The organism is Leyella stercorea (assembly GCF_021531355.1).
In the GTDB taxonomy this organism is placed as follows: Bacteria; Bacteroidota; Bacteroidia; order Bacteroidales; family Bacteroidaceae; genus Prevotella.
This window is the reverse complement of sequence record NZ_JADYTS010000023.1, coordinates 1-40,856: the sequence shown is the minus strand read 5'-3', so window position 1 is coordinate 40,856 and position 40,856 is coordinate 1. Positions and strand designations below refer to the sequence as shown.

The 40,856-nt window shown below is 48.7% G+C and carries 34 protein-coding genes; 19 read left to right on the top strand and 15 right to left on the bottom strand.

What is annotated here, in order from left to right; translation table 11 throughout:
• Nucleotides 1-364 precede the first annotated feature (364 nt).
• The 10 genes from I6E38_RS06950 to I6E38_RS06905 all read right to left on the bottom strand — a co-directional run bounded on the left by I6E38_RS06950 (nucleotide 365) and on the right by I6E38_RS06905 (nucleotide 10,646).
• Nucleotides 365-1,135 carry a UpxY family transcription antiterminator gene (locus I6E38_RS06950; RefSeq protein ID WP_235393273.1) on the bottom strand — a complete coding sequence of 257 codons (771 nt, stop codon included), beginning with the start codon at nucleotides 1,133-1,135 and terminating at the stop codon, nucleotides 365-367.
• A 191-nt stretch (nucleotides 1,136-1,326) separates the two neighbouring features.
• Nucleotides 1,327-3,369 (bottom strand): MobV family relaxase, encoded by a 2,043-nt coding sequence (gene mobV / locus I6E38_RS06945; RefSeq protein ID WP_235393272.1) that lies wholly within the window; start codon nucleotides 3,367-3,369, stop codon nucleotides 1,327-1,329.
• Nucleotides 3,370-3,554: 185 nt separating this feature from the next.
• A complete protein-coding gene (locus I6E38_RS06940; RefSeq protein WP_235393271.1) occupies nucleotides 3,555-4,271 on the bottom strand; it encodes a P-loop NTPase family protein in 717 nt (238 codons plus the stop codon).
• Nucleotides 4,192-4,701, bottom strand: a complete 510-nt coding sequence (locus I6E38_RS06935) for a helix-turn-helix domain-containing protein (protein WP_235393270.1) — start codon at nucleotides 4,699-4,701, stop codon at nucleotides 4,192-4,194. The genes I6E38_RS06940 and I6E38_RS06935 overlap by 80 nt, the downstream gene beginning before the upstream one ends.
• Complete coding sequence (locus tag I6E38_RS06930; RefSeq protein ID WP_235393269.1) at nucleotides 4,698-5,105, bottom strand: helix-turn-helix domain-containing protein; 408 nt, start codon at nucleotides 5,103-5,105, stop codon at nucleotides 4,698-4,700. The genes I6E38_RS06935 and I6E38_RS06930 overlap by 4 nt, the downstream gene beginning before the upstream one ends.
• A 282-nt stretch (nucleotides 5,106-5,387) precedes the next feature.
• Nucleotides 5,388-6,197 (bottom strand): hypothetical protein, encoded by an 810-nt coding sequence (locus tag I6E38_RS06925; RefSeq protein WP_235393268.1) that lies wholly within the window; start codon nucleotides 6,195-6,197, stop codon nucleotides 5,388-5,390.
• Nucleotides 6,194-7,207, bottom strand: coding sequence for a nucleotidyl transferase AbiEii/AbiGii toxin family protein (locus I6E38_RS06920; RefSeq protein ID WP_235393267.1), 1,014 nt, complete (start codon nucleotides 7,205-7,207; stop codon nucleotides 6,194-6,196). Before I6E38_RS06920 ends, I6E38_RS06925 begins: the two co-directional genes overlap by 4 nt.
• Complete coding sequence (locus I6E38_RS06915; protein WP_235393266.1) at nucleotides 7,204-7,821, bottom strand: DUF6088 family protein; 618 nt, start codon at nucleotides 7,819-7,821, stop codon at nucleotides 7,204-7,206. Before I6E38_RS06915 ends, I6E38_RS06920 begins: the two co-directional genes overlap by 4 nt.
• 129 nt (nucleotides 7,822-7,950) lie before the next feature.
• Nucleotides 7,951-9,279 (bottom strand): tyrosine-type recombinase/integrase, encoded by a 1,329-nt coding sequence (locus I6E38_RS06910; protein WP_235393265.1) that lies wholly within the window; start codon nucleotides 9,277-9,279, stop codon nucleotides 7,951-7,953.
• A gap of 47 nt (nucleotides 9,280-9,326) precedes the next feature.
• The gene (locus I6E38_RS06905; protein ID WP_235393264.1) at nucleotides 9,327-10,646 is read right to left on the bottom strand and encodes a site-specific integrase; all 1,320 of its coding nucleotides are present in this window, start codon (nucleotides 10,644-10,646) and stop codon (nucleotides 9,327-9,329) included.
• A 286-nt stretch (nucleotides 10,647-10,932) separates the two neighbouring features.
• On the opposite strand from I6E38_RS06905, the gene I6E38_RS06900 reads away from it, so the two are divergent.
• Nucleotides 10,933-11,427 carry a hypothetical protein gene (locus tag I6E38_RS06900; protein ID WP_235393263.1) on the top strand — a complete coding sequence of 165 codons (495 nt, stop codon included), beginning with the start codon at nucleotides 10,933-10,935 and terminating at the stop codon, nucleotides 11,425-11,427.
• Nucleotides 11,428-12,149: 722 nt separating this feature from the next.
• Here I6E38_RS06900 and I6E38_RS06890 read toward each other — a convergent pair.
• From I6E38_RS06890 to I6E38_RS06880, 3 genes are read right to left on the bottom strand one after another with little or no spacing between them, the layout of a single operon-like run.
• Nucleotides 12,150-12,905 (bottom strand): succinate dehydrogenase/fumarate reductase iron-sulfur subunit, encoded by a 756-nt coding sequence (locus I6E38_RS06890; RefSeq protein WP_106811253.1) that lies wholly within the window; start codon nucleotides 12,903-12,905, stop codon nucleotides 12,150-12,152.
• A 5-nt stretch (nucleotides 12,906-12,910) separates the two neighbouring features.
• Nucleotides 12,911-14,893 carry a fumarate reductase/succinate dehydrogenase flavoprotein subunit gene (locus tag I6E38_RS06885; RefSeq protein WP_235393262.1) on the bottom strand — a complete coding sequence of 661 codons (1,983 nt, stop codon included), beginning with the start codon at nucleotides 14,891-14,893 and terminating at the stop codon, nucleotides 12,911-12,913.
• A 36-nt stretch (nucleotides 14,894-14,929) separates the two neighbouring features.
• Nucleotides 14,930-15,610, bottom strand: a complete 681-nt coding sequence (locus I6E38_RS06880; protein WP_235393261.1) for a succinate dehydrogenase/fumarate reductase cytochrome b subunit — start codon at nucleotides 15,608-15,610, stop codon at nucleotides 14,930-14,932.
• 266 nt (nucleotides 15,611-15,876) lie between these two features.
• Between I6E38_RS06880 and mnmG the strand changes: the two genes are divergently transcribed.
• From mnmG to I6E38_RS06840, 8 genes are all read left to right on the top strand, one after another.
• A complete protein-coding gene (gene mnmG / locus I6E38_RS06875; protein WP_235393260.1) occupies nucleotides 15,877-17,748 on the top strand; it encodes a tRNA uridine-5-carboxymethylaminomethyl(34) synthesis enzyme MnmG in 1,872 nt (623 codons plus the stop codon).
• A 474-nt stretch (nucleotides 17,749-18,222) separates the two neighbouring features.
• Nucleotides 18,223-18,753 carry an adenine phosphoribosyltransferase gene (locus I6E38_RS06870; RefSeq protein WP_235393259.1) on the top strand — a complete coding sequence of 177 codons (531 nt, stop codon included), beginning with the start codon at nucleotides 18,223-18,225 and terminating at the stop codon, nucleotides 18,751-18,753.
• Nucleotides 18,754-19,016: 263 nt separating this feature from the next.
• Nucleotides 19,017-20,849 (top strand): excinuclease ABC subunit UvrC, encoded by a 1,833-nt coding sequence (gene uvrC / locus I6E38_RS06865; protein ID WP_235393258.1) that lies wholly within the window; start codon nucleotides 19,017-19,019, stop codon nucleotides 20,847-20,849.
• Nucleotides 20,850-21,541: 692 nt separating this feature from the next.
• Nucleotides 21,542-21,994, top strand: a complete 453-nt coding sequence (dtd, locus tag I6E38_RS06860) for a D-aminoacyl-tRNA deacylase (protein WP_235393257.1) — start codon at nucleotides 21,542-21,544, stop codon at nucleotides 21,992-21,994.
• A gap of 66 nt (nucleotides 21,995-22,060) precedes the next feature.
• Nucleotides 22,061-22,354, top strand: coding sequence for a hypothetical protein (locus I6E38_RS06855; protein ID WP_235393256.1), 294 nt, complete (start codon nucleotides 22,061-22,063; stop codon nucleotides 22,352-22,354).
• An 11-nt stretch (nucleotides 22,355-22,365) separates the two neighbouring features.
• Nucleotides 22,366-22,689, top strand: coding sequence for a nucleotide pyrophosphohydrolase (locus I6E38_RS06850; protein ID WP_235393255.1), 324 nt, complete (start codon nucleotides 22,366-22,368; stop codon nucleotides 22,687-22,689).
• Nucleotides 22,690-22,727: 38 nt separating this feature from the next.
• Complete coding sequence (gene deoC, locus I6E38_RS06845) at nucleotides 22,728-23,669, top strand: deoxyribose-phosphate aldolase (protein WP_235393254.1); 942 nt, start codon at nucleotides 22,728-22,730, stop codon at nucleotides 23,667-23,669.
• A gap of 204 nt (nucleotides 23,670-23,873) precedes the next feature.
• Complete coding sequence (locus I6E38_RS06840) at nucleotides 23,874-24,428, top strand: four helix bundle suffix domain-containing protein (RefSeq protein ID WP_235393253.1); 555 nt, start codon at nucleotides 23,874-23,876, stop codon at nucleotides 24,426-24,428.
• Between the two features lie 118 nt (nucleotides 24,429-24,546).
• On the opposite strand, the gene I6E38_RS06835 is transcribed toward I6E38_RS06840, so the two are convergent.
• Nucleotides 24,547-25,524: a polyprenyl synthetase family protein gene (locus I6E38_RS06835; protein ID WP_235393252.1), complete on the bottom strand. Its 978-nt coding sequence runs from the start codon at nucleotides 25,522-25,524 to the stop codon at nucleotides 24,547-24,549.
• Nucleotides 25,525-25,702: 178 nt separating this feature from the next.
• Between I6E38_RS06835 and polA the strand changes: the two genes are divergently transcribed.
• Nucleotides 25,703-28,465: a DNA polymerase I gene (gene polA / locus I6E38_RS06830; RefSeq protein WP_235393251.1), complete on the top strand. Its 2,763-nt coding sequence runs from the start codon at nucleotides 25,703-25,705 to the stop codon at nucleotides 28,463-28,465.
• Between the two features lie 223 nt (nucleotides 28,466-28,688).
• Here the strand turns inward: polA and trhA are convergent, their stop codons facing one another.
• Complete coding sequence (trhA, locus tag I6E38_RS06825) at nucleotides 28,689-29,339, bottom strand: PAQR family membrane homeostasis protein TrhA (protein ID WP_235393250.1); 651 nt, start codon at nucleotides 29,337-29,339, stop codon at nucleotides 28,689-28,691.
• Between the two features lie 151 nt (nucleotides 29,340-29,490).
• Between trhA and I6E38_RS06820 the strand changes: the two genes are divergently transcribed.
• From I6E38_RS06820 to I6E38_RS06780, 9 genes are all read left to right on the top strand, one after another.
• On the top strand, nucleotides 29,491-30,030 hold the full coding sequence (locus I6E38_RS06820; protein WP_235393249.1) for an RNA methyltransferase: 540 nt from the start codon (nucleotides 29,491-29,493) through the stop codon (nucleotides 30,028-30,030).
• 108 nt (nucleotides 30,031-30,138) lie between these two features.
• Nucleotides 30,139-31,680 carry a carbon-nitrogen hydrolase family protein gene (locus tag I6E38_RS06815; RefSeq protein WP_235393248.1) on the top strand — a complete coding sequence of 514 codons (1,542 nt, stop codon included), beginning with the start codon at nucleotides 30,139-30,141 and terminating at the stop codon, nucleotides 31,678-31,680.
• Between the two features lie 92 nt (nucleotides 31,681-31,772).
• Nucleotides 31,773-33,104 carry a tRNA (N6-isopentenyl adenosine(37)-C2)-methylthiotransferase MiaB gene (gene miaB / locus I6E38_RS06810; RefSeq protein WP_235393247.1) on the top strand — a complete coding sequence of 444 codons (1,332 nt, stop codon included), beginning with the start codon at nucleotides 31,773-31,775 and terminating at the stop codon, nucleotides 33,102-33,104.
• Nucleotides 33,105-33,151: 47 nt separating this feature from the next.
• Nucleotides 33,152-34,978 carry an ABC transporter ATP-binding protein gene (locus I6E38_RS06805; RefSeq protein ID WP_235393246.1) on the top strand — a complete coding sequence of 609 codons (1,827 nt, stop codon included), beginning with the start codon at nucleotides 33,152-33,154 and terminating at the stop codon, nucleotides 34,976-34,978.
• A 183-nt stretch (nucleotides 34,979-35,161) separates the two neighbouring features.
• Entirely contained in the window at nucleotides 35,162-35,635 is a 474-nt protein-coding gene (locus I6E38_RS06800) for an Lrp/AsnC family transcriptional regulator (protein ID WP_235393245.1), read from the top strand.
• Between the two features lie 82 nt (nucleotides 35,636-35,717).
• The gene (locus I6E38_RS06795; RefSeq protein WP_235393244.1) at nucleotides 35,718-37,484 is read left to right on the top strand and encodes a membrane dipeptidase; all 1,767 of its coding nucleotides are present in this window, start codon (nucleotides 35,718-35,720) and stop codon (nucleotides 37,482-37,484) included.
• A gap of 99 nt (nucleotides 37,485-37,583) precedes the next feature.
• Nucleotides 37,584-38,690: a redox-regulated ATPase YchF gene (gene ychF, locus I6E38_RS06790; protein ID WP_235393243.1), complete on the top strand. Its 1,107-nt coding sequence runs from the start codon at nucleotides 37,584-37,586 to the stop codon at nucleotides 38,688-38,690.
• A gap of 10 nt (nucleotides 38,691-38,700) precedes the next feature.
• On the top strand, nucleotides 38,701-39,567 hold the full coding sequence (lgt, locus tag I6E38_RS06785) for a prolipoprotein diacylglyceryl transferase (protein WP_235393242.1): 867 nt from the start codon (nucleotides 38,701-38,703) through the stop codon (nucleotides 39,565-39,567).
• Nucleotides 39,568-40,087: 520 nt separating this feature from the next.
• A complete protein-coding gene (locus I6E38_RS06780; RefSeq protein ID WP_235393241.1) occupies nucleotides 40,088-40,666 on the top strand; it encodes a non-canonical purine NTP diphosphatase in 579 nt (192 codons plus the stop codon).
• Nucleotides 40,667-40,856: the final 190 nt, after the last annotated feature.

The window sequence follows — 40,856 nt, the reverse complement described above, 5'->3', positions numbered from 1 at the left end:
TTGTTGATATCGACTTCTTCCTCTACAGACTATCAATGATCTTTGGGTAAACACAGGGTTTTACGGGTGAGCCAAAGATTCTCGTAGAAAACTTTCGCACCTTCATAATCTGGTTGGAATGATTCGTACATAGATTCTTTTTTTGCATTCCCACGGAATAAATATAGTGCATACTTTATTCTACATATGGGTATATTTTTATAAAAAATCACACGCTGTAAACGGTAAGTGCACTATTTTACCAATGTTTTAGGTAAACAAACCGTTTGTCATTATTATAGTTTCTAATGTTCAAGAATTAGTCTGCAAGTTGTATGAACTATGCTCGTGTTCTCTTCCATACCTTTGCAAATAGAATGTGCTTTTACTTATCTATATTTGCTTGAAATCGAAATCCTTCTTTTTGTAAGATTTTTATGGTTTTATCAACGCAAGATGCAGGCACATACGCAGTAGCCACCAAGCACCCATCAAACAATTCTACCAAGACTCTCTGCTGTCCACCAATTCTTGCCACCCTGCCACGTATATCCTTAAACTCACCCTCTGTAATCACTACTTCATCCCCTAACTTGTATTTGATGTTCTCTGAAGTAACTGGGATGATATGAGGATTATGTATGGAGGTTAAGCGAATGAAATTATCCATAACGGAGTCCGAAATGACAAGTGGAGGATTCTTGGTCGGCGATTTTTCACAATGTGAGGTATGGTCGTAATAGTAACTCAACAAAGCTATATTTTCAAGAGGCTTGATGCTCTTGTCTTGCAAAAGTGAATCAACTTGTTTTGCTGAGGCATGAACAAAGAGAAATGACGGGAGAAGAGGCTCAGTGATGATTCGCTTTTTACCTTGTTTTCGAATCTCTTTGTATCTTAAAGGAACATAACATTCCAATTCTTTAGCTTCGACGAAAGCTTTTGCCTTGATGATACGTCCATACGAAACTCGCAGGACAAACCATTGCTTGTTTTCAGAAGGCACATTCTCTACCGACACCCCACCTTTGTCCTTTGAGATGGAGGGCGTGCAAGAGGTAAGTCTTGCACTTGGACACGATGAGCCTGTGTCGGTAGGCTGCCCATTATACAATGAAGCGTCAGCTGTTGGAGGCTGTTTGGTGTTATCTTCCAATGTTATTGCTCAGAGGTTAGATTAAACCAATAGACTTTCTTTTGATAGAATTGTCAATTATTGACCACAAAAGTAGGAAATCTTATTCAGACGAAAGAATAAATAATTGGAAATCTTTACTTCTAGCATCACATTTCTGTAATTTGAGGCGATTTGTGGTAATTAACGCTACAAATCGCCTCTCATTGCCATTATCTGGATAAACCTTGTAGTTTCTTTTTTGATGGTGCTCCTAACCCCAGCTTCTGTGTTCCGTCCCAATTTGTAAGTTGGTCAGCACAACCATTGGAGCCACCGAGTGAAACGTATGTATCTGCGCTGCACGACATGTAATCAATGAACGAAAGGAAGTTCTGAATGATGGGTTCGGTATAAACAACCTCATCGGTAGCAAAGAGTTTTGTCCAGTGTGCGACACATTCTCTCCGATAGTTGCCACAACCATTCCAATCCATGCTCGCGAGAAATCTTTCAACGGCAAACTTTGCTCCTTGTAGAGAGCGAAGCGCAATGTTGGATTTTGTGGCAGTAGCCATAATACCATAATAGATTGCTTTGGCTTCTTTCTCATCGAAATCTATTCTGCTTGATTGCGAAAAGGCTTTGAGCTGTTCATGACCTTCGTTGATGAATCGGTCAAGTACACCTTGGTATCTGTCTTGTCTTGCCTGTTCCAAACGTTTTGCCTCCGCTTCTTGCTCCTTGCGTTCTTCCACACGTTTAACAGCTTCAATTATTTCAGGCTGCTTTGTCAAGTCGTTCCATTGAAGAACCAATATTTTGTATTTCTCCCATAAAGTATTGTAATCAGTCTTGAGTCTTGTAATGTCCTCGTTTTTTGAGACAAAATGGGTGTTGAGCCTTTCAATAACGGCATCCTTTTGAGCGGTTACTCGTCTGACTGCGTTCTCGTCAAGTTGCGATATGCGTTGCTTCACTTTTGCATTTTCAGCCTTTAGCGCTTCATTCTCATTCTGCAATGCCTTGTTCTCTACAATCAGTTTGTTGAGATTCTGCATATAGTAAGTGTAAGTTTTGTTGACAGATGCTCGTATACCATTATTCTGCTTGTTACGTTCAACATTGATGGCGGTTACAAGAGCCTTGATAGCATCATTGATGCTTGTTGTCCGCTCCTCACGCCACGCCTTTTGTCCGATAAGTGCAGGAATAGGAATGGCAAGTTCTTTCTTAACGGCATCCATTGCCTCTTGAACGGGTGTCTTGATATTGAGAAGAGGGAAGGTGAGCTCTTGCTTGTCAATAGTGGCAAGAACAGCGTATTTCTCTACCTTTTCAAGAGCAGCTTTCGCCTGTCGCTCGGCTTCAAGAACGACTTTGTTCTTATGCCTTCGTCCTCGTTTTTCCTCCTCGGACAATTCATTGTAAGGGATACCGCGTGCAAGACCATACTTGCGGCCAACCTCATTGTGATAGTCTGTATGAAGTTGCGAGAGATATTCCGACTTTGCTTTTCTCGTCTCTCCCCACACCCTGGCATAAGACACACGCTCAACATAATCCTTTGAGGCAGTATGCTTGGTGTAGTTGTCTCGCTTCTCTTTGGGTAATGCTCTCCATTCTTTAGTTGAAAGCACTATGTCGGGATTGTTCTTGTTGACATACTTGCTGCCGATGCGTCCACGTTTCTTGACTTTCTCCGCAGGAATAGTCTGCACATGGGCATGGATACTTGTTTCGTCACAATGGACTGCAAAGCTGATAATATTCTCCTCGCCCCATTTGCGACAGGCAAAGTCGTAGGTATTCTTTGCCCATTTATAAATGCCTTGTTGCAATACGATGTGGCTATGGTCTGCATCAGAATTGGCAGTGTCTATCCTTTGGTTGCCAAAGGCGAGGTTGTACAGCACGTCATGGTCGCCACTGAATATCATGCCGACAGTGCAGTTCGGACTATTCTTTGATACTTGGTCGGGATGCCTGGCATCCATGTATGGCTTGAAGCCCAATTCATCAAGACGCATCTGAATGCGCTCGTGGAGTGGAATAGGGTTTGATCCAAGCGGAACAAACTTTCCGCCTCTGACGATTTCAAAATTGAGATTCTTGCGAGAGAAATTATAATGGTTGTTCTTGTCCTTATCGGCATTCTTCAACCGATAAACATTCTCGTCCCAACCTCTGCGTTCCGCCTCATTACCCACTTGGGCGGAGAAAGATTTCTTGTCTTTGCCGACATGGATAGCGGCACGTGGTATGTTGCTTTGCATATTGTATTTCTGTCTTGTTGTACATTGTAAAAGGCGTAACTCGGTATAATGGCAGCAGGTCTCGGGCGGAGCCTGAGCATAATAGAAGGACTTTTTAAGTGAACAGTGTCAGCAGGTGAATCTAAAAGTCCCTATTATGTTCATGGACTTTTGTAAAAAGTCGGCTCCCTCACGAAAGACTGCCTCTATCCTTGACTGTACGCCATATGTGCATTTTCTGTCCGGTAGGTTAGATTACGATAGACCACCTTTGTCATCATCTCGTTGAGTCGGTCGGCAATGCGGTCGCCATATCGTTGACGGATATCCTTTGGTTCAAGGTTCGTTGTGAAGACCGTGAACAGTTGTGCGTCATACCGCATAGCCAAGAGTTCCTTGATGGGATAAATGAAATTGCCGTAGTCATGCACTTCAGCAGGTTCAGTACCAATATCGTCTATACCTAATATATCAGCTTCCGCCAATTTGCAAAACTTATTATAGTCCGTCTTGCGGATTTGCACAATCTGCATGGCATTGACAATGGTAAAATTATAGTAGTTATCAGAACTATGTCCAGCATTAGGCGATAGGTTCGGTTTTAGGATTTCCAATCGTCTGACAAGGTTCTGCAATGCCTTGAGCATAGTGGTCTTGCCGTTGCCGCATCCGCCACATAGAACGATTCCGAACTTTGCAGTGTTTGCAGTCAGGCAATTGGCTACCTGTTTGAGTTGCTCTTCAACAAAACCATTATAGATAAACCTGCGATAGCGGAGCTGTACTTCCATGATATATGCAGCCAGAAGATATTCGTATGCCTGCTCCTCCAACATAGGCAGTTTAAAACGCCCCGTCATAGTCCGTCCCTTCCGCAGGAACTGGACAAGTCCTGCGATTTTCTTTTCGTTTGCTATTTCCATATACACCTCCGTTTTTACTGTCAAAAATCTCACACCTTCCCTTTATAAAAGAATCTTTGCTTTGGTGTTTGTCTTTATCTTTAATATGTGTCAAGTCCTGTGTCAAACCATGCGTCAAGTTATCCGTCAAGCCTACTGTCAAGTTATCTGTCCATTCAAGCAGTGTGTAATTGGACGGTAGATGGCGGGATTTGCCTTCTGTAAAAGCGATAAGTTTTCGCTCGGATAGATGCTTCCGTGCCGTGATGACAGTTTGCCTTGAAAGGCGCAAGTCTTCACATATTCTTGTTGTGGAGCACGCAAACGGCATTTTCCAATACCGCTTGTTGCTCTCGTTCACAAGGTAGGCAAACAAGGCTATCTCACTCGCTGGCATTGGCGACAACAAAGCAGAACGCCAAAGCTGGTTCATGTATTCTATATACGTCATACGCTCTCTTTACTATCGTTGTCGTAAGCATTAGGCAAGTTCTTGTCCACTTTACTCTTCCGTTTGCAATAGCCTACAACTGTTTCGTTCATGGATCGAGCGTGGGTAATGGCTTTGACTGCCGAGGCAGGGTACATATTCTTGTTGCCAAACTTGATGTGTTGCAAGTAGCCTGTGCGATGCCACTGCCATAGGGTAGCAGGACATACATTGAAAATTTTGCAAACCTCCTCTGTTGTAAGAAAGGTTTCCTCTGGTTCTTCATTATGAGAGGATGTCATTTGATCCTCCCATTCCTTGCGTGATTGTGCCAATAGCATATTGGCAAAGTGGTGAAGATCTTCGGTAGTAACGGTAAGCGCAACCTTTCCTCCCATTTGTGTCAATGACATGATGTCAACCATATTTTTTCTTTTGTTATTCGTTATACATACGCTGTCTTGTTCGTAAACCAGGATGCTCTTTCTCACAGCGTGATAAAAAGGAACACCGCCAATCCGCTGGTTTGTCGGATTGACGGTGCAAAGGTATATGGCTTTTGACGGCTCTCGATGAGATTTGAATAGGCAGTAGGATGCGACTACTATTGACTACTCTTTGTTAATGGAATTAACGTGACAACATCAAAAATCCTTAGCCAAATGCTGTTCTGCGTTTGGCTAAGGATTGTAAATGGTAGCAGATTGTCAGAAACGAAATATGCTGCGACAATATGCAATAATCATAGAAAGGAAGTTCTCGCGTCCTAATTTGCGGTCGTAGAAGTACACCTTGTTCTCATCGGTGACATTGTAGCCTATGGCATTTCGTAAAGACCTTCTGTGATACTTGATTTTCTCCTCAACCTGTTTCTTGACGGCATCGGACTCGTACTCCAAGTTTATATGATATTTGCTGAAATACTTGTCGAAACTACTTTTCTTCAGGTTGAACTCATCGACCAGCAGACTGCGAGGAATTGTAGGAAACAATATGCCGTCCTCTATTGCACAATGGATAATGACGGCTGCATCATCTGGATGTTCACCTCTGATAAGCTGGTGAAGTCCGTACTGGATAGCATAGTATTGGGCTGCGAATGGAGTATATTCAATAAGTTTGGTCGGACGTTCTTCATTCGACACCCCACGAATAATCTTCAAGAACCCTAATACCATCTTTTGGGTTATGCCATCAAAGTGCTTCCGTATCAGTTCCTTGGTCAATGCCTCCATCTCGTCATAATGGTCGTTTCCTCTAATGGCAATATATTTGAGTGTCTTGCGGATTGAAGGTTTCTTTGCCAATTCTTCCCAAGGTGTAGTTTGGTATGACATAACAGCAAGAATGGTCATGCCGAAGGCTTCAAGACTTGGCTTTTCGATATTTTCGTTCACTTTCGTTCCATCAAATTCTTCCTTTATGAGCGAAAGCATGAACCTAACGTTCTCTTCTGTTATGTTGCGAGGCTTGCCGAACTGCTGTTCAAGATCCTCGCCAAGTTCGTTTATGTTCATGCCTTTCGGTAATTTAACTGTCTAATTTGCTCGTTGAGCATTGACAACTTGCTTATCAGTTTCTCAAAAGAAGGCACCTGCCCGAAAATCATGTGCTCACACATGAACTTGTAGTCATCTTGCCATAGTCTTGCAATATCCTCGTTGGGCACGATACATAATGTGGCAGGATAAAGCTCATCATAGTTGAATCCTTTAAGTCCGATGAACTTTCTGCGATGTTCAAGTACCGCCTTATACAGGGCTTCGTTGTGGATTGCACGGTCAGCAATTTTGTTTTCAGAATCCATCATCATTGCCAAATCATATATATGGCGAGACATACGCTCCACTCTGACCTCGTTCTTTCTGAACTCTTCGTGCAACAAGAACACCTTTTCAAGGAAAGTACGCTCGGGGATGACTGCGTTCACCTCAAATGGCTTTTCTGCAAATGGAGCTTTGCTGAAATGGGTGTCAATAGCAGCGTTGATGGCTTTTTTCTCAATAGGCTCCATCATCGATCTGCCGCTGATTTCTATCTTTACCGTATTTTTGATATATGGTGATGCTTCATACAAACTATGATAGGTTATTGTTATCACTTCTGGGTCTGTTGTCGTGACTGGTGTGATTACAACATCCACACTAAAGGCATCTGCCCGTATGCCCAAATCCACTAAAGCTTTCCTTACATCATGCTGCATCTTCTCTCTTACGAAAGAACAGGCGGCGCGACGTAGTCTGTCGCTGATTTGAGTCTTCGATAATTCACCGCTAAAGCCAAGGAATTCTCGGCTGAGTGCAATATCCACGTCTTCGGAGAATCTGGCTATCAAGTTCCAACATTTGCTGAGACTTGTACCTCCTTTGAAAGCAATATGTTCTGCATATGGCAAAGTATGAAGGGCTTTCAACACCTGCGTTACCCACCAGTCCTTTTCGATACTTGACGGCGGTAATCCGGTCTGCAATGCCACGGTATTGATAGCTTCACGTTGTCTATCTTCTGGTATGTCTATGAATTTCATCGTACAATTAGTATTTTGCGCACCCATGCAGGGGCAAGTTTTATATCATGGTTGAAATCGTTGTCGTTTACATTCTTTGCGTGCTCGACAAGCACGTTGCGTTCCTCGTCGGTTATTTTTTCTTCGCCTATGGTGCGCATGGCTGTTACAACAAGCATCATCAGCTCTGATTTATAGGCAAAGTTCTTGCCCGAAGAAGAATGTTTGAACAGGATGCCACGCCCGTTCCCGATCTTTATCCTACGTGGTGCACCATTGGTCAGGAACACGACATTCATGGGCATCTGCGTGGACAATCCGAGACGATTCAAGGCATATGCTCCCATCGGTACAATCTTCGCCTTGTCTCGTTTGGCTATAGCCTGGGCAATGTCTTCAACAGATGGATAGATAATGCCAAGTCCATATTCCTTGTCCTCTTTGGGGTAATAATAAATGCCATGAGCCAACCGCACCAACAGTCCGTCGGTGTACATTCGATGGAATGTTGACTTCACGGCTGATGGTGTTCCGCAGTCTGCATAGTCTTGTTGGAAGACTATCGAACCACGTCCTTTTCCCCTAAGCCTCATTTCTATCTTATTTACAGTGCTTTGGCTTGATGTCTGTACCATATTTTTGAAACCTTTTTATTATATTTTTGGTTCTTGTTCGTCTGCAAAGGTATAGTATTTTCTTCTAAACGCCAACGTTTTTATTGAATATCCGTTTTTGAAACGCAATTTTGGCAAACTCGCAATAGGTCAGTCTATCAATTTCACCAGCTCGCGTTTCATCTCGTTGTCGATTTCTCTGTAACGTGCAAAAGCTCGACTGCCATCTGTGTGTCCCGAAAGAGATGCAACAAGATTTGGATCTTTCACCTTCTTGTATAGGTTGCCGATGAACGTCTTTCTTGCAGTGTGGCTTGTCGCAATATCACAGATTGGTTTCTGTATAGGCTCACGAGTCTTGTTGTCAATAACAGTCACCATGCGGTCAATGCCGAGCAGTTTCAGAATTTTCTTAATCTGACGGTTGTATATGTTCTGATTTATCTTTGGCAACAACCTCGTTTCAAGGTCTGCATATTTAGCGAGAATCGCTTTCGCCTTATCGTTGAGCGGTACTCGGATGGTGCGTGGTTTGTGGTTCTTTGTCTTTTCAGCAATGTATTCCACAGCACCATCAACGATGTTGGCACGTGTCATCTTTTCAAGGTCTCCCACACGGCAGCCGATGAGACAATGAAACATGAATATGTCACGATATACTTGTGTGGATGGCGTTTCGTTACTGAGGTCGGCATAGTAGACTTTGTCACGCTCTTCAAGTGTAAGATAAAATGGAGGGCTGTCCAGTACCTTAGGCATCTCAAAGGTGGCGAAAGGGTCGTTTGTCGTGATATTATGCTTCAAACACCAGTTCACAACCGTGCGTATTCTTCTGAATATAGTATTGATGGAGTTTTCCGTTAGTTGGCGTGGTTTGAAACGCTCCTCTATGTCATCGAAGATTTGAGGGTAATGCTCATAATATCCAGCCTCGTTTACCAGATATTTATGAAACTCACGCAAGTCATCGGCTGTTATAGCATCAAGTCGCATGGTGTAACCTCGTCTACGCATAATTTCCCTTTGGAAACGCTCGAAGTGTTGCAACTTACGTACGTTATGCTCATGATGCCTTATAGATTCCTTTTCCATTGGGTGGTTCTCAGCATACTGCTGGCATTGGTACACAAGGCTGTATTCGTCACCTTTTCTGCCTTGGCGGATGTTGATGTTAGGATGATGAAACTCCTCAATAACACCTTTTAGCCAACGGCTGTCCGCTCCATGATAATATTGTGCGGATATAAGCGCCGTCAAGTCCTGCACGGCTTTGTCGAATGCCGTACGCTTTGCCTCCGCTACAAGAACCACACGTGTCTTGTAACCCTGCCGTTCCGCGCTCCAATGATTAGGATTGATGGATAACTCGCTGACAGCCTTGATGTCAGTCTTGCCGTCACGCACACGGAAATAAACGTGCGCCTGGTCGGTTATGTTGTTCTTTGCCGAGGTTTCTCGGATGAATGCTGTTACTTTCATGCTACTCTCTATATATAATGATGTATAACTGGTAGTTTGTATAAACGTTAGTTGATGAGGTTGACAAGATTTACTTTTGTTTCCTCGTCAATCTCTCTGTATCTGGCGAAAGCTCTGCTTCCGTTTACATGTCCTGTCATGGAACTCACAAGCTCGGGGTCTTTCACTTTCTTGTATAGGTTGCCGATAAAGTTGCGTCTTGCCATGTGGCTTGTAGCGACATCACATATTGGCTTCTGAACCTCCTTTCCTGTGACGGTGTCAAGGATAGTAACCATTCTGTTGATGCCGCATTCTCGAAGCACGGCACGGATGCCCTCGTTGTATTGATACACTTGCTTTGTCGGCAGAAGCTTTTCTTGCTTGCCATCGTAACGTTTCAATATTTCCATAGCCTTTGTGGTAAGCGGGACGCTCACGGTCTGCGACCGTTTGCGCATGGTCTTGTGTGGAAGATACTGCAATATGTCACCGACTATATTGTCTTTGGTAAAAGAGAACAGGTCTCCGACTCTACAACCCACCATTGATTGGAAGATGAACAAGTCACGATACACTTCTAACTCTGGCTTGTTGTGTAGGTTTGCATTGTAAACCTTATCACGTTCTTCTATCGTCAGATAAAAAGGTGTGCCTTGCACTGCTGCAGGAATAGTGAACGCATCGCATGAGCGGTTTGTTGTAAACCCCATCTTGATGCACCAATGCCCAACAATACGCAGATGATGCATAATACCTATAATCTGTGTGCTTGACATCTGCTTGGGAGGGTGCATGCCAAGGCTGAACTGTTCGTAAAACTCAGGGTAGTCATTGTAATGAATATATTCGTTTATGACATACTCTCTAAAATCAAGGTAGTCTTCGGGACGGATAGTCTCGCAATAGAGCGTGAAGCCTTCCTTTCCCTCTATCTCCCTCTTGTAGGCTTCATAGCGTTGAAGCTTCTTGATCGTTGGTTTATAAACGAGTGCTGATTTCGGACTCATGTGATGTTCCGCAATGTATTGTTCCATTCTCGAAACAACTGTAGTCAATGTCTCTGTTGACTTTGAAGTTGGATTGACACATTCGTCAATAACATTCTTCATCCATGCAACATCAGCAGTCGCAGAGTTATACTGCTCGCTAAGAGCCGTTGTAATGGTCTGCACCAAAACCTTGACTTTCTTCTGCTCGTCAGATGGTAATTTCTTTGTCCTTCGATAGGAAAGTGCATCATTGTCCCAATAGTCAAGCATAACCTCAATGTCGGAACGGACTTTGAGGTCAACATCCTTATCTCGGAGTCGAAAACAAAGATTGGCTTTTGCAGGAGCGTCTTTGTCTTTGGTCTTGCATTCCTTTGTGATGATGGTAATCTTCATGTCCCTATGTTTTTTATTTCAGTCACAAAGGTAATATCTTTCCCGTAAATGTTCCCACATATCCCCAATAAACTATGATTCGTTTAAATCTATTTATGATTTGGCTTTTGCACTTTCTTTCCTTATTATCAGTTATTTGCAGGTATTATCGTCAAAATTCATCAAGTCGAATCATTGTTGTTTTAGTATATACAGTTTCCACGTTTTTTATTGTATATACGCATGCCATAAACAATATCTAAGCTGAACTGGAGTCGGACAGCTACATTAAAATTGTTATTAAACGATGAAAAAGATTTTCTCATTTGTCGTTGCTTCATTGCTCTGCACACAATTTACTTTTGCACAACAAGAAAAAGTAATCAAGGCAGGTACCATTGTACCATTACAATCAGTAAACCAAGTCAAAGCTGCAGATGTTGACGAAGGACAAACCGTTGACTTTAGGGTTACACAAGACATTATGGTAGATGGCAAGTGCGTAATACCGCGTGGATACTTGGTAAAAGGAAAAGTAACTGAAGCATGCAAAAGTTCATTGGCAGGAACCAAAGGAAGACTTGTAATAAACATCAGTAGCATGAATTTGCCATCAGGAGAACCCGTATTCTTTACAAATACTGATGTCCGAATAAATGGTAAGAATCGTACTCCGCTCGCTGTTGTCACAGGTATTTTACTTTGGCCATGTATTTTCATACCTGGTTCAAAAGCCGTAATGCCCGCAGGATATGATGTCCAAGCCACTGTAGCTTCAAATACTACAGTATCTGCAAAATAACACACATAAAAAATCGGGTAGGAGGTAAATGCTAATCATAGAAGGCATTTGCCTCCTATTTTCACATTTATCCTATTGTCGGATTCCGTCCTATCGTCTTGGATAGAGAGTTCCTTTCGGACATCTGACGAGTTTTCTCACAAGGTAGCATTCATTTACTATTGCACTACACGATTCAGTCCTTCCCTATAGGCACACGTGCCTTGGGTACTATAACCTCTTCTGACTTCTCACGGCAAGCTTTACTCCGTCATGGTACATCGAATGATTCATCTTCACCCATGCAACCGTGAGACCTCCTCGGATAAGGGCTTACTCTTTTCATCTTATACCCACTTCATTTACACCAACTATTCCGAATAGCTATAGGACTTTGATTTGTCTTGCAATCTCATCCATGGTCAAATGCCTTATATGAAGTTTCTGTCCGTTAGGTCAGATGTTTGCCGCCAGCTTCTTTCAGACTCCACCTCACAATGGACACTCTTGCTATTGGCTATGTAATTCCCGCTATTAGGGATTGTTAAGGAGTTGCACCTGTTAGACAATGCTCGTGCCGAGCATACAATAAATTAGGGGAAATTTTCCTATAATTTCCCCTAATTTCCTCTATTAAGACATAAAAGAGGGCGGGACGGGACGTTTAGGAATACAAAAAAAGCGGATGCGCCGCACTTCTGAGAGTGCTTCGCATCCGCTTAGTTTATTTGTTGTTGACTGAATTAGTCAGCGAGCTTTGCCTTGATGAACTCGCGGTTGAGGCGAGCGATGTTGGCGATAGACTCGTTCTTCGGGCACTCAGCCTCGCAAGCGCGGGTGTTGGTGCAGTTTCCGAAACCGAGCTCCTCCATCTTGGCGATCATTGCCTTAGCACGCTTAGCTGCCTCAGGTCGGCCCTGAGGAAGGAGAGCGAGCTGGCTAACCTTAGAGCTTACGAAGAGCATTGCAGAACCGTTCTTGCAGGCTGCTACACAGCAACCGCAACCGATACATGTAGCGCAATCCATAGCCTCGTCAGCGTCTTCCTTCGGAATGAGGATAGCGTTGGCATCCTGGGGCTGGCCAGTGCGAACGCTAACGTAGCCACCTGCCTGCATGATCTTGTCGAATGCAGAGCGGTCTACCATGCAGTCCTTGATAACTGGGAATGCAGCCGAACGCCAAGGCTCAACAGTGATAACGTCGCCGTCGTTGAACTTACGCATGTAGAGCTGGCAGGTTGTGGCACCCTGGTTAGGTCCGTGGGGATGACCATTGATGTAGAGTGAGCACATACCGCAGATACCCTCGCGGCAGTCGTGATCGAATACGAAAGGCTCGTTGCCTTCCTCGATGAGCTGCTCGTTAAGGATGTCGAGCATCTCAAGGAATGAGGTATCCGTAGGGATATCCTTCATCTCGCGTGTGTCAAAGTGACCCTTGTCCTGCGGGCCGTTCTGACGCCAATATTTCAGTGTGAATGATATATTTGCCATAATCTTTATTAGTTCTTATAGTTACGTGTCTGTACCTTGATTGCCTCGTACTCGAGCGGCTCCTTGATGAGCTCAGGAGCTGTCTCGTCGTTGTTCTTGTACTCCCAGCAACCTACATAGAAGAAGTTCTCGTCGTCGCGCTGTGCCTCGCCCTCTGGAGTCTGATGCTCCTCGCGGAAGTGACCACCGCATGACTCCTCACGTGAGAGGGCGTCGTGTGCGATGAGCTCACCCATGAGGATGAAGTCGCGGAGGTGGATAGCCTTGTCGAGCTCTACGTTCAAGCCTTCCTTCGATCCAGGAATGAAGAGGTTGGTGTTGAACTCCTTGCGGATCTTCTTGATGAGCTCAATACCTTCCTTCAGGCCCTCAGCAGTACGACCCATACCTACGTGCTCCCACATAATGTGGCCAAGCTCCTTGTGGATAGAGTCAACAGAGCGCTTACCCTTGATGTTCATGAGGCGGTCGATTTCAGCCTGAACACCCTTCTCTGCCTCAGCAAACTCTGGCAGATCGGTAGAGAGGTGCGGCCAGATAGCCTGGTCGGCGAGGTAGTTCTGGATGGTGTAAGGCAATACGAAGTAACCATCGGCCAAGCCCTGCATAAGAGCAGAAGCACCAAGACGGTTGGCACCGTGGTCTGAGAAGTTACACTCACCGATAGCGAACAGACCTGTGATAGATGTCTGGAGCTCGTAGTCTACCCAAATACCACCCATTGTGTAGTGGATAGCAGGATAGATCATCATCGGGTTGTAGTACTTAACGCCGTTGATCTCGTTGGCAAGCTCACCCGGGTTAACGTCGGTAATCTCCTCGTACATGTCGAAGAGGTTGCCATAACGCTGACGGATAACGTCGATGCCGAGACGGTTGATTGACTCAGAGAAGTCGAGGAATACGGCAAGACCGGTGTTGTTTACGCCGAAGCCCTTGTCGCAACGCTCCTTGGCAGCACGTGAAGCAACGTCACGCGGAACGAGGTTGCCGAATGCCGGATAGCGACGCTCCAAGTAGTAGTCGCGGTCTTCCTCAGGAATATCGCTGCCCTTCTTGGTGCCAGCCTGCAGAGCCTTGGCGTCCTCGATGTTCTTCGGTACCCAGATACGACCGTCGTTACGCAGCGACTCTGACATAAGTGTAAGCTTAGACTGCTTGTCGCCGTGTACGGGGATACATGTCGGGTGAATCTGTACGTAGCAAGGATTTGCGAAGTAAGCACCCTTACGATAGCACTGGACAGCTGCTGTACAGTTGCAACCCATAGCGTTTGTAGAAAGGAAGTATGTGTTGCCATAACCGCCAGTAGCGATTACTACAGCGTTAGCAGAGAAGCGCTCGAGCTTACCGGTAACAAGATTCTTGGCGATGATACCACGAGCACGACCGTCAACGATAACTACGTCCTCCATCTCGTAACGAGTGTAGAGCAATACGCGGCCTGTGCTTACCTGCTTTGAGAGTGCTGAGTAAGCACCGAGGAGCAGCTGCTGACCGGTCTGACCCTTAGCATAGAATGTACGTGACACCTGAGCACCACCGAATGAACGGTTGGCGAGCATGCCGCCGTACTCACGAGCGAAAGGAACACCCTGTGCAACGCACTGGTCGATGATGTCGTTTGACACCTCAGCGAGGCGGTATACGTTAGCCTCACGTGCACGGTAGTCACCACCTTTTACTGTATCATAGAACAAACGATATACTGAGTCGCCGTCGTTCTGATAGTTCTTGGCAGCGTTGATACCACCCTGAGCTGCGATAGAGTGAGCGCGACGCGGAGAATCCTGAATGCAGAAGTTAAGCACACGGAAACCCATTTCGCCGAGGCTGGCTGCTGCAGAAGCACCTGCAAGACCTGTTCCTACAACGATAACGTCGAGCTTGAGTTTGTTCTTGGGGTTCACCAGACGCTGGTGAGCTTTATAGTTGGTCCACTTCTCGGCCACTGGGCCTTCAGGGATTCTTGAATTAATAGTCTTAGCCATAATAGAAATTATGATTTTTGAATGTTGATTGTTGAATTAGCAGCAAAGGCTCGGTGCGCAACCAAGAGCGAAAGCGATTACTACTACGAGGAAACCGAGGATGAGGAGGGTTGAGTAAACCTGACCGATAACCTTCCAACGGTTGAACCATACCTTACCATTCCAGCCGAATGTCTGCATTGCGCTCCAGAAACCGTGTGTAAGGTGGAACCAGAGAGCTACGAGCCATACGATGTAGAGAACTACGTAAACCGGGTTCTTGAATGTCTCCTGAATCCAGCCGAAGCCGTCAGCAGGATCACATACGCCCTCGAAGCCTACAAGCTCAGCAAACATCATGTTGTACCAGAAGTTGAAGAAGTGGAGCAACAAACCGAGCAGAACGATGATACCGAGTACGAGCATGTTCTGTGATGCCCACTCTACGTTCTGAGGCTTAGCAACAACCTCATAGCGAGAGGTACCGCGAGCGGCACGGTTCTGCATCGTGAGCCAGAAGGCATAAACGATGTGGATTACTGCGAGGGCAGCCAAGCCCATTGTCGCAACTACGGCATACCAGTTGGCACCGAGTAACTCACAGATAGTGTTGTAAGCATCTCCTGAGAAGAGAGCAGCAACATTCATTGACATGTGGAATGTCAGGAATAGAACAAGGGCGACACCAGTCAAGGCCATCACCACCTTTCTACCGATAGATGAATTGATTAACCACATAAATGATTTGAAATTTAAATTATTAACTGTTAGAATTATTGATGTTTCATTCCTTAAGGTTACACAGTTATTTAAGGGCTGTCCACACTATACTATATAATAGGTATAGACCATATCCTTACAGTCTGCAAAAATACTGAAATTTGATGATAAATCAAACTATTTCTCTTCAAAAATCATTTTTTATTCTTAATTTTGCGAGCATGAAACATGCGTGGTATGGCTCAGAGCCATGCCGCACAATTTAACACCGACAAGCAATACATATGATTTTCAACTACGACGTTATAGTCATCGGAGGCGGACATGCCGGTTGTGAGGCTGCAGCAGCGGCAGCACGTATGGGCGCCAAGACATGTCTGGTGACGATGGATATGAACAAGATTGGACAGATGAGCTGTAACCCTGCCATTGGCGGAATTGCCAAAGGACAGATTGTACGCGAGATTGATGCGCTGGGAGGCGAGATGGGGCTCGTGACGGATGCCACATCGATACAGTTCCGTATGCTCAACCGCGGCAAGGGACCTGCCGTTTGGAGTCCGCGAGCACAATGCGACCGCGGCAAATTCATCTGGGAGTGGCGCACACGTCTCGACCGTGTCGACGGATTGGACATCTGGCAGGACGAGGCATGCGAACTCCTGGTGGAGAACGGCGAAGCGGTTGGAGTGGAAACGGTGTGGGGCGTGACGTTCCGCGCTAAGGCTGTAATCATCACAGCGGGCACATTCCTCAACGGACTGATGCACGTGGGACGCAAGCAAGTGCCGGGCGGACGATGCGCCGAACCTGCCGTACTGCACTTCACCGAGAGCATCACCCGACACGGCATTACTTCACAGCGAATGAAGACGGGCACACCGGTACGCATAGACCGACGCTCCGTACACTTCGAGGACATGGAATGCCAACCCGGCGAAACCGACTATCACGGATTTTCATACATGACTGCCCCACGACATCTGCAGCAGCTGCCGTGCTGGACCACATATACTAATAAGGAGGTGCACGACACTCTACGCGCAGCCATAGCCGAATCGCCCCTCTACAACGGTCAGATTAAGTCCACCGGACCGCGCTACTGCCCTTCGATAGAAACCAAACTCGTGACGTTCCCCGACAAGGACCAGCATCCGCTTTTTCTCGAACCTGAAGGCGAGGACACCAACGAGATGTATCTTAACGGTTTTTCTTCGTCCATGCCGATGGATGTCCAGCTCGCTGCCCTGAAAAAAATAAAGGCTTTCCGTGATATAAAAGTCTACCGACCGGGCTACGCCATAGAGTACGACTACTTCGACCCTACGCAGCTGAAGCCGTCGTTGGAGTCGAAGATAGTAAAGGGTCTGTTCTTCGCAGGTCAGGTCAACGGCACGACGGGATATGAAGAAGCGGGCGGACAAGGCACTATGGCGGGCATCAACGCTGCCCTACTCTGCGGAGGCAGCGAACCTTACATCATGAAGCGCGACGAAAGCTATATAGGAGTGCTCATCGACGACCTCACAACTAAGGGTGTTGACGAACCGTATCGCATGTTCACCTCACGAGCCGAATACCGCATCCTGCTCCGTCAGGACAATGCCGACGCCCGACTCACCGAAAAGGCTTACCAACTCGGACTCGCCTCACGCGAACGTTACGACCATTGGCTTAAGAAGAAGGCGGAGATTGAACGCATCGTAAGCTTCTGCAACTCTACCAACGTGAAGCCTCGCGCCGTAAACGCGGCTCTCGAATCGTTCGGTACAACTCCTATGCAGTTCGGCGCTACAATATCAAGTCTGATAGCTCGCCCCCAGCTCTCCATAAACCAGCTTGCTTCTGCCATCGCCCCACTCCGTGCTGCGCTCGATATCGACGACGCACGACGCGACGAAATCATTGAAGCTGCCGAAATACTCATCAAGTACGACGGCTACATCAAGCGCGAACGACAGATAGCCGACAAGATGCACCGCCTCGAAGACATCCGTATCAAGGGACACTTCAACTACGAAGAACTCCACGAGATATCTACCGAGGGCAGACAAAAACTCATGCGCATCAATCCCGAGACTCTCGGACAAGCATCGCGCATCCCAGGCGTGTCGCCAAGCGACATCAACGTACTGCTGGTTCTGATGCATCGATAATGCGAGTTTTGAATTTTGAATTTTGAGTTTTGAATTGTTCGCAGCTACGCCTGCGATTTTGAATTGCAAACTTCTGAATTATGAGTTACGGACTTCCAAAATATGAGCAATGAATTTAAGAACCACAAATTCTAAGTTGGGCTGTACAAGCAATGCAAAACAAACCATAGGAGGCTATGGCGTCCCCGCCATAGCCTGAGCAGCAAACCAATTCAATAAATCGTAGCGCAAAAAAACATGCGATACAAAACCCCATCGAAATACAATTGCACAACTCTTCAATTCATAATTGAACAACTCAAAAGCGAAGCCACAGCCAAGAGCAATTCATAATTGAACAACTCAAAAGCGCAGGCGTAGCCGAGCACAATTCAAAACTCAAAATTCAAAATTCCTAATTCCAGCGGCGTTGCCGCTGGCTTCTCGTTCCACGTGAAACAAAAAGAACAACGAATTTAATCAAATCAACTGATAATGAACAACAAACTATTGCTTGACAATCTGCGTTGTATTCCAGATTGGCCGAAGAAGGGAGTAAACTTCCGAGACGTTACAACATTGTTTAAGAGCAGCGAATGCCTTAAAGAGATTTGCGACGAGATGTACGACCTCTACAAAGACAAGGGCATTACAAAGATAGTAGGAATCGAGTCGCGCGGCTTCGTTATGTCGTCTGCCCTCGCCTTGCGCTTGAACGCCGGTGTGGTATTATGCCGCAAGCCTGGCAAACTGCCTTGCGACACCGTGCAAGAAAGCTACGCCAAGGAGTATGGCAAGGACACTATCGAAATCCACAAGGATGCAATCAACGAGAACGACGTGATTCTGCTGCACGACGACTTGCTTGCTACTGGAGGTACAATGCAGGCTGCTTGCAATCTCGTAAAGAAGTTCCACCCCAAGAAAGTCTACTGCAACTTCATCATCGAACTCGTAAACGAGGGACTGAACGGACGCGCAGACTTCGACAAGGACATAGAGATTACGTCGCTCATTCAGATCTAAAAAAGCATAGCACTTACTCAGATTAACAAAGAGCAAGGCAAACTTATACAACAACTTCAAAAAGAAGAGGAGATGTCTCGTCTTCGATGCAAATGATGCTACAGGCAGATGTATCGAAAGCAAGAGGTCTCCTCTACTGCTATAAGGTACAGGTCTCAACAGAAGAAAACAGGGTTGCAGTTCCACGTGAAACAAAACAGGACAAATATCTTAGTTTCAAAGCAGTTACAGACATTACAGGCAAAACAAATACAACGAGCAAGATGACAAGAGAAGAAAACGAGAAGCGCATAGAGCGACTGAAGAACATAGTGCTGAACATGCCAGAGAAACCTGGCAGCTATCAGTTCTACGACGCAGACCATACAATTATATATGTAGGTAAGGCTAAGCGTCTGAAGCAACGTGTGTCTTCTTATTTCCACAAGGAAGTAGACCGCTTCAAGACTAAGGTTCTCGTCTCAAAGATAGAGGACATAAGCTACACTGTAGTCAACACAGAAGAGGATGCGCTATTGCTCGAAAACAGTCTTATAAAGAAATACAACCCTCGCTACAATGTTTTGCTCAAGGACGGCAAGACCTACCCCAGCATCTGCATCACGAACGAATACCTTCCGCGCGTATTCAAGACACGACAGATAAACAAACGCTTCGGAACATTCTTCGGACCATACTCGCATACTGGCAGTATGTTCGCCGTTCTCGAACTAATACACAAACTCTACAAGCCTCGCACTTGCCGAATGCCGATAACGAAGGAAGGTATAGAACAAAGCAAATACAAACCGTGTCTGGAATACCACATTCATAATTGCAAAGCGCCATGTTGCGGCAAGCAATCGTTAGAGGATTATCAGGCATCGATAGCTCAAGCACGCGAGATATTGAAAGGAAACACGCGCGAATTGTCGCAGCACGTTTTCGAGGAAATGCAGCAAAAGGCGGCTGAACTGAAGTTTGAGGAAGCCGAGGAATTGAAGCAGAAATACATGCTTATTGAGAGTTTCTGCGCCAAAAGCGAGGTCGTCAGTCACACGATAACCGACGTCGACGTGTTCACGATTGTCGACGACGAGCACAACCGCACCGCCTTCATCAATTACATCCACGTCAAGAACGGCAGCGTAAACCAGAGTTTCACGTTCGAATACAAGCGAAAACTGGACGAAACCGACCGCGAACTGCTACTGACGGCTATCCCCGAAATACGCGAACGTTTCCAGAGCAAGGCCAAGGAGATAATCGTTCCGTTCGACATGGAGTGGCAACTGAACGAGGCGCAGTTCTTCGTTCCGCAACGAGGCGACAAGAAACACCTGCTCGAACTCGGCGAAATGAACTGTCGGCAGTATAAGTTCGACCGACTGAAGCAGGCCGAAAAGCTCAATCCCGAACAGAAACAGACACGTCTTATGAAGGAATTGCAGCAGAAACTACAGCTCGCCAAGCTGCCGTATCAGATAGAATGTTTCGACAACTCCAACATTTCGGGCACCGACGCCGTGGCTGGTTGCATAGTGTTCAAGGGTATGAAACCCTCGAAAAAGGACTATCGCAAATACAACATCAAGACCGTTGAGGGTCCCGACGACTACGCCTCTATGCAGGAAGTGGTGCGTCGGCGCTACACACGCATGATGGAGGAAGGCACTACCCTGCCCGACCTCATCATAACCGACGGCGGACAGGGTCAGATGAGCGTGGTGCGACAGGTTGTAGAGGGCGAACTCGGACTCCGGATTCCCATAGCCGGACTTGCCAAGGACGACCGCCACCGCACCAACGAACTGCTCTATGGCAATCCGCCCAAAACGATAGCTCTGAAGACGGACTCCGAACTCTTCCACGTGCTCACACGCATCCAGGACGAAGTACACCGCTACGCCATACAGTTCCACCGCGACAAGCGCTCAAAACACGCCCTGCACAGCGCTCTCGACGACATTCCGGGCATCGGTCCGGCTACACGCGAGAAGCTGCTCAGCATGTTCAAGAGCGTGAAACGAATACGTGAGGCTTCGTTCGAGATGCTTTCGGGTGTGATCGGGGCAAGCAAAGCAACGAAACTGATGGAAAGCCTGGGCAAGAAGTAATGGTCACAATTGGCATAAAGAAGACTTTTGCAGCCCAGGGATATTGAGGCATTTGGAGCAAGAAAATCGAGGCGTATCGCGAAGAAAATCGGGGTGTATCGCAAAAGGACTCCTTTTGGGTTGCAAAAGGATTCGTTTTGAAGTGCAAAAGGACTCCTTTTAGGATGCAAAAGGACTCCTTTTGGAAGGCAAAAGGACTCCTTTTGAAAGGGACTAATTGTCATACGATATTTAGAGTATAATCAAACAGTAGGAGGCTATGGCGTCCGCGCCATAGCCTGAGCAAGCAACTTGACAAATAACTTCTTTAGAATCAAGACGGCTAACTGCTCAGGCTATGGCGCGGACGCCATAGCCTCCTAAGTATAAACAAAAAAAATGCGCCCAAACCTCACGGTTCCAGCGCACACACAGAGAAGATCTTAAATCTTCAAAAAATTCTTGCCTTCGACTCTCACGAGCTTGTACAAGTCAATCCTTATATCAAATTATACTAAAAACTAAAAGTCTTTTAAACATTGCTTAAAAACCAGTCTGCCGTCGTACCATTAGGCAGACCTCCATTCTGTTTGCAAAATTATTAATTAAAAATGATATAACAAAGAAAATGGAATAATTTTACACTCATTTTACATTTAATATGATTAACTTTGTAAACAGCATAATAATTAACGTATCAATTACATACATAAATGAGAACAGTAATACAGCGTGTGCAGCACGCATCGGTAACGATAGACGGCGAGATAAAGTCGAAAATAGGCAACGGATTCCTCTTGCTGCTCGGCATTGAAGAGTCGGACACGACTGAAGATGTCGACTGGCTCGTAAAGAAAGTGGCAGCTCTGAGAGTGTTTGACGACGAGAACGGAGTAATGAACCGTTCGATTATCGATGTGGGCGGCGAGGCTCTCGTGGTGAGCCAGTTTACGCTCTACGCTTCGTACAAGAAGGGCAACCGCCCGTCGTGGTTTCGCGCCGCACGTCACGAGATTTCGGTGCCGCTCTACGAGGAGTTCTGTCGCAAACTGTCGGATGCGCTCGGCCGTGAGGTCGGAACGGGCGAATTCGGTGCCGATATGAAGGTGGAACTCTTGAACGACGGACCCGTAACCATCTGCATGGACACCAAGAACAAGGAATAAACGGTAAATAATGAGATATAATAACCGTAAACAACTGACATTAAGAACCACTTAATAATTTAGCTTATGAAGAAGTATCTTTCAAATACTGCCCTACTGCTCGAAGCTGTAGGACTGGTGCTGATGTTCACCCGCGATTCGTGGGGAGCCAACAAGCCGTTGTATGCATTTACGGGTTGCGCATTGCTGTTTATAGGTTTCAGCATCATGACGTATCTGGAGTTTCCCCGACCGTTCCACAGCGTGTCGCGAAGCAAGAAGATAGGAGTGATATTCCGCATCTGCCTGGTTGCGATACTCGCTATATGGCTTGTCTACGACATCTATCTGATGGTGCTGGGACTGCCTGTTGACATCTAAAATCAAGCAATATGACTATCAAGGAAGCACAAGAGACGGTAGACCGTTGGATAAAGGAGTATGGCGTGCGCTACTTCTCCGAACTCACCAATATGGCTTGCCTTACCGAGGAGGTGGGCGAACTGGCGCGCATCATGGCGCGACGCTATGGCGACCAGAGCTTCAAGGAGGGCGAATCGCACGACCCTTCTGAGGAGATGGCCGACATTCTGTGGGTGCTCATCTGCCTTGCCAATCAGACGGGCGTAGACCTTACGGAGGCGCTGCAGAAGAGTATCGAGAAGAAGACCAACCGCGACAAATTGCGCCATAAGAACAACCCCAAACTCAGATAAACGACTATAGATAACAATAAAAACAAAAGCATAAGACTATGGGAATAATTAAAGATGTAATACTCCACGACGAGGAGACTATGGGACAAGAGAAGACGAGCAAGTACGAACTTGCTCTTACCAAATACAACACCGCTATCGACGACAACGCCGTGCGCGATGCCGTGCGCAATATCATTGCCGAGAAGGTGTCGGCTAACGACACTATCGACGTTAAGAAATTCCTCTTCGGAAGCATCGAGCTTACTACGCTCAAGACAACCGATTCTGACACGAGCGTACTGGCGTTCACCGAGCGCGTCAACGACTTCGACAATCAGTATCCCGACATGCCCCACGTGGCTACCGTCTGCGTCTATCCGTGCTTCGCCAACACCGTGGCTGAATCGCTGGAGGTGGACGGTGTAGAGATAGCTTGCGTCAGTGGATCGTTCCCTTCTTCGCAAGCTCGCATCGAGGTGAAGATTGCCGAGACATCGCTGGCTGTTGCCGACGGCGCCACCGAGATTGATATCGTTATGCCGGTAGGCAAATTCCTTTCGGGCGACTACGAAGGAATGTGCGACGACATAGCCGAACTGAAGGCTGCATGTGGCGAAACGGTACCCATGAAGGTTATACTCGAGACAGGTGCTCTAAAGACTGCCACCAACATCAAGAAGGCTGCTCTGCTGGCTATGTACTCTGGCGCCGACTACATCAAGACGTCGACGGGCAAGCTTCAGCCTGCTGCCACACCCGAGGCAGCCTACGTTATGTGTCAGGCGATTAAGGAATACTACGACGAAACGGGCATCCAAATAGGTTTCAAGCCTGCTGGCGGCATCAACAGCGTTATGGATGCCATCATCTACTACACAATAGTCAAGGAAGTATTGGGCGAAAAATGGCTCACCAACAAGTGGTTCCGCCTGGGCACATCACGCCTCGCCAACATGCTGTTGAGCGAGATTAAGGGCGAGCAGATCAAGTTCTTCTAAAGGATTAGGGCTTGCTGAGCAGTTACCTGAGCCTTACTGGGCCTTTCTATGCCTTTTTATGCCAAGGCTTAGAAAGGCTTATTGAGACCCAGTAAGGCCTAATAACAGCCTCAATAAGGCCCAGACTACAGCCTCAGCAAAGCCCAGACAACAGCCCTACCCACCTCTATTAATCCCAATTCACTAACCATAAAAATCAAACTTATGCCTACACCAAAACCCTTTCTTCCCCATGGAGGCTCGTACAAGAATCTTTTGGTTTACCAGAAAGCAGAATGCATTTACGATGTCACATACTATTTTGCTCATAAATATCTTGAAAAAGGTGACCGTACAATCGACCAAATGGTACAAGCAGCACGTTCAGGGAAACAGAACATAGCAGAGGGAGCGGCTGCAGGCAACACCTCTAAAGAAACAGAAATAAAACTTACAAACGTAGCAAAAGCCAGTTTGCAGGAACTGTTAGTAGACTATGAAGATTATATACGAGTAAGAGGATTGGAACAATGGCAACCTGACGACCCGCGACTTGCACAAGCCAAACGTGCTTGTGCCACCCATAATGACAGCGCCTACTATAGAAAAGCAATAACAGAACGTTCAGATGAAACTATAGCAAATATCGCCATAACTCTAATTCATCAAACCGACTGGATGCTGAACAAACTTATAGAGAAGCTGGAAATAAAGTTTGTGGAAAGCGGAGGAATGAGAGAACAAATGACAAAGGCAAGAAAAGATTATAGAGGGTATTGAAAGAACTAAGCCTCACTGGGCCTTTCTAGGCCTCCCTAAGCCGTGATTAAAAAGGCTTAGAGAGGCTTAAGAAGCCCCAGCAAGGCTTAGCTCTTAGCAAGCTCACGCTCCTCGCTTCCTACTTCGTTCTCTTTATCACATAATCCAGATAGGTCTGGAGCGCAACCTTTACGTCAGGCTGCCCCACTCTATCATCAATAAACTGCTGAGCCTGCGCATGGAATTCCCACATACGGCGCTCAGCGTATTCTATACCACCCATTTGCTTGGTATAATCTACAAGCTGCGCTATCTCATCGGCACTCACAGAGTGCTCCTTCACCTTCAATGCAAGGCGGCGCATGTCCTCGTTTCCACCATTATTAACGGCATAGATAACGGGCAACGTCAGTTTACCCTCAACCATATCGTTGCCTGTAGGCTTGCCAATCTCGGTAGAGTCGTAATAGTCGAAGATGTCATCGCGTATCTGGAAGATGATACCGAGATTCTGACCGAACAGCTTTGCAGCCTCAACATCCTTCTCCGACGCTCCCGACGACAGTGCTCCAATTCCGGCACACGCCTCAAACAGAGCCGCGGTCTTCTGCTTTATCACGTCATAATAAACGTCCTCCGAGATGTCCTTGCGTCCGATGTTCGACAACTGCAGTATCTCACCGTCGGAAAGCGTACGTCCCAGTTCGGCAAGATAAGTCACAATCTGCTCCGAATGAGTGCGTGCCACACACAAAAGGGAAGTCGAAAGGATATAGTCGCCCACGAGCACAGCCACCTTATTGTCATAAGTAGCGTTGACCGAAGCCTGACCACGACGCTCCTCACTCTCATCCACCACGTCATCATGAACGAGCGAAGCCGTGTGAAGCAGCTCCAATCCCACAGCAGCGTTCTGAGTAGCGTCGTTGATAGTGCCGAAGTTCTTGGCCATAAGCAGTATCAGCATAGGGCGCATACGCTTGCCGGCACGCTTGCGGATATGCTCCAGCGCAGAGCCGAGCAATCCGTCCTCGTGCGAGAGCGACTGGTTGAAAAGACTTATAAAGTCGGCGAGTTCCGCCTCTATCGGGTTCTTAATGATTGACAGATAATCCATTGTATTATAATATTTCGTACAAAGTTACAGATTTTGCCGTTATTAGTGACATTTTTTTTGTAATTTTACACCATATAAGAATAAATATGTTGAGGTGGTGAGATGTTGAGGTGGTGATGATAGTGCTGCCAGTTCAACATCGCAGCACTCAACACATCAACATCACAACATCATAAAAATGGACAAGCTATTTCTTCTCGACGCTTACGCGCTCATCTACCGTGCATATTATGCGTTCATCAAAAATCCGCGCATCAATTCCAAGGGCATGAACACCTCAGCCGTGATGGGATTTGTCAATACCCTCAACGAGATTCTCACCAAAGAGCAGCCCACACATATCGGTGTGGCGTTCGATCATGGCAAGACCTTCCGCGACGAAGCGTTTCCGGCGTACAAGGCACAGCGTGAGGAGACTCCCGAAGACATCCGTGCTTCGGTGCCTGTCATAAAGACTATCATTGAGGCGATGCACATTCCGGTGCTTCAGGTAGACGGTTTCGAGGCCGACGATGTTATCGGCACACTCGCCACTAAGGCTGGAGCTGCCGGCATCAAGACCTATATGCTCACACCCGACAAGGACTACGGCCAGCTTGTCAGCGACAACGTGTTCATATTCCGACCCCGTCACGGCGGCGGATACGAAACTATGGGACCAAAGGAGGTATGCGAGAAGTACGAACTCAACTCCCCTACTCAGGTGATCGACCTGCTTGCACTTATGGGCGATTCTGCCGACAACTTCCCCGGATGTCCTGGCGTGGGTCCGAAGACCGCTGCAAAACTCATAGGCGAATTCGGCAGCATCGACAACATGCTTGAGAACTCATCCAAAATCAAAGGCAAGCTGCGCGAAAAGGTTGAGTCGGCTGTCGACGACATTCGTATGTCAAAGTTCCTCGCAACCATCCGCACCGACGTTCCCATCGATCTCAACCTCGACTCGCTGAAGATTGAAGAGCCTGACACAGCCCGACTCGCCGAAATCTTCACCGAATTGGAATTTAAGAGTCTTCTCGACAAATTTGTAAAGAAGCCACAACAACCGCAAAAAGTTGTTAATTTACAACTCGATTTATTTGCCGAAAATCCGACCAATGATGCAGTTGGTTCAGAATTTTCGAGTTTTGAGAGCCTAAAAACGACCTCTCACGACTATCAACTCATTGAAACTGAGGAAGATGCGCGTAAATTATTTGATTTTTTTGTTACAAAACAAATTCTCAGTCTAGACACGGAGACCACTTCAATCAACCCTGTTGACGCAGAATTGGTTGGTTTGAGCTTCTCTGTCGAGGAAGGAAAGGCATTTTATGTGGCAATTCCTGCCGAACGTGAAAAGGCGCAAACTATTGTTAACATATTCAAACCGCTGTACGAAAGCACCGAAATCCTCAAAATCGGACAGAACATCAAGTACGACATGGAGATGCTGATGAATTACGGTGTTCGTCTCGCTGCTCCTATGTTCGACACGATGATTGCCCACTACGTGCTCCAACCCGAGCAGAAACACAACATGGATATTCTCGCCGAGACGCTGCTCGGCTACCAGACCGTACACATTGACGAACTCATCGGACCCAAGGGCAAGGGTCAGAAGAACATGCGCGACCTCTCGCCTGCCGATATCTGCGACTATGCAGCAGAAGATGCCGACGTCACTCTGCGCCTATACAACGTGCTGAAGCCGCGCCTCAAGGAGGCTGGCGTTGACGACTTGTTCTACAACATCGAGATGCCGCTCGTGCCAGTGTTGGCAGAAATGGAGATGAACGGAGTGCTGCTTGACACCAAGGCACTCGCCGAGACATCGCGCACACTCACCGACCGCATGAAGCAGATTGAGCAAAACATATACAAACTCGCCGGACATGAGTTCAACATAGCATCGCCCAAGCAGGTGGGCGAGGTGCTGTTTGGCGAGATGAAGATTGTAGACAAGCCCAAGAAGACCAAGACCGGACAGTTCGTCACATCCGAAGAGGTGCTGCAACAGCTCCGTTCGAAGGCTCCAATCGTCGACGACATCCTCGCCCATCGAGGCTTGAAGAAGCTTCTCGGCACCTATGTCGACGCCCTGCCCAAGCTTATCAACCCACGCACGGGACACATCCATACGTCGTTCAATCAGGCAGTTACAGCCACGGGGCGCCTCTCTTCGTCCGACCCTAACCTCCAGAACATACCCGTTCGTGGCGAGGACGGCAAGGAGATACGTAAGTGCTTCATTCCCGAACCGGGCTGTCTGTTCTTCTCAGCCGACTATTCACAGATTGAGTTGCGCGTCATGGCGCATCTGTCGGGCGACAAGAACATGATTGAGGCGTTCCGCGAGGGCTACGACATCCACGCCGCCACAGCCGCACGTATATATAAGGAGAAGATAGAAGACGTGAGTCGCGACCAGCGAACCAAAGCCAAGCGCGCCAACTTCGGCATCATCTACGGCATCACCGTGTTCGGACTGGCTGAGCGTCTGGAGATAAGCCGCGACGAAGCCAAGCAGCTCATCGACGGATATTTCGAGACATTCCCCGAGGTGCAAGCCTATATGGAGAAGGCGAAGGAGCTGGCACGCGAGCACGGCTACGCCGAAACGTTCTTCCATCGTCGCCGCTATCTGCCCGACATCACGTCGCACAACGCCACCGTTCGCAACTTTGCCGAGCGCAACGCCATCAATGCTCCGATACAAGGATCGGCTGCCGACATCATCAAGATTGCCATGGTGCACATCTACGAGCGCTTCCGCCGCGAGGGCATCAAGTCGAAAATGATTCTGCAGGTACACGACGAACTCAACTTCTCGGTTCTGCCCGAGGAGAAGGAACGCGTAGAAAAGATTGTAATCGAAGAAATGCAGAACGCCTATCCGCTTCAGGTTCCGCTCGTTGCCGACTCCGGTTGGGGCGAGAATTGGCTGGAGGCACATTGATTGTGCGGCGAGCCGCACGAATTAGGAGTTTTGAATTAGGAATTGTGCGCCAAGGCGCATTGTGAATTATACATTTTTGAATTAATAGAAAATTGCTTACCTCAATTAATAAATACGCTCGTTCCAATTGATACCAATCCAAACATCAATTGAAACGAGCGTTCATTTCTTATGTTGCGATACAATAATGTGGCTGTTCTTTCAGAACCTCCGCTCCACTATCTTACAGCCACCGCATCAGAATATCCCACACCGCAATGATGTGACATACCGAACCGGCGAGCACAAAGAAGTGGAATACGGTGTGCATATACCGCTGCTTGCGCAGGCAGTAGAATGCGGCACCTGTGATGTAAGCCACACCCTCGGCTATAATCCATACTATTGCCGACGGACCCACACAGTGCATCAGCGGACCGAACGCCACGAGCACACTCAGCCCCATCACCACGTAGCATACCGTCTCTACGTAGCTGTGCCCCTTCAGTCCCATGAAACTCTTTATGGTTCCGGCAATTGCCGCCAACCATATGAAGATGAACAGTGCCCATCCCCAGTAGCCATATTCGCGCAACGCCACCAGCGTGATTGGCGAATACGAACCGGCTATGTGCCAGTAGATGGCGGCATGATCCCACTTGCGCAGCCTCTCCTTCCACGGCGACCATGCCGACAGGGCGTGATAGACGGTGGAAGCAATGTAGCTCGACAGCATTCCGAACAGATATAGGATGATACCAGCCGTAGCCCAACCGTTACGCGCCCAACCACACCATACCAGGAACGCCGTGCCTACCACCACACCGAGAATTATACCCGCAGCATGCGACCACGAATTCCATACCTCTTCTTTATGTGAGAAAAATATCTTCATACACTTTTGATATTCTTATTTGCTTATTTTATATTCTACTTTGCACAAAGTTAGTCATTATTTTTTTGTAAAGGGTTTTTTACCGTGACTTTCGCTATAATAGTCTTGTAATTCGGGATTTTTATCTAATTTTGCACATAAAAAGAAGAATATGCGCAAACTCCGTACAATAGAAATGCAACGACTCTCGGTTGACGAGTTTCACGAGGCAGCCAAACTGCCCCTTATCGTAGTGCTCGACGACGTGCGTTCGCTGCACAACGTGGGTTCGGTATTCCGCTCTGGCGACGCCTTCCGCGTCGAGGCGGTATACCTTTGCGGCATCACTGCCACCCCACCCCACCCCGAAATTCACAAGACGGCACTCGGAGGCGAAGACTCCGTGGCGTGGCGCTACTTCCCCACTGCTACCGAGGCAATCGAGTCGCTCCACAACGACGGTGTCTTCGTGTACAGCATCGAGCAGGTAGAGGGGTCGACCAAGCTTCAGAACCTGCAGCTCGACACCGACAAACGCTACGCCGTAGTGCTTGGCAATGAGGTAAAAGGCGTGCATCAGGAGGTGGTGGACATGTCAGACGGATGTCTCGAAATACCACAGTTCGGCACCAAACACTCGCTCAATGTCAGCGTAACGGCTGGCATGGTAATATGGGAAGTGGCTAAAAAGTTTTTGTCGAAAACTTTTTAGGGTTGATAAGTTGTAGTGTTGAGATGGTGTGATTTGTCAAACACCACAACACTACACCCTTAACATCAAATCACAACACCTCAACATAACAACAAAACAACATAACACATGGAATCTCACAACATCAGCAAAGTAGAACTGCGCAACCTTCAGATGGAGGACTACGATCAGCTCGCACGCTCATTCAAGCGCATCTATGGCGACGAAGACGTGTTCTGGACAAAAGCTCAAATCAAGAAACTCATCACTATCTTCCCCGAGGGACAGGTGGTGATAATCGTCGACGACAAGATAGTGGGATGCGCGCTGTCTATTATTGTTGATTATAATATGGTGAAGGGCGACCACACCTACGCGCAGGTGACTGGCAACGAGACCTTCAACACTCACAATGCCAAGGGCAATATTCTATATGGCATTGAGGTGTTCATTCACCCCGACTACCGCGGACTGCGTCTGGCACGCCGTATGTACGAGTATCGCAAGGAACTCTGCGAAAAACTCAATCTCAAGGCAATCATGTTCGGCGGACGAATACCCAACTATCACAAGTATGCCGACAAGATGCGACCCAAGGAATATATCGAACGTGTACGCTCGCGCGAGATATACGACCCGGTGCTTACATTCCAGTTGAGCAACGACTTTCACGTGCGCCGCGTCATGCGCAACTATCTGCCCAACGACGAGGAGTCGAAGCATTGCGCCACACTGCTCCAATGGGACAACATCTACTATCAGCCACCTACGGATTCGTATGTAGACAAGCGCCCGACGGTTCGTATCGGACTGGTACAGTGGCAGATGCGACCCTACAACTCGCTCGACGACCTCTTCGAGCAGGTAGAGTTCTTCGTCGATTCGGTGAGCGACTACAAGAGCGATTTCATCCTCTTCCCCGAATACTTCAACGCGCCGCTCATGGCAAAGTTTAACGATATGGGCGAGGCTCAGTCCATACGCGCCATGGCACAGTATACCGAGCAGATACGCGACCGCTTCCGCGAGCTCGCCATATCATACAACATCAACATCATAACCGGCTCAATGCCTTACCTCAAGGAGGACAACTCGCTCTACAACGTAGGCTTCCTGTGCCGCCGCGACGGTACGGTCGACATGTACGAGAAGATACACGTGACGCCCGACGAGCAGAAATGCTGGGGACTCTCGGGCGGATCGCACATACAGACATTCGACACCGACTGCGGACGCATCGGAATCGTAATCTGCTACGACGTGGAATTCCCCGAACTCTCGCGTCTGATGGCCGACGACGGAATGAAAATACTCTTCGTTCCGTTCATGACCGACACGCAGAACGCCTACTCACGCGTTCGTGTATGTGCCCAGGCACGCGCAATAGAAAACGAATGCTACGTGGCAATAGCCGGAAGTGTGGGCAACCTGCCGCGCGTTCACAACATGGACATACAGTATGCGCAGTCGGCAGTGTTCACTCCTTGCGACTTCGCCTTCCCCAACGACGGCAAGCGAGCAGAAGCAACGCCCAACACCGAGATGATTCTCGTGTCGGATGTCGACCTCTCGCTGCTCAACGAGCTGCACACCTACGGTGCCGTACGCAACCTGCGCGACCGCCGTGGCGACCTCTACAAGCTCGAGATGAAGCGCGCCGCCAAGGAATAGGCTAAAACAGAAATTCACAAACAAAGTGAGTTATCATCCGATAACTTCCAATAACTCCTTTCGCTTGCGAAAATTAAATATATAATATATAAATGAAGAAACTATTTATCGAGACATACGGCTGCCAGATGAACGTGGCCGACTCTGAAGTAGTAGCATCCATTATGCAGATGGCTGGCTACGAACTGTGCGACGACGAGGCTCAAGCCGACGCCATATTCCTCAACACCTGCTCCATACGCGAGAATGCTGAGAACAAGATATATGGACGCCTTGAGACCCTGCACGCCGAACAGAAGAAGGGTCGCAAGCTCATACTCGGCGTGCTGGGATGTATGGCCGAGCGCGTGCGCCAGGACCTTATCGACAACCACCACGCCAACCTCGTGTGCGGTCCTGACTCCTACCTCAACCTGCCCGATATGATAGCGCAGTGCGAGAACGGACAGAACGCCTGCAACATCGAGCTGTCTACCACCGAAACCTACCGCGACGTAATACCGCAGCGCATCGGTGCAAGCCGTGTAAGCGGATTCGTCAGCATCATGCGCGGCTGCAACAACTTCTGCCACTACTGCATCGTGCCCTACACCCGCGGACGTGAGCGTTCGCGCGACGTAGAGAGCATACTGCGCGAGGTAAAAGACCTGCACGACCGCGGATTCAAGGAGGTGACGCTGCTCGGACAGAACGTCAACAGCTACGGCCTTACACCTGCCGGCAAGCGCATCGAGGGCGGATGCTCATTCGCCGAACTGCTGCGCAAGGTGGCACAGAGCGTGCCCGACATGCGCGTGCGCTTCACCACATCCAATCCCGAGGACATGACCGACGATATTCTGCACGCCATAGCCGACGAGCCCAACCTCTGCAAGCACATACACTTCCCGGCACAAAGCGGCTCTACAAAGATACTCAAGCTGATGAACCGCAAGTATACACGCGAGCAGTACCTGGAGCGCGTGGCAGCCATACGCCGCATCATACCTGACTGCGGACTGACCACCGACCTCTTCGTGGGCTATCACGACGAGACTCCCGAGGACCACGCCGAGACACTGTCGCTGGTGCGCGAGTGCATGTTCGACTCGGCATTCATGTTCAAGTATAGCGAGCGCCCCGGCACATACGCCGCCAAGCACCTGCCCGACAACGTGTCGGAAGAGGTCAAGATAGAGCGCCTCAACGAGCTCATACGTCTGCAGACCGAAGTGTCGGCAGAGCAATACCGCAAGGACATAGGCAAGACATTCGAGGTATTGGTTGAGGGCTACTCAAAGCGTTCACGCCAGCAGCTCATGGGTCGCACCGAGCAGAACAAGGCAGTGGTGTTCGACAAGAACAACCACCACATTGGCGACCGCGTCATGGTGAAGATTACCGGTTCTACATCGGCTACACTCCTGGGCGAACCTATCGACTAATTCACAACATCCTGCCCCTCACAAGGCACAACATCCAAACAACCAGTATGAAAGAATTCCTACAAGTACTCAGGCGCTTTCTGCCGCCATACAAGAAGTATTTAGTGCTGACGATAGTGTTCAACATACTCTCGGCACTGCTCAACATATTCTCGTTTGCGGCACTCATACCTATACTTCAGATACTCTTCCGCACCGAAGGCACCGGAACGGCAACACACCTCATGCCCTGGTCGCTCGACAATCTGAAGGATGTCATGGCCAACAACGCCGACTACTATGTCACGCAACTCATACACATCGTAGGCTCAACCACTACGCTGCTGCTCATCGGACTGTTTCTGGCATTCACCACAATGCTCAAGACGGGCGCCTACTTCCTTTCGTCGGCGTCAATCATCCCTATGCGCACCGGCATAGTACGCGACATACGCAACCAGCTCTACCGCAAGATCACGTCATTGCCTCTCGGCTTCTTCTCCGACGAGCGCAAGGGCGACATCATTGCACGTATGACGGGCGACGTAGGCGAGGTGGAAAGCTCTATCATGTCGTCACTCGACATGCTGTTCAAGAATCCAATCCTCATCATCTCCTACTTCTCGGCACTGCTGTTCATATCGTGGCAGCTCACGGTATTCACCCTCTTCTTCGTGCCCATTTTCGGATGGTTCATGGGATTCGTAGGACGCAAGCTCAAGCAGAACTCCATCAAGGCACAGAATCTGTGGAGCGACACCATGTCACAGGTTGAGGAGACACTCGGCGGACTGCGTATCATCAAGGCGTTCTGCGCCGAAGACAAGATGAACGAACGCTTCGACCGCGTCAATTCCAACTACCGCTCGGCTGTGCAGCGCGTGAATATACGACAGCAGATGGCACATCCTATGAGCGAATTCCTCGGCACCGTGCTCATCATCATCGTGCTGTGGGTGGGCGGCGTGCTCGTGCTCGACAAGCAGATGCTCTCTGGCCCTACGTTCATCTACTATCTCGTGATGCTCTACTCTATCATCAATCCGCTCAAGGAGTTCTCCAAGGCTGGCTACAACATCCCCAAGGGACTCGCCTCAGTGGAGCGTATCGACAAGATTCTCAAGGCCGACAACGCCATCAAGGAGCCAGCCAATCCGGTACACATCAAATCGTTCGAGCACCAGATTGAGTTCCGCCACGTATCGTTCAAGTATGGCGAGCAGTGGGTGTTGAAGGACATCAATCTCGTCATCGAGAAGGGCAAGACCGTAGCACTTGTAGGCCAGAGCGGCAGCGGCAAGTCTACCCTCGTCGACCTCATACCGCGCTACTACGACGTTCAGGAAGGCGAAGTGCTCATCGACGGCATCGACGTGCGCCAGCTCGGCATACACGACCTGCGCCAGCTCATCGGCAACGTCAATCAGGAGGCCATACTCTTCAACGACTCCTTCCTTGGCAACATCACGTTCGGCGTAGAGAATGCCACAATGGAGCAGGTAGAGCAGGCGGCACGCATAGCCAACGCCCACGACTTCATAATGCAGTCGGAGCACGGATACGACACCAACATCGGCGACCGGGGCGGACGACTCTCGGGCGGACAGCGACAGCGCGTCAGCATAGCACGCGCCATACTCAAGAATCCGCCCATACTCATTCTCGACGAGGCTACATCGGCACTCGACACCGAGAGCGAACGACTCGTTCAGGACGCTCTTGAGCGACTCATGAGCTCGCGCACCACCGTTGCCATAGCCCACCGATTGTCTACAATCAAGAACGCCAACGAGATATGCGTGCTCCACGAGGGACGCATCGTAGAACGAGGCACACACGACGAGCTAATAGCTCTCGGCGGCTACTACCGCCGTCTGCACGAGATGCAATCGTAAAAAAAACGTCCAAATATGGCTTTCGTAGTTCAAAAAACATAAATTTGCTATACATTTTGCACAAAAAAGCAAAAAATGGTTTGCACATTGTTGCTTATCTCAGATATAATGTCTAATTTTGCTTACAAAATGTAACAGTTGTAAATAACATTATTGATAATTATACGAAAAACCATTAACACCATGGACAAAATAGACAATCTCGACAAGAAAATACTTAGTATACTGTCTAAAAATGCTCGCATACCGTTCAAGGATGTTGCAGCTGAGTGCGGTGTTTCACGCGCAGCCATTCACCAGCGTGTACAGCACCTCATCAACGGTGGCGTGATTACCGGAAGCGGATTCGATGTCAACCCCAAGAGCATAGGCTACAGCACATGCACATACGTAGGATTGAACCTCGAACGCGGCAGCATGTACAAGGACGTGGTAAAGCAATTGAAGGAAATACCCGAGATTGTTGAGTGCCACTACACCACCGGTTCGTACACAATGCTGCTCAAAGTGTACGCCCGCGACAACGAACAGCTCATGGATCTGCTCAACAACAAGATGCAGATGATTCCGGGAGTTGTGTCTACCGAGACTCTTATCTCGCTCGACCAGAGCATCAAGCGCGAGATACCAGTACATCTCGAAGACGACGAAAAGTAAACATTACACACATAACGAAGACAACAAAGACAACTGAACAACGGCTGTCTTTGTTGTCTTTTTCTTTTTTTATACATACACAATGAACAAGTTCAACCTGCAACAACATCTCAACGAGACATACACCTCTGCCCCATCACACGCCTACCGACCCCTCATAGGCATCACAACCAACCACGAAGGCATCGACGCAACGCTGCGCGAAGTGTACTACAAGCAGATAGTCAGCGCCGGAGGCACGCCCGTACTCATTCCGCCTGTGGCTGACAACGACGTTCTGCTCACCACTCTCGACACCCTCGACGCTATAGTACTGAGCGGCGGAGGCGACTTCAATCCGCTCTGGGCAGGCGAAGAACCTGTGCCACAACTGCACAATATCAACAACGAGCGCGACCTGCCCGAACTGCTCCTCACACGCTACGCCTTCGACCGTCAGCTGCCCATGCTCGGCATCTGCCGCGGCATACAGACACTCGCAATGGCACTGGGCGGACACGTGGAGCAGGACATCAAGCCCACCCCTACCCTTATCAAGCACTCGCAGACCTCGCATCAGTCCACCCAGACACACAGCGTGAACATCACTCCGGGCACCATGCTGAGCGACATATTCGGCGGTGAAGCGACCATCTATGTCAACTCCTTCCACCATCAGGCTGTAGACAATCCAGGCAACCACATGCGCACAGCAGCCATGGCACCCGACGGCACCATCGAAGCCATAGAAAGCAGCGAGCAGAAGCCCATAATCGGCGTACAGTGGCATCCCGAATGGCTTGCCGAAGACGGTCTGCCGCTGTTCAGCTGGCTCGTCAGCGAGGCGGCAATCCACCACCAGATGCGACTCTTCCACAGCCGTAACATCACGCTCGACTCCCACTGCGACACGCCGATGTTCTTCCCCGAAGGCATACACTTCGACCAGCGCGACCCACGCATACTCTACGACCTCCACAAGATGCAGGAGGGCGGACCCGATGCCGTCACCATGGTGGCTTATCTGCCACAACCCAAACCGGGCGAGACATTCGCCCAGATAGCCCCGCTCGGAGCCAAAACGCCACGCGAATATGCCGACCTGATATTCGACAAGATAGAAGACACCATACTGAGCGACTCCCGATACATAGCCCACGCCCGCTCTGAAGCCGACATCCTGCGCAACAAACGACGTGGACTGCGCTCGCTGCTCACCGGCATAGAGAACGGACTGGCTATAGAAGACGACATAAAGAACGTGGAGCACTTCGCCAACCGCGGCATTACATACATCACGCTGTGCCACAACGGCGACAACCAGATATGCGACTCGGCACGCCACACGCTCAACACCCACGGCGGCGTGAGCCAGTTTGGCGAGCAGGTGATAGCCGAGATGAACCGTCTCGGACTGATGGTCGACCTCAGCCACGCCGGCGAGAAATCGTTCTACGACGCCCTTCACATCTCGCGCACACCGATAGTATGCTCGCACAGCAACTCGCGCGCACTCTGCGACGTGCCACGCAACATCACCGACGACCAGATGCGTGCCCTCGCGGCAGCAGGCGGCGTGTGCCAGATAACACTCTACAACGGATTCCTGCGCACCGACGGCAAGTCGACAGTCACCGACGCCATACGCCATCTGGAGCACGCCATCGACCTCATGGGCATTGAGCACGTAGGACTGGGCACCGACTTCGACGGCGACGGAGGCATACCGGGACTCGCCGACGCCTCCGAACTGGTCAATTTCACCAAGGCATTGCTGCGCCGACGCTACTCCGAAAGCGACATGGCACTCATCTGGGGAGGCAACTGGCTGCGCGTGATGAACACCTGCCAGCAAAGCGCACAACGATAAAGTAGCACCCAAGACACACGCTTATATCGCATTATATACACATATTTCGATTTAAAAGCGTAACTTTGCAGTGGAAACAAATAATAAAACAATAAATACATGGCATTAAAATGTGGTATAGTAGGACTCCCCAACGTAGGCAAGTCCACTCTTTTCAACTGCCTCTCCAACGCCAAGGCGCAGGCAGCCAACTTCCCCTTCTGTACAATCGAGCCTAACGTAGGCGTGATAACAGTACCCGACGAGCGACTCACAAAGCTCGCCGAGATAGTGCACCCGGGACGCATCGTGCCCGCAACGTGCGAAATAGTAGACATCGCCGGACTCGTCAAGGGCGCCAGCAAGGGCGAGGGTCTGGGCAACAAGTTCCTCGGCAACATCCGCGAGACCGACGCCATCATCCACGTACTGCGCTGCTTCGACGACGACAACATCGTACGCGAGGGCGGTGCCAGCGTCAATCCCGTAGAGGACAAGGAAGTCATCGACACCGAGCTGCAACTCAAGGACCTCGAAACCGTTGAGAGCCAGCTGCAGAAGCAGTCGAAGATAGCAGCTATCGGCAACAACAAGGACGCCAAGGTGGCTGTAGCCGTACTCGAAGCCTACAAGCAGGTGCTCGAACAGGGCAAGAACGCACGCACCGTAGAGTTCGAGTCGAAGGAGGAGCAGCACTACGCTCACGACCTCTTCCTGCTCACCGCCAAGCCCGTACTGTACGTGTGCAACGTCGACGAGGCATCGGCCAAGAATGGCAACAAATACTCTGAACAGATAGCCGAAATAGCCAAGAGCGAAGGCGCCGAAATGCTCGTCATCGCTGCCAAGACCGAGGAGGACATAGCATCGCTCGAAACATACGAGGACAAGCAGATGTTCCTTGATGAACTCGGACTGGAGGAGAGCGGCGTAAACCGACTCATCAAGAAGGCATACAGCCTGCTCAACCTCGAAACATTCATCACCGCCGGTGAGATGGAGGTTAAGGCATGGACCTACCACAAGGGATGGAAGGCTCCGCAGTGCGCCGGCGTTATCCACACCGACTTCGAAAAGGGCTTCATCCGCGCCGAAGTAATCAAGTACGACGACTATATCCAGTATGGCTCAGAAGCTGCCGTACGCGAAGCCGGAAAGCTCTCTATCGAGGGTAAGGAGTATGTCGTTCAGGATGGAGATATCATGCACTTCAGATTTAATGTGTAAGCTATAAAAAATGGAACATTTTTTATACATCATGTGGGATCCGAGTGACACAGCACTGACATTCGGACCCTTTGCCATTCATTGGTATTCGATGTGCTGGCTCGTCGGACTGGCATTGGCCTATCTGATAGTGCAGCGCCTGTATAAGGAACAGAAAGTGAAGGAGGGACTGTTCGACCCGCTCTTTATCTACTGCTTCGTGGGCATACTCGCCGGAGCACGACTGGGTCACTGTCTGTTCTATCAGCCCGATGTATTCCTCAGCAGCTGGCAACACTTCATCGAGATATTCCTGCCCATCCACATCGGCGACGACGGATCGTGGCGCTTCACAGGCTACCGCGGACTGGCATCGCACGGCGGAACACTCGGACTGATGCTGGCACTCTGGATGTACGTCAGACGCACCAAGATGAACGTTTGGCAGGTGCTCGACAACATAGCCATTGCAACGCCCGTCACAGCCTGTTTCATACGTCTGGGCAACCTGATGAACTCAGAGATTATCGGTCGCATCACAGACGTGCCCTGGGCATTCATCTTCGAGTGCGTCGACTCCATGCCACGCCACCCCGGACAGCTCTACGAAGCTATAACCTATGCCCTACTCTTCTTCATCGGATGGCGCATCTACCGCAAACATCCAGAACGCGTAGGAACCGGCTATTTCTTCGGTTTGTGCCTCGCTTACATCTTCACCGCCCGATTCTTCATCGAGTACACGAAAGAGGTACAGGAAGCCTTTGAGCAGGCTCTGCCGCTCAATATGGGACAGCTCCTCAGCATTCCGTTCGTCATCATCGGCATAGCATGTATGAAAGGTGGCAAGTGGATGAAACGACTCGCAGATATAGCTTCTGCCGACAAAAAGAAGTAATAACCAACAGGGTTATCAACACTTTTACACACAAACCTGTTGACAACTCTCCCACCCTATTTATAAACGCCATACACGCCTGTAGTGTATGGCGTTTTTTTTGTGTGGTTATCCACAATTGTTGATAACCTGTGGATAACTATGTTAACTCACTGATACTCAATAATTAGTTATTAACACAATCTGTGTATAAACCCTCCTGTGCTACTACAGGCAGCAGTTACTAACACAGGAGTTATCAACAGGTGTGTGGATAACTGCATAAAGCACTGGCTTTCAGCCTGTAAATATAAACAACCTGTGTTAGCATAAAATTACGAACAACAGTCAACTGCGACTTATCCACATATCAACACCAACTGTTGATAACTAATGTAATAGTCTGAATATCAAAAGGTAGTTATCAACACAACCTGCGAATAACCATGTTAGTAAGGCTATACAAACCATCTTTACATAGTTAACAATACATACTACTCCCCTCCCTACGGGGGAGGGGCAAGGGGGTGGGGCTTTTTGTTTGGTTTTCGCCACCAACAACAAACACAAGCTTGACGAGATACGCTCCATACTCGGCTCTCGTTTTGAAGTGTTGTCGCTCAGCGACATCAACTGCCACGTCGACATACCCGAAACAGCCAACACGCTTGAGGGCAACGCCATACAGAAGGCACGCTACATCGTGGAGAACTACGGCTACGACTGCTTTGCCGACGATACAGGACTCGAAGTGCCGGCTCTCGGTGGCGAACCGGGCGTACACTCGGCCCGCTATGCCGAAGGCACCGACCACGACTCGGAGGCTAACATGCAGAAGCTGCTCAGCCGCCTCGACGGCAGCGACGACCGCCGTGCGCAGTTCCGCACCGTCATCTGCCTTGCCCGCAAGAACGACATAGCCGACTACACACTCTTCGAAGGCATTGTACGCGGAACTATCTCTACCGAGAAGCAAGGCACCGAAGGCTTCGGCTACGACCCCATCTTCGTGCCCGAAGGCTACACGGAATCATTCGCACAACTCGGTATGGACATCAAGAATGGCATTTCGCACCGTGCACGCGCTGTGGAGAAACTCGCAGAATATCTATGCGAATAATTGGGAATTGAGAGTTGAGAGTTATGATTACCTTTGACAACAACATATTGCTAAAGACTTTAAATGCATAAGCATATCATAATTCTCAACTTTCAACTCTCAATTCTCAACAAAAAAAAGGGGGTGTGTCAAAATTCACACCCTCTTTTAAAATATCACAAAGCCCGAACTTTCACAAGCTCGGGCTTTG

Bases quoted from the DNA above. Each gene is read 5' to 3' on its own strand.
- mobV (WP_235393272.1), bottom strand. From the start codon at position 3,369: ATGCAAAGCAACATACCACGTGCCGCTATCCATGTCGGCAAAGACAAG.
- I6E38_RS06940 (WP_235393271.1), bottom strand. From the start codon at position 4,271: ATGGAAATAGCAAACGAAAAGAAAATCGCAGGACTTGTCCAGTTCCTG.
- I6E38_RS06935 (WP_235393270.1), bottom strand. From the start codon at position 4,701: ATGACGTATATAGAATACATGAACCAGCTTTGGCGTTCTGCTTTGTTG.
- I6E38_RS06930 (WP_235393269.1), bottom strand. From the start codon at position 5,105: ATGGTTGACATCATGTCATTGACACAAATGGGAGGAAAGGTTGCGCTT.
- I6E38_RS06925 (WP_235393268.1), bottom strand. From the start codon at position 6,197: ATGAACATAAACGAACTTGGCGAGGATCTTGAACAGCAGTTCGGCAAG.
- I6E38_RS06920 (WP_235393267.1), bottom strand. From the start codon at position 7,207: ATGAAATTCATAGACATACCAGAAGATAGACAACGTGAAGCTATCAAT.
- I6E38_RS06915 (WP_235393266.1), bottom strand. From the start codon at position 7,821: ATGGTACAGACATCAAGCCAAAGCACTGTAAATAAGATAGAAATGAGG.
- I6E38_RS06910 (WP_235393265.1), bottom strand. From the start codon at position 9,279: ATGAAAGTAACAGCATTCATCCGAGAAACCTCGGCAAAGAACAACATA.
- I6E38_RS06905 (WP_235393264.1), bottom strand. From the start codon at position 10,646: ATGAAGATTACCATCATCACAAAGGAATGCAAGACCAAAGACAAAGAC.
- I6E38_RS06900 (WP_235393263.1), top strand. From the start codon at position 10,933: ATGAAAAAGATTTTCTCATTTGTCGTTGCTTCATTGCTCTGCACACAA.
- I6E38_RS06885 (WP_235393262.1), bottom strand. From the start codon at position 14,893: ATGGCTAAGACTATTAATTCAAGAATCCCTGAAGGCCCAGTGGCCGAG.
- I6E38_RS06880 (WP_235393261.1), bottom strand. From the start codon at position 15,610: ATGTGGTTAATCAATTCATCTATCGGTAGAAAGGTGGTGATGGCCTTG.
- mnmG (WP_235393260.1), top strand. From the start codon at position 15,877: ATGATTTTCAACTACGACGTTATAGTCATCGGAGGCGGACATGCCGGT.
- I6E38_RS06870 (WP_235393259.1), top strand. From the start codon at position 18,223: ATGAACAACAAACTATTGCTTGACAATCTGCGTTGTATTCCAGATTGG.
- uvrC (WP_235393258.1), top strand. From the start codon at position 19,017: ATGACAAGAGAAGAAAACGAGAAGCGCATAGAGCGACTGAAGAACATA.
- dtd (WP_235393257.1), top strand. From the start codon at position 21,542: ATGAGAACAGTAATACAGCGTGTGCAGCACGCATCGGTAACGATAGAC.
- I6E38_RS06855 (WP_235393256.1), top strand. From the start codon at position 22,061: ATGAAGAAGTATCTTTCAAATACTGCCCTACTGCTCGAAGCTGTAGGA.
- I6E38_RS06850 (WP_235393255.1), top strand. From the start codon at position 22,366: ATGACTATCAAGGAAGCACAAGAGACGGTAGACCGTTGGATAAAGGAG.
- deoC (WP_235393254.1), top strand. From the start codon at position 22,728: ATGGGAATAATTAAAGATGTAATACTCCACGACGAGGAGACTATGGGA.
- I6E38_RS06840 (WP_235393253.1), top strand. From the start codon at position 23,874: ATGCCTACACCAAAACCCTTTCTTCCCCATGGAGGCTCGTACAAGAAT.
- I6E38_RS06835 (WP_235393252.1), bottom strand. From the start codon at position 25,524: ATGGATTATCTGTCAATCATTAAGAACCCGATAGAGGCGGAACTCGCC.
- polA (WP_235393251.1), top strand. From the start codon at position 25,703: ATGGACAAGCTATTTCTTCTCGACGCTTACGCGCTCATCTACCGTGCA.
- trhA (WP_235393250.1), bottom strand. From the start codon at position 29,339: ATGAAGATATTTTTCTCACATAAAGAAGAGGTATGGAATTCGTGGTCG.
- I6E38_RS06820 (WP_235393249.1), top strand. From the start codon at position 29,491: ATGCGCAAACTCCGTACAATAGAAATGCAACGACTCTCGGTTGACGAG.
- I6E38_RS06815 (WP_235393248.1), top strand. From the start codon at position 30,139: ATGGAATCTCACAACATCAGCAAAGTAGAACTGCGCAACCTTCAGATG.
- miaB (WP_235393247.1), top strand. From the start codon at position 31,773: ATGAAGAAACTATTTATCGAGACATACGGCTGCCAGATGAACGTGGCC.
- I6E38_RS06805 (WP_235393246.1), top strand. From the start codon at position 33,152: ATGAAAGAATTCCTACAAGTACTCAGGCGCTTTCTGCCGCCATACAAG.
- I6E38_RS06800 (WP_235393245.1), top strand. From the start codon at position 35,162: ATGGACAAAATAGACAATCTCGACAAGAAAATACTTAGTATACTGTCT.
- I6E38_RS06795 (WP_235393244.1), top strand. From the start codon at position 35,718: ATGAACAAGTTCAACCTGCAACAACATCTCAACGAGACATACACCTCT.
- ychF (WP_235393243.1), top strand. From the start codon at position 37,584: ATGGCATTAAAATGTGGTATAGTAGGACTCCCCAACGTAGGCAAGTCC.
- lgt (WP_235393242.1), top strand. From the start codon at position 38,701: ATGGAACATTTTTTATACATCATGTGGGATCCGAGTGACACAGCACTG.